We start from the raw sequence: 57,671 nt of genomic DNA on the forward strand, positions 1-57,671 counted from the left end.
TGATATCAATCCAACAGCAGAGGGAAGATGAAGGATGCGCAAGCTCTTTCTTGGTACTGTAATGGCACTGGGATTCGTCTCGGTCATGAACGCCGCAGCCGTAGCCGGCCCGACGATGGACCGTGTCATGAAGGCCGGCGAGATGAAAGTCGCCACCAACAGCGGTTGGCCCCCGCAAAGCTATCTTGACGACAACAACAAACTCGTCGGCTTCGACGTCGATGTAGCGAATGAGATCGCCAAGCGTCTTGGCGTCAAAGTGCGCTTTGAGACGCCTGAATGGAATGTGATGACAGGCGGACGCTGGCATGGACGCTTCGACGTTGCCGTCGGTTCGGTGACGCCGACCAAGGCTCGCTCGCAGGTTATCGATTTTGCGGGTATCTATTACTATAGCCCTTACGTCTTCGCTGTGCATAAGGACAGCAAGGCTACATCCCGTGACGATCTGAACGGCAAGAAGATCGGCGTCGAAACAGGAACGACCTCCGAGGATTATATCAACCGTCGTCTTGAGATCGATGCCCCCGGCCTGCCGCCGATTCAGTACACACTGACGCCCGGCGAGGTGAAGACCTACGCTGACTCGATGCTGCCTTTCGACGATCTGCGTCTGGGTGACGGCACGCGCATCCATGCGGTGATCGCACCGGAGCAGACGGCGCAGAACGCTATCAAGAACCGCTATCCGGTCAAGATCCTGCCGGGCGAGGCTGCCTTCAAGGAACCGCTCGTGGTCGTGACGGACAAAGGCGATCCAGAATGGACCGCCAAGCTCGGCACCGTCATTCAGGCCATGAAGGATGACGGCACGCTCAGCAAGCTGACCACCAAGTGGTACGGCAACGATTACAGCAAGTAATCGTACTGCTTTCCTGAAACTTCTCCATCCGCGATACAACACGATCATCATGTCTTACATCGAAACCTATTACCGCCGGGCACTGGGTCCGGATGCTGTCCAGAGGCCGGCGCTCGAGGGAGCCGTGAAGGTCGATGTTTGTGTTGTGGGTGGAGGATTGGCCGGTCTGACGGCCGCTCTCGAACTGGCGCGCAAAGGCCGCAAAGTCTGCGTGCTGGAGGCCAATCGGGTAGCGTGGGGCGCCTCGGGGCGCAACGGCGGCTTCGTGAGCCCCGGCTGGGCAGCCCGCTATAAGAACATCCAACGCATGGCGGGCATGGATCAGGCGAAGGAACTGCATCGGTTGTCCATCGAGGGCGCTGATGTCGTTCGGCAAAATGTCCAGGCTCTCGCCGCCGAGGCGAAGCCGACGCCCGGCATCCTCGGAGCCGTGCGCTATGAGGCGACCGATGGCCTGAAGGCGCATCGCGACTGGCTTCAAAAAGAATTCAATTACAATGTCGAGTTCAAGAGCAGAGACGAGGTTCAGCAGCTGCTGGTCTCGCCGCGATATTATCAAGCCCTGCTCGACCCAAATGCTTTCCACTTCAATCCTCTCATTTATGCACGTGCCTTGGCTGCGGAAATCGAGCGCCTGGGCGGGCATATCTATGAGGGGTCGGCTGTCGTTGCGATCGGATTGGGCGGAACGTCCAAGATTGCCAAAACTGCACATGGTTCCGTCGCGGCAGAGCACATCGTCATCGCCTCTGGCGGATATACCGGCAATCTCGTGCCGCAGCTCAAGCACAGCTATCTGCCGATTGCCACTTATGTGATGCTGACCAAACCCAATCGGGATTTGATCGCAAGCGCCATTCGCACCGAAGCTGCAATCGGCGACGACCGCCGTGCCGGTGATTATTACCGTCTCGTCGATGGCGGCGAGCGCATCCTGTGGGGCGGCAAGATCACAACGAAGACCACGGAACCCCGCCTGCTTGGACGCCTGCTGCACAAGACCATGGTCTCCACCTATCCTCAATTGAAGGATCTCGATGTGGAGATCGTTTGGTCGGGGCTCATGTCCTACGCACGCCACATGATGCCTCAGATCGGACGGTTGCAACCCGGGGTCTGGTACTGCACTGCGTTCGGGGGACATGGCCTCAATACGACGGCCATCGGCGGCCGCGTGATCGCCGAAGCGATATTGGGCGAGAGCGATCGATACAAATTGTTCGCTCCGTTCGGACTTGCCTGGAACGGATGGATCGCTGGCCGTGCGGCCGCTCAGCTTACCTACTGGGCTTATCAGGCTGCGGACCTCTTCCGGGAGCGGAAGTCGGCCTGACAATTTCTGATTTGGTTGAAACGGATTGATAGAGGCTAGGCCAGATGCATTATGCCGATAACGTCGATTACCCGAGATTACTGTCGCGGCCGTCGGTCTATATTCCAGGTCTTGGTGTTCTCTTTGGCGTTCTTGTTTATGCGCAGGCCGGAACGTCATCGATCGGCAAGGTTCTCGCTGGATTGTTCGGCCTAGCAGATGATCCGGGGTTCGCCGCGAACCTTCTTGTCGCGCTTCTCATCACGGCGGTCGTTGCTCTCAACGTTGCTATGGTGATGAGGCTTACTATCCGGCAACAGATGTACGTGGTCTGGGCAGAGCTGGCGGTGCTAGTCCTGTTGTTCTTCTACTCTTTCGATCTCAGCTTCGAGTTCATCCGCCGCAAGATCGGCTTTCTATTGACGCAGGGGCTGATGACGACTCTCTACGTCTCGGCCATTTCCATCGTCATCGCATCAATCCTGGCAATGATCGGGGCCATCGCCAAGCTGTCGTCGAACGGCATTGCCCTGGGCATCGCTAATTTCTACACGTCGCTGTTCCGAGGTCTCCCGCTGCTCATGCAGATCTACATGATCTACCTGGGCTTGCCGCAGCTCGGATATGTCATCAACGCCGTGCCTGCCGGTATCCTGGCTCTGTCTCTCTGCTACGGCGCATACATGACCGAGATTTTTCGCGCGGGGATCGAGAGCATTCCAAAGGGGCAGTGGGAAGCCTCCCGCGCGCTCGGGTTGAAGCCGCGAGATACGATGACCCGCATCATTCTCCCGCAAGCCATGCGTATCATCATCCCGCCGACCGGAAACCAGTTTATCGCCATGCTGAAAGACAGCTCGCTGGTCTCGGTCGTTGGCGTGTGGGAACTCATGTACCTGGCACGTACGCAGGGGCAGACCGAGTTCCGACATGTGGAAATGATGATCACCGCCTCTCTGATCTACTGGATACTCTCCATCGTTCTGGAACTCATACAGGGCCGGATCGAGCGACGCTACAACAAGGCCCAGACGCGATGATGGATGGCTCGCTCAAGATCGAATGCATGCGAGAGGAGATGAACCCATGATTCAAAAAAAGCTCACTCTCGTGGAAACGGCTCCTGCGGCCGGTTCTCTTCCTGCGGTTCAGATCAGAAACCTGTCGAAATGGTATGGCACCTTTCAGGCCTTGAAGAATGTCGATCTCACCATCGCTCGCGGTGAGAAGCTCGTGATCTGCGGGCCCTCGGGATCAGGAAAGTCAACTCTCATTCGCACCATCAATGCCCTTGAGAGCTTCCAGGACGGGCAGATCGTGGTCGACGGCATCCAGCTGACACGCAAGCCCGAGGATGTGGAGGCTGTCCGCAAACGCGTCGGCATGGTGTTCCAGCAGTTCAACCTCTTTCCGCATCTGACTGTTCTGGAAAACTGCACCTTGGCCCTTCGCCTCGTTCGCGGCGTCTCGCAGAAGGAGGCCGAGGAAAAGGCTTTGCACTACTTGGGCAAGGTCCGGATTCCCGATCAGGCGCATAAATATGCCTCTCAGCTTTCCGGAGGTCAGCAGCAGCGCGTGGCCATCGCACGCGCACTTTCCATGCAGCCCGACATCATGCTGTTCGACGAGCCGACCTCAGCTCTCGACCCCGAGATGGTCAAGGAGGTGCTGGACACCATGACACAGCTCGCAGGGGAAGGCATGACCATGGCAGTCGTGACTCATGAGATGGGCTTTGCCCGGCAGGTGGCGGACCGGGTGGTCTTCATGGACCGCGGCGAGATCGTGGAGCAGGGGGTGCCGTCCGAGTTTTTCTCGAACCCCAAGGAGCTGCGCGCTCGAACCTTCTTGAGCCAGATCCTTCACTGATCTAGCTTCCAGGCTGCCAAAAGAAACCGTTAAAGGGGGAAACGTGGCCAAGGATTGCGATGTCGTCGTTATCGGTGCGGGACATAACGGACTTGTCTGTGCCTTTTATCTCGCGGCAGCAGGATACAAGGTGAAAGTTTTCGAGCAGCGCCCTGTGGTTGGCGGCGCTGCCGTGACCGAGGAATTCCATCCGGGGTTCCGCAACTCCGTGGCGTCCTACACCGTCAGCCTCCTCAATCCGAAGATCATTCGAGATCTCGATCTCCCTCGTCACGGACTGAAGGTCGTCGAGCGCCGCCTCTCCAACTTTCTTCCTCTTCCGAACGATCAATATCTCAAGGTCGGTGAGGGCGTGACCCGCTCTGAGATCGCGCGGTTCAGCGCCAAGGATGCGGAGCGCTATGACGCTTATTCGAACGAGATCGCTGCCATTGCCGATGTGCTGCGCGATCTTGTGCTCCAGCAGCCTCCAAACTTGGTTGAGGGCGGCTGGCGCGCCGCATTGTCGGAGGGGTGGCGCGCGCTGCTGACCGGCAACCGACTGCGCGGCCTCTCCATGGCGAACAGGAGGGCTCTTCTCGATCTCTTCGCGAAATCGGCGGGCGATTATCTGGATGGCTGGTTCGAGACGGATTGCGTGAAGGCTGTTTTCGGCTTCGATGCAATCGTCGGCAACTTTGCAAGCCCCTATACCCCGAACACCGCCTATGTGCTGCTCCACCATGTCTTCGGTGAGGTAAATGGCAAGAAAGGCGCTTGGGGCCACGCCATTGGGGGGATGGGTGCAATCACGCAGGCAATGGCGAAGGCCGCTCGCGAACGCGGCGTCGAGATCGAGACCAGCGCACCGGTGAGAGAAGTGATTGTCGAAAAGGGCAGGGCGGTTGGGATCGTCCTGAAGAATGGACGCACCGTCCGCTCACGCGCTGTGGCCGGAAACGTTCATCCAAAGCTGCTCTTCGATAGGCTGGTGCCGGAAGACGCCTTGCCGACCGAGTTTCTCCAGCGCATGCGGCGATGGAAGTCGGGCTCCGGAACGTTCCGCATGAACGTCGCACTCTCGTCACTGCCGAGCTTTACGGCGCTCCCTGGACGGGAGGTAGCCGACCATCATACGGCCGGCATCATCATTGCGCCGTCGCTGGCCTATATGGATCGCGCTTATGACGACGCGAAGCAGTTCGGTTGGAGCCGCGAGCCCATTGTCGAAATGCTGATCCCCTCGACCCTTGACGACAGCCTGGCTCCCAAGGGTGCGCATGTGGCGAGCCTGTTCTGTCAGCATGTGCAGCCGGCCTTCTCCGATGGGCGTTCATGGGACGATCATCGTGAGGAGGTGGCCGATCTGATGATCGAGACGGTCGATCGTCATGCGCCCGGCTTCAAAGAGAGCGTTGTCGGGCGACAGATCATGAGCCCACTCGATCTCGAACGCACTTTCGGCCTCATCGGCGGCGACATTTTCCACGGCGCCTTGACATTGGACCAGATCTTCAGCGCCCGGCCGATGCTGGGGCACGCGGATTATCGTGCGCCCATTACGGGGCTTTATATGTGCGGTGCCGGTACGCATCCCGGAGGAGGTGTCACAGGAGCGCCCGGCCATAATGCGGCCCGTGCCGTGATGGCGGACATGAGACGCCTCAACTGAGACGGACCGCCACCTGCTCAAAACCGTCAGAACACAGATATGCTAGCCTGGATCTGCCGAAGTGTCGCAGGCTTTCTGCCAGTCATTCAAACTGTGCTAATCCTGCTGCAAATTTGATGGACGGAGAGCAGGATGACTGGCCGCGCGGCGAAACACCCTAGCAACCTTCTCGGCTTGGTCGGCCCTGATGCCGAAAAGACAGTTTGCCTTGCTCTCCAGGGTGGTGGGGCACATGGCGCGTTCACTTGGGGCGTCCTGGATTATCTGCTCGAAGATGGCCGCTTGGCTATTGAAGCCATTACCGGAGCAAGCGCGGGCGCTATGAATGCTGTCGTCTTGGTGGAGGGCTGGCTCGAGGGCGGACGGGATGGGGCTCGCGAACAACTTCACAAGTTCTGGCGGCGTGTGAGCCTGGATGGCGGCTTCTCTCCCATCCAGCGCTCCCTCTTTGACCACTTCCTCAATTTCTGGAGTGGGGCCCAATCGACGAACCTGTGGAGTGGGGCGTTCTCCCACATAGCCAGTCCCTATGACTTGAATCCCCTCGACATCAACCCCCTGAGGGATGCCTTGAACGATATGATCGATTTCGAGAGGGTCAGAACCTGCAGGGAGACGAAGCTCTTCGTCTCGGCCACGAATGTGTGGACGGGGAAGATCCGTGTCTTTTCGGCCCCTGAACTCACCGTGGACCATGTTCTGGCATCCGCATGTCTTCCGACAGTCTTCAAGGCGGTGGAGATTGATGGTGAGCCATATTGGGATGGAGGTTATACGGGAAATCCAGCTCTTTTTCCGTTGTTCTATGAAGCCCAGACGGATGACATCCTGCTGGTCCAGATCAATCCCGTCGAGCGCAGATCGACACCTCGAACATCTGAGGAGATCCACAGCAGGCTGAACGAGGTAACCTTCAACGCCAACCTCCTTTATGAGCTCAGGGCCATCGGTTTCGTGCGGCGGCTGATCGATGAGGGGAAGCTCTCAACCGATGAATACAAGCGCGTGCTCATGCACCGCATTCACGGTGGGGCGGACCTCGATGCCTATGCGGCCTCGTCACGTCTTGATGCGCGATGGGATTTTTTTGAGAAGCTGAGAGACCTTGGGCGAGTGGCTGCCCACACATGGCTCGATGAGAACTATCGTGCGCTGGGGCGGGAGAGTACGCTTGATCTGGCAAATGCATAGTTCAAGCCGATCTTGATCCGCCACATCCAATCAGAAGAGCCAGAGAAAGGCCTGATCGTCATGGCAAGAAAAGCAGGCAGTGCTGACCTGCCGCTTCATAGCGGGCATGTGCCGAGATGGCTTGCGGACCGCATGACACGCCTTGGCGCTGTGATCAGCGAAGCCATCGTGCACCATTACGGTCGCGACGAGTTGCTGCGACGCTTGGCCCATCCTTTCTGGTTTCAGTCTTTTGGAGCCGTGATGGGGATGGACTGGCATTCCTCCGGCATAACCACCAGCGTGATCGGAGCTCTCAAGCGCGGTCTCACGCCCCTATCGACAGAGCTTGGTATTCATGTTTGCGGCGGGCGAGGGCGCCACTCGCGTCAAACCCCGCAAGAGCTGAGCTCTATCGGGGAGCGGGTGGGGTTCGACGGCTCGGCTCTCGCAAAAGCCAGCCGTCTGGTCGCCAAGGTCGACAGCGCGGCGCTTCAGGACGGGTTCGACCTTTATCTGCATGGCTTCATCGTCACTGACAGCGGCAACTGGGCCGTCGTCCAGCAGGGTATGAACGACGCCCGCAGGCAGGCGCGCCGCTATCATTGGCTTTCCGAAGACCTCAAGAGTTTTGTCGATGAACCGCATACAGGCATCGATGGGGTCGGACAGGGCACGATCGTCAATCTCACAGACCGCCGAGCCGAAGCCTCACGTCAAGTCCAGCTCGAGCTGTTGGATACGATGGGGCCAGATGGCATTGCAAGAAAGTTTGCGTCGCTGGTTGAACGCGAAAACGAGCCTGCTGCTTCTCAGCCCCTCCTGCCGCACCTTGTCATGCCGGATCACCACGATGTCCGCTCCAAGGACGTAGTCCTGCGGCGTCTTCATGGGAGCCTGGCAGCGGCTGCGGAGCGTGGACCTGAGGACTTCTCTGACTTGCTGCTTACCCCCGGGGTAGGGCCTCGGACTGTACAGGCGCTCGCCATGGTGGCGGAGGTCGTTCATGGAACGCCTTGCCGCTTCAGCGACCCTGCGCGCTTCTCATTCGCTCATGGCGGTAAGGATCGGCACCCGTTTCCAGTCCCGCTGCGTGTGTACGATCAAACGATCCAGGTTTTGAAGTCGGCCGTTCAGAAGGCTAAACTCGGCCATAAGGAAGAATTGTTCGCCTTAAGGCGGCTCGATGACCAGGCACGCGCTTTGGAACACCTCGCTACAGGCCCAGATTTCGACGACCTCATAGCTGAGGAACGGAAAAACTCGCATAGCTATGGCGGTCGTTCCGTATTCGGGGATGAGCCTTCATCGGAAGTCTAGATCTGATTTCTTTCTGGAAACAAGAGGTGAAGCCGATTGCATCTGTTTCTGCTCTAAAAGGATCATCCATACGATAACCCCAAGGATAGCGCCCGAGCTGCTCGCAAAAGCATCGGCAATGTGAGGTGTTCGTCCAGGAACAAGGAACTGGAGCATTTCGAGAAGCACGCTGTAGGAGGCAAGGCCTCCCGCAATCTCCCAATTCTTCCGAGAATAACCAAGCATGAACATCGTAGCCGTGCCGAAATAGGCGATGGCATGCTCATAGCCTCCTGGCATTCCCGAACGCACTTGCACATGACCAGGGATGAGGGAGAGAACCGCGAGCAGAAGGATACAGAGCCACGCTGCGCCTTTAAAACCTCGCGAATGAAGCATGCGCATAATCCTTCTCTCATCTCAAAATCAAAATCGCGATCTGGGCTTAGCGCGCGGCCTTCTTCCAGACGGGTGATGCAGTCCCGCGCATCCAATCAAGAAAACCGAAAGCGACGCCGACATTCATGCGGATGAGAAAATAGCAAATACGACTCAGACGTTGGAGGACGCCCTGACGATTCTGCTGGTACATCCCAAAAAGCGCGGAGCCAAAGAGCAGACCATGGGCGGTCACAAGCAGGATGTACTCCGCTCTTTCAGGGTGAGATAGACTTAGAACGACGCTCGCTAATGTCGAGCTTAAGAGCGCAAAAGGCATCATAAGCCGCAGGAGCTTATGGGAGAAGAAGGCCGCCATCACGAACGGCCTGTGAAGCGGCAGAAGACTCATGTACCTGAGCTGTAGCCATCTTCCGGCAGCAATTCGCCTGCGCCGCACATACTCGTCACCCTCACTGATCGATGCCAGCTCCTCAGCGACTGCCGTAGGGGCGAACCGGACATCGAGACCCTGAGCGAGAACGGCCAATGCGAGATAGGCATCATCGTTGATGATGGAGGCCGGAAACGGACGGAAGACATCTTTCCGCACTGCGACGATCTCTCCGACAGCGGCAACAGTTGTTCCAAGGCGTGACTCCGCCTGCCTGATGGCATTCTCATATTTCCAGTAAAAGCCTTCTGACCTGCCGAAGCCCGTATCGCCCTGGTTGCGAGCGCGGACAATCTTTACGCCGCTAACGGCGCCGACATTTCGGTCGGAAAATCCCTCGACGAGAGCCCGTATCGCCTGAGGTTCGTACATAGCATTGGCGTCGGAAAATACGATGATGTCTCCCGTTGCCTGAGCCGCAGCCCGGTTCAAAGCTGCAGCCTTGCCTCTGCGTTGGGGCTCGAACATCGCTTTGACACCACGATCTGCATATGAGGCAGCGATATCCAAGGTTCTGTCCGACGATCCATCCGCAGCAACGAGGATCTCCAAGTTAGGGTAATCGAGCTCGAAACTGTTGCTCAACTTCTCGCGAATGACCTTTTCCTCGTTAAAGGCCGCGATCACGAGCGAGACGCGAGGGAAATAGCTGCTGGGTGTGTTTCGGGATTTGCGCAACCGTGCAGCGATGAAAACGATCAGTGGATACACTGCATAATGGTAAAGCATCAGACAGATGCTTCCGAAAGCCACCGCCTCCATCACGTTTACTGCCATGCTCCATCTTCCTTCCGCATCCGGTTGGCGGCCGCACCCATAGAACTAGCCGCGATTGAGATAGTGATGAACTAAGGTCGGAGTATTGCTGACAGAAAGAGGTGGTAAGTGCTGTGACTACAAAGAGGTAACAACTATTCGCGTGGTTTAGTGCGATGTTGTTTTTGACACCCCGACACTGCGATCTCTAAAATTATAATCCTAAGCCGGTGGTTGAGTTTCGCGGTTATCCGGCCCGGGGGCAGCAAGCTGAAAATCGAGTGCAAGAGTAAAGAAGCGGCAAGATCTGCTGGATCACCTATGTGGATGAGGCTCGGGGATGTCCGATCTAGACCTTTATACGAACGCCGACGCTTACGATCATAACGTCTCTCGTTCAGGCCTTTCAAGATCAGTGCAGCGCTATGCTCGGCACTCGTTAGACTTTCTGTTGGCTCTTCTGATGCTGATCGCAATTGCGCCGATCCTGATTGCAGCCATTGCCGCAGTTAAGCTTCATGATCGCCGCTCCCCGGTTTTCTTCAAACAGACGCGCTACGGTCTTAATGGAAGGCCGTTCACAATCATCAAATTGCGAACGATGGTTCCTAACGCCGAGCAGATGAAGTCTTCTCTTGCAGACCTCAGTGAGGATAAAGGACCAGGGTTCAAAATCCAGAAAGATCCCAGGATTACGCCGGTCGGATCGGTGCTGCGCAAATACTACATCGATGAGATACCGCAGCTATACAATGTCCTTCGCGGTGAGATGGCACTCGTCGGCCCAAGGGCGAATTCATACAATCCGTCGACCTATGCTCCGTGGCAGAGGCGCCGGCTTTTGGTAAAGCCTGGCATCACTGGGACTTGGCAGATAGCGCGCGATAAGCCCACTGATTTCGACAAGCGGTGCCAGATGGATATCGAGTATGTCCAACAGCAATCTTTGCGGAAGGATATCGCGATACTGGTTGCAACGGTCGTCATGCTCGTAATCCGTCCATCGGGATACTGAGACGTGCAGGGGCAATTTGAAGGGGCATCTGCACGACAAGGAATGCCTGATCTGACCACGCCAGCCATCAATGCGAGGCTGATGCTGTCAGGAGCTTCATTCACCCTGTTCTCATATGTGGTGATGCGCCTTCTGAACCTAACGATTACGGTTCTTTTGGCGCGCACTGTGTCTCCCGAGGGGGTAGGCGTCCTGGCTGGGGCATTGCTTGCGATCGAACTCGTCGACGCCGTACGAGATTTCGGGATGCGAGATGCCGTGATCTACCACCGCGGCAGCAACACGCTCTACACGACTGCCTTCGTCATGGTTATGGGAGTATCAGTTCTGCAATGTGCAGGACTCTTGGTATTTTGCTGGCTCCAGTGGGGGGTGACGTCCGAAATCGCTGCCATTCTTCCCTATCTGAGTTTGCTGTTTCCTCTGAGCGCGCTCGGTACTGTCCAGGAAGCTCTTCTGCAAAAGAGACTGAAGCTTTTTCAGCGCGGTTTCTCCGATATTATCAATGGAGTGTCCAAGCTGCTTGTAACTGGGCTTCTCCTGGCGGCAGGTTATGGGATTTGGAGTCTTGTAATCGGGCTTCTGTTCGCAGCATGCGCTCGGACTGTATACCTCTCCTGTGTGGCTCGCTGGCAACTGAGCCGCCCCGACATCAAGGAAGCAGGCCGATTGGTGAGGTATGGTCAGCACATCGCCTTAATGGATGTTCTGGTCCCGATCCGAAACAGAATTGACCAGATCGCGATACTGTCTTTCCTGGGAGCTGGAGCTTTAGGTCCTTACTATATTGCCGCTCGCATTCCCGAGATTGCGGTGACTGGGATCAACACAGTCCTAACGCGCCTCCTATTCCCTTCATTCGTGCTTGTTGCCAATGACATAGAGCGTCTGAGATCCGCATACCTGATTGGTTTGCGATATTCCAGTTCAGCAATGCTTCCGGCATCTGTGGGCATTGCGTTGACGGCTGATCTTTCAATCCTGACATTGTTCGGAGAAGAGTGGCTGAGTTCAGTTAGTGTCTTACAGATTCTGGCGCTTAGCGGAATACCGCTCACGATTGGATGGGCTGTAGGAGACGTGCTCAAAGCCAATGGGCGCCCACATATACTGACGATTATCACTGGCTTAGAGACTGTCGCCGCAATCGTTCTTGTTCTGGGAGCTGTCGGCTTAAGTGGCGGAGTGGAAGCAGTCGCTCTCGCGATGTTTGTTTCAGAATGCGTAGGGACACTCGCAAGAACCATTGTGGTTCAGCGTGATCTCTCCGTGAAATTATCACGGCTTGCAGGGAGCATACTGCCATCGCTCCTTGCGTGCGCAGGAATGAGCGCAACCGTCTTGCTGTTCCGTGAGGTCTCCCATCTGAGCCCCATACTTGAGTTCGCAGGATGTGCCCTCATAGGTTGCGTGACGTATTGCGTTCTTCTTCTTGCTGTCGACCGCTCTTTTCGAAGTGATCTTGAACTGATCCGAAAGGGGGTACTCCGATGAGGGAGTTACAAAAAAACTTTCTTAAAGATAGATTAACAGAGTCTCTATGCGCGCACTCTCACTGCCGCAAAAGATACAGCGCAGGATGAGCAATATGGGGCAAGCTAATTCTCAAGTATACGACGTAGGTGCCGCGCCATCGGCTGTCGCCCTGATGGTCGTATTGATCGGTGGCATGGCTATCTTCGCTCTGTTTCTGAGCGGGCTTCCTGCTTATATGCTGTTGCTGCCGTTCGCCTTGTGCCTAGCAGTTGCCATAGTGCGCAGCACCGGATTCGCAGTCATAGCATTCACCGTGATCATTTACATGAATGCCTCCGCCGTACTCGCCAACAGTCACGGCATTCGGATCCTGGGTGATCTTCTCGCCGTACTGATGATCGTGGCCGCGAGCTATCATTATCTATCAGGTAAGAGGATAGATCAGGTCATAGTCCCTCTGCTTGCATGTTCCGTCTATCTGGCTTCGTTAGCCGCAACAGCCCTTTATGCGCGCGATCCAGGTGCGGTTCTCATTAAAGCCTTAGGGAGCGCAAAGATCTGTGCCGTGACGGTCCTATTGATCGCGCTTATTCATTCGATGAAGCAGTTTCATAAGATGTGCGTTGCGATCGTCGTTGCAGCGATGCTCATGTCGACGCTGACTATCGTTCAATATCTTTACACAGGCTACTCTCATGATTTCGCGGGCTTCGCCATAGCTTCCGTTCAGCATGTATCTGGAAAAATGGACGGATGGCGTCCGTCAGGCCCGCTAACCGATCCTAACTTTTATGCTCAGATACTGGTTATCGCACTGCCGTTGGCTCTGCAAATCATGATCTCTGGTGCAACTAGGTCTTATGCAATATTCGGCATGGTAGCGAGTGTCATTATCATGACAGCGCTGCTGCTGACCTTCTCCCGTGGAGGTTTGCTTGGAGCTGCTGCTAGTCTCCTTGTTCTCCTGTTCATCAATCGGCATCGCATCACCAGAAAGCATATGATGATCGCGGTTCTGGCAGGAGGCGTAGGCCTTATAGCGATGCCTTCGCATTATCTTGATAGATTCAACGCGGGATTGAGCAGCCTGAAGCAGGTTTCTACAGGAGGGATCGGCAAGGATGCTGCGATCTCCGGTCGCGCGAGCGAACTGCTAGCGGCTGTCTATGTAGTGGAAAAGTATCCGCTCTTAGGTGTCGGATATGGTGAGTTCAAGAGCTACTACCAAGAGGTATCGATCGCTCGCGGTCTGATGGCGAGAGGTTCTGATCGAGAAACCCACAGCCTCTATCTTGAGGTTCTTTCGGAGCGTGGAATCGTTGGATTCCTGTTCTTTTCGACACTCATGATTCTCACAGTCGCATCGGTTCTGAAGACGTTGTCATACCTGCAGAGGCAGCGGCGCGTTGCTGCTGCAAACGCAGTCGGCGCTTGGGGAGCCGCCATTGCCGGCTATCTGGCGACATCGATGTTCTTGCATGAGGGTTATGCTCAATATCCATGGCTTCTCATATTGACTGCTTTGGCCCTGCCGACATTGGCCTGGGATCCAGATTATGAACGCAAACTTCGGGGAAGGGCGAGGGCTTGAAAATGGGAACGATGACATTTGCTGATCTGCGGAGATCTCTTTGGAGATACAAGTATGTCCTGATCATAACCGTAGTTCTGTTCGGTGCTGCAGCGACCGGAGGGGCGATGCTTCGTCCGCCGGAATATGAAGTGCGCTCGTCGGTTCTCATGCGATTTGACAGCAACTATTATGCAAAGAACCCTATCTCTGAAGGCTGGGAGGGAGACCCCGTCAGAGTGGAACTGGCAAATGCTGTAAGTACAGAGCTGTCCCTGCTTGGCAGTCAGTCAGTGTTGCGGGCGACGCTCCGATCGATGGGAGGCAAAGAGGCCTGGAAGGCATCAGAACCGGCAAACGAATACCGGGAATGGCTCGCTGATCATGTCAAGCCAGTGCTGGCAAACTTCAAGGAGTTTTTGCCCCAACCCATCGCTGCACAATTAAACCAGCCAAAGGAAGAAACCGAGGATCAGGTTCTCAGCCTGGTTCGTGAGCGCGTTAGCATCAAGATGGCTGAGGGCACAAGCGTTGCGACAGTCGAAATGCATCACAGCAACAGGGATTTTGCGGTTCGCTTCGTTAATACTCTCTTGGCGGAGTATCTCGCGTTCCGCTCGACATTGTTCCCGGACATTCCGGTCAATAAGCTTGCAGAACAGGCTGCAGATGCAAACGGCAGGCTGCTGACAGCAGAGACAGAACTTGCTCAAATGAAGAATAAGCTGGGCATCGTTGATCTCGACGCTGAGCGCAGCGCTCTGCTGAGCGGAAAGGCGCGCCTTCAAATGCCTGACCCGGAAAGAACGACGAACCGGGTTGAACTGCGGCAGGTGCAAAATCAACGCAACCAGCAGCTTAAGCTCGTTGAAAAGAGGTTGGCCGAACTGACCCAGGCCGATGCCGCCATCATGCCGCTGAAACTCGCCGTAGAGCAGGCAAAAGGGGATGCCGATCGGGCAAACCGTGCCTACCAAAGGGCGCGCCTGTCTGCAGATGCCAATATCGATCAATCCATCAGGGTTGTTGACCCTGCTACTTCCACTGACAAGCCTGTCGGGTTGAGCATCCTGGCATCCGCCTTGCTAGGAGGCCTCGCGGGCCTCGCCCTTTCTATCGGACTCGCGGCGCTCGATGCGTTCCGCAGAGCAGGGCGCCGCAGACAAGAGCAGTCCTATGGCAATATCTCGGAGTATGCTTGGTTCAGACCGACGACAGTTCTGGCATTGCCTCAGTTTCTGGAGCCGAACGCTCGTAGCATTCAGTCAGAGACAGATCGAGCCACCTCATAAGGTTGGTTCTGACCTGGTGAGATGAATTTAACGTTGTGAGCGCCGGTTATGCATAACGGACGAGTGGCTCTTGTGATCGATGGCCTTGGGGCCGGAGGAGCGGAGAAGACGACGTCGGATATCGCAGCGGCTCTAACCGAGACGGGTATTGATACGACAGTCGTATATCTCCAAGGGCGCGCCAGCAATGCTGCGCTGGAGGTGTGTGATCGGCATAATGTCTCAACGCTGCATGTCCAGGTCAGCAGACTCTGGAAGTTAAGGGAGTGGATGGCTCTTATTCGGTCAATTCGTAAGTTGAAACCCGATGCCATCCACGCTCACCTGCATTACGCGACAATCACTTCGATCGTTGTCGGTGCGTTGCTTCGTATTCGTACGGTTGTGACTCTGCACACTTTGGATGAGCCTAACCAGTGGAGCAAAGCGGGCCTGCGGTTGCGGCTGATGTTTTTTTTGATCAAGTATCTACCTTGTGAGCTGGTTTGTCTGACGAACCAAGCCAAGGCGATGGCGCTGAAATACGCTCCAACGAAGATCAAAAGTGTTCACGTCATACCGAACGGGTTGAACCTTTCCGAGTGGAGTAGTGATCGAAGGGTCGCAAAAGGCGATGCCTCCGACAAACCAATGATCATGTTGTCTGTTGCAGTCCTGCGAAGAATGAAGGGGATCCATCACCTCATTCGCGCACATGGAGTTTTGTCGAGACGTTATCCCAATCTCCATTTGTGGATCGTAGGCGATGGCCCTGAGCGGGAAAACCTTGAATATGAAGCCGAGTTGGCCGGAAATAGCGACAAGGTTTTCTTCGCGGGGCATCGTTCCGATGTCCGGGAGCTCATGCAATCAGCTGATCTCTTCGTTCTTCCAACACTTATCGATGCGCTTCCCACGGTGATCATTGAAGCTATGGCGGCCGGACTACCGGTCATCGCTTCTCGTACGGGGGGGATTCCAGAGATGGTGGACGATGGCGAGACAGGTCTTTTGGTCGAGCCAGCGAACGAGAATGATCTAATCTCTGCATGTGAAAGGATAATCCAAAGCCCTAAGTTCGCTGAGAGCCTAGGACGTGCTGCTCGTGACAGCGTCGAGCGAAACTTTGATCTTAATACTCAGGTTGAACGCCTTCTAGTGCTTTATGGGTTGAGGAAAGCTGCATAATGAAAATTCTCATTGTCGAGACAGATGATTGCGGAGGCCTCCTTCATTTCACCTTTCAATTTGCCTCATCACTCCAGCAGGCTGGAGCAGACGTGACAATGCTGGCGAACCATAATCATGAGCTGGCTGACATTGAGCAGCCCTTCAGAGTTGACGCCTCGTTGCGCTTCTGGTCGCGTGTGTCTCCTCCTGATAAAAGATCAAAAAGGCGCTTCTTGCGAAAGATAATCCGCGCTGGCATCACAGTGCGGGAATGGATACATATTGTTCGGATCATTCACCGGGAGAAGCCGGATTATACGATCTTTGGCTTACTGAGGAATCCTATAGAAGCGGCGGCGATTTCATACCTTCGCTGGCGCGGCTACCGTCTTATCGATGTCTGTCACGAGTTCATCCTGAGAGAAAAGAAGGGCCGGGTGTCTAATTTCATCAACGCGAAATTGATGAAATTTCTCTACACGAGATTTAGTAGCATCATTTTTCTATCGGAAAAGGTTATCCTGGACTTCAAGTGCAGTGTTGTCTCAGACGTGAATGCGCACTGGATTCCGCATGGGCCGGAAGCACTCTTTGATGTGGATGAACGAGAACAAGAGGTTTTGGCCCGGAGATATGGTTTGCGAAAGGATGAGCCGATTGTCCTTTTTTTCGGTGGGTTGCGTCCGAGCAAGGGTCTAGACATCCTTGTTAAGGCTTTCTCTCTAATTCCTCCTGGGAAGGCAAAGTTACTCATCGTCGGCTACCCAAGCCAGGAGTTCGATCTGGTCGAACTTCAGACGCAGATTGATCATCTGGACAGAACGCGAGATATCATATTGGACCCTCGCTACGTCCCAATGAACGAGGTTGGTTCACTCGTTGCGCTGTCATCCCTAGTCGTATTCCCATATAAGTCGGCAACGGCGAGTGGAGCGCTCTCGCTCGCACACTCGCAAGGACGTGCAACGATTGCGTCTGATGTAGGTGGGTTATCCGAAGCCATTCAGCATGGCATTAATGGGTGGCTTGTGCCGCCCAACGATATAGAGGCTCTCGGTGATGCGATGGTCCACCTGCTGCAGGATCATCATTTTCGAACGGCGCTTGGAGATGCTGCGCGAGAGAGAATGGAGATAGAGAATAATTGGAAGGTAATAGGAGAGCGCGTAGTTCGAATACTTGAGTGGGATGCAACTGAGAGGAGATCTCACAAGGAATGCGTCGTTACTATGCCCTGAAGGGTGTATGGTCTTAACGCCTTTGCTCTGTCGTATTGAGGATTGTATTAGGGCTTATAACGCTATCAATTAGTCCAGATGCCCTTTGATAATTCCCGTATGTGATCCCTCCCACCCCTATAAGAGTATTGTTGCTTACATGAAGGCCGCGCGAAGGTAGTTCTATGTTTGTATATTCGTTTGCGATCTGAATGCCTCGTGCGGGCTTGCCATAGCGATAAAAATTTGAGTCGTTTGTGTGATAAATCTTGTTGTTTCGTACGATCGTACCGGGAGCGTTATCTAGATAGATGTTGACGCTGAAACTGTCAGACACAGTATTGCCTATAACCCTGACGCTTTGAGTTGACTGTGTTCCGATCCCTTCACAATAATTGCGGTAGACACGATTGTCTTGCACGATACTTCGATCAGAAGCGTGAAGGCCAATAGCCTGGGGCCACCCGCTTTCCCAAGTCCGGGATTTGTTCTCTAGGCAGTTGTCCCATATCTCATTTCGGGCGATGAGATTGTTGTAGGATTGGCCGGCGTCAGTGTGACCTATCCAGATCCCGGCTCGAATACTTCCGTGTACCTTATTATTCGTTATATTGACGTGGTGGGTTCCCCACGCTGTGATGCCGCTGCGCTTCGCGTTGCGAACCGTAAACCCTCTAAAATTAATGTAGCTTGCATTGATTTGAACCAGCGATGTGTTTGACGGCGTATCTGACCCATCGAGAACGACCAGCTGTCCGGAGGCCGGCTCAAAGGTTATTGGCCTTCCTGGAGTTCCACCAACGGGTATTTGAACGACATCCCTGTATACTCCGCCAAGCACGATGACCTTAGTCCCTGGTGTTGCGACTTGGGCTGCCTTTGAGATGGTTTGTAGCGGTTGATCAATCGTCCCAGGGTTTGAATCGCTGCCCGATGTGGAAACATAAATCGTCGCCGCTTCAACTGATGCAGCCTGGAGAAAGGTTGCGAGCATTGCGATGGGGAGGCGGGTTCTCAGATGGATCATAATAGCTACTCCCGACTACCTATGTTTAGCATTTCCGTTGCGACGATGGGAGATCGTATAAGTAACACTCAAGTGAAGCGTATCATAAAGCCATGTCCCGGCATCAATCCGAGCGAGCACTTGGCCGATTGCACTTCCGTTTTTTGAGGCCTCTATCGTCATGAAGAATGAAAAGAGCCGTATCCTGATCGTAGATCTATCGAAGCGACATGGAGGCGTCGACACGCGGGTCATAGACATTGCAGTCAGCCTGAGAGATCGGTGTGAGGTCAAAGTCGTTGTTCTTCAGGACAGCCAAGTTGCCAAGTTGCTTCAGAGGTCCGGAGTAGAAACCTATTCCATTAAGAGGCGAAGGCATGATCCTCGTATCGTGCTTGATATCATGCAAGCAGCGCGTGCTTTCCAACCTGACGTCATCGATGCTCACAATCCTCAGTCTCAGTTATGGGGGGCTCTAGCGGCAAAACTATCCCGTGTTCGGACAGCAGTCGCCACTGTGCATTCGATATACGGTGTCGCCCATAGGGGGTTTCTAAGGCAACACGCCCACGAAGGGGTACTCCACCTTTGCCGTATGCTCGGGCTTAGGTTCATCGTCGTCTCCAAATCGATCCAAGTCTATTTGATGTCCTTAGGAATATCCCCGAGCCGGATAACGCTGAGCTACAATGGTGTGCCTACGCAGCCTTACCATTCTTGCGAGAGGAGTATCAGGAGATCGCTCAATATTCCGGATGCTCAGTTCCTTGTCGGTATGGTCGGACGCATACAGAAGGTTAAAGGATACGACATCCTGGTCTCGGCAATCTCTCGATTGAGGGAGAGGGGTTGCTACGTACAAGTCGTCATCGCGGGAGAAGGCACCGAAGAGGATGAACTGCGGAGATTGATCAGAGAGTCTGATCTCGGTTCGCATATTCATTTCATTGGCTTCAGAAAAGATGTTGCTTCGGTAATGGCAGAGATTGATGTTCTTTGCATGCCGAGCAGATCTGAAGGCCTGCCTTATACGGCCTTGGAGGCAGCAAGTGCGGGATTGCCCCTTGTCGCAACCAGAGTCGGCGGAATTCCAGAAGTGTTCATCGATCGAGAGACGGCTCTGCTAGTGGCGCCAAACGATGTAGAGGCGATCGCAGATGCACTTGAGGAGTTGTCTAAAGATGGAATGCTCAGGCTGCGATTGGGGCAGTCAGCACGAGATTTCATTCGTTCAAGGCTTACAGTTGAGCAGATGGTGTCGGAGACACTTGCTGCTTACAGTGTGGGGCGATGAGAGGACGATACTTTAGCTGAGTGCTGTCGTGAAGCGAGGGGGGTATTGTGGTTCGGTCGGTTGATCTCGATAGCCAGCGTATGCTGAGATTTGGAATTATTTGTTCTGGCACATCGCTCCCTTCCTGGCAGGAGCAATGTATAGAGAGCCTCCTCAAAGGAGGTGAGGCCACAGCTGTACTGCTGATCATTGCCGATCCTCATGCTCCGAACCGGTACAACACTCAGAAAGGGAGTGGTCGAGGTGAAGCAGCCATATTGTGGAAGCTGTACGATCGTATGCTTCTCTCCCAGGCGTCGCGTTCAACAACCCCTAAGGATGCATCTGGCCTGATCCAGAATCTTCCGGCAATCAATTGGAGGGTGGAAACCTCAGGAGAGGGTCTGCAATCCCTCACTGAGGATGTTCTGGAGGAAATCCGCCGTTACGATCTTGACTTCGTGCTGCAGTTCACCCCGCAGCGCTTGCAAGGCGAAATTCTACGCATTCCGCGTTATGGTGTTTGGTCTTTCCAACATGGAGATCCAGATAAGTATCGGGGCGCGCCGCCATGTTTTTGGGAGATCTTCAACGGAGATCCAGTCACCGGCGCAACCCTTCAACGTTGTGTCGATGGAGCGGAAACAGGGATAATTCTCCGCCGCGGTTATTTCAAAACCTTCGCTCGCTCATATGCCCGCAACCGCGACAGCGTCCTCTTTGGGAGCTCGGATTGGCCGCAGCAAGTTTGCCGGGACATCCAGAGGGGAGGTGCGGCTTACATCGATCATGCGCCATCTTCGGCCAAAGCACCGACATACCATCTCCCGAGCAATCTTGAGATGCTGCGCTTTGCCTGGATATCGGCCAAGGCCTGGATGAAGAACACGGTTGATTGGCTCTTTCATCAGCAGCAATGGAATGTCGGCATTATCGATGCTCCGATACATGAGGTGCTGAAGCTAACTCGGGGTAGTGGCTCCGGAGATATAACGAGCGTGGTCCCAAGGGCTGTGCGCTGGTTACCTGAGACGAAAGGCGTGTTTCTGGCCGATCCTTTCGGCATTGCAGATCCTAGCGGCTCCAAGAGCCGCGTGACGATACTGGCCGAGGAATATCCCTGGAAGAAGGAGAGGGGACGTATCTCCATTCTAGAAAGTGCGGATGGGCAGACATTCGGAGGATCTCAACCTGTCATCGAGCTTCCCTGTCACATGTCCTATCCATTCCTGTTCGAGCACGATGGGCACATTTACTGCATCCCTGAAACGTTCGAAGCCAGGGAGGTCTCCCTATTCCGCGCAAGCGCGACGCTTAAGGCCTGGACGAAAGTTGCGACGCTGCTGAAGGACTTCCCTGCGGTTGACTCGACAGTCTTTCGACACGACGGCCGCTGGTGGCTTCTTTGCACAAGTCAGGAAGCAGGCCCCAACAGCACCCTCTTCGCGTGGTACGCGGACGAACTGACCGGACCTTGGGAGCCTCATCGCGCAAATCCCCTGAAGGTCGATATTCGCTCAGGTCGTCCGGCCGGGACGCCATTTGTGCATGACGGCGAGCTCTATAGGCCAGCGCAGGATTGTTCGACCGGCTACGGGGCAGCTGTGGTCATAAACCGGATTCTAGCTCTCACGCCGTCGGAGTTTTCCGAAGAGGTGGTCGCAGTTCTGAAGCCTGATCCTCATGGCCCTTATCCAAACGGGCTGCATACGATTTGCGTGCTGCCGGGATGCACTATCATTGATGGTGCGCGGCGCACTTTCATCCCACAGGTCTTCGTAGGGCTGATGGGAAGGAAGATGAAGCGGCTTATGCAGAAGCTGAGAGCTCGTCTTAGGCCGCCAAAAATTTTATCGCAGCATGCTCCCGGCAGTTCCAGGTGAGACCGGCCATTCCATCCTAAGCGCGTCACGGGTTTAGTTTTAACGCTGAGGCTTGGCCATAAGTGCTGACTATCGAGCAGATTGCTCTTCGGCGCAGCCCCTTTCACGAGCTACGCTCGTCCTTCTCATTCCATGAAATGGGCCCTACACCGTGTAGATGCCCGACACATCTCCAGATATTATTGCAGACGGAATGATTTGTGATACAGTTTCAAAAAATGATGTTAACCTATCTTTATGGCTCATCTAGTGTACTGCAATATAAGGTCGCTATGGTGTCGGTCTCCGAGGGAGCATTTTAGATGCCTGTTGCATTGCTTGCCGTCGTAGGTGCGGTTGTCACTTTCTTTGCGCTTTGGCCTTTTTGGGGCGGTTTGATTGCGCTCGCTGCTGCTCCTTTTGGGGGCAGTCTCTTGGCGGTCCTCGTTATCGCCTTGGTTGCGCTGCGATCTCACCTTCAACGCAACCTTGACCTTTATCGTAGAGAGGCAGGCTCGAGCGAAGGTCGCTCCGTCCCCTCCAAGGCATCCAGGTAGCACGCCGAGCTGCTTAAGCTAACGGCTTCATCGATATGGTTGTAGTCTAGCCCGCGCCCACAGTGCCTAGTCTTAGCCGCGGCTTATTTCTGACTCCACAACGGACCGCGGCCCCGGTGGGACCGGGGCCGCGTCATTTCCAATACTGAATCGGGCTATTAAATAACGTAGAAGTCGTATGCCGACAGCTTGACCTTGTTCTCTATGGTGGCGAACTTCACCGCCTCCCCAGAACCAGAACCGTCCGCATCGTAGTACAGATCACCCGTCTTGTTGTTGTAGATGATCCGGTCCGAGGCATCCAAGGCCTTCTCGCCGACAACGAATGCACTCGCTGAGAGCTTGCCCACCTTGAGCTTGGTGAATACCGAGTCGTTAAGGTCGATGATATCCTGCCCCGACTTGAAGTCGACGATCACATCTACGTTGGTGCTTCCCAGCTTGGTATCGAACGTGAACGTATCCTTGCCGGATCCGCCGATCAGAATGTCATTGCCGCCCTTGCCGTTGATCTTGTCGTTGCCACCCTTACCGTCAATCTTGTCGTTGCCGGAGGTGCCATTCAGAGAGTTCGAACGGCTTGTACCGTTGATAGTCTTTACGGGCGTGGGCGTGGGAGTCGGTGTGCTGGGTGTAGTCGGAGCGGTCGGAGGAAGAGGCGTGCTGGGCGTCTCTGCCACATCGGCTACGGAGAAAGTGACGGTTCCGATATCGGTGTCGCCATCGGCGTCCTTCACGGTGTAGGTGAAGCTATCCGAACCGAAGAAGTCTGCCTTCGGGGTATAGGAGAATGAGCCGTCGGCGTTGAGCTTTACGCTGCCGCCTTTGGCTGTCGCGAAGGTGCCGGCGACGGCAGCCTTGCCGCCATCGGCAGCAGTATCGTTGGCAAGCACGCCCTTCGATGCCGCAACCGTAAGAACGGTATCTTCAGTCGCCGAGTAAAAGTCATCGGCAGCCGTGACCGGATTGTCAATCGGCGGCAGGGGAGTGGGGGTAGGCGTCGGCGTCGGGGCCGGCGTGCCACCATTCTCCAGGTTAGGAATTTGCGTGTAGCTCGAGTAGAACGTGTTGTTCTCGATCTTGGGGTTGATCAAGCCCGTATTCGCCTCATAGGCGCCGTAGCCGATCTCGCCTGAACCGGCGAGGACATTGTTGGTGATCACGATGTCTTTCGATGGCAGCGGACGGTCTACATGCTCATTGGCGATGCGGATGCCCCAGGCAGCTTTCCCATTACGGTAATACGTAGTGTCATTGGTGGTGTAGACCGTATTGCCCTGCACCACAGCAGCCTGCGCGTTGTCGAGATAGATGTTGACGCTGAAGTTGTCGTGCGTGGTGTTGTTCAGGATTTTCGCATTCATGCTGGATTGAACGCCGATACCCTCACCCCAGTTGTCATAGGACTTGTTGTTGCGGATGGTGAGGTTGTCCGAAGCATAGGCACCGATAGCCTGCGCCCAGCCGCTCGACGAGTTCTTCGAGGTGTTTTCCTTGACGTTGTTCCAGACTTCGTTGCCCTCGATGACATTGTTGTAGGATGTCCCAACGCTGCTGGCGCCCGAGAAGATGCCAGCGCGTACGCTATCGTGCACCTTATTGTTCAACACTTTAACGTCATGCGACTCCCAAAGGCTGATGCCTGTGCGCTGCGCGTTCTGAACCTCGAAGCCCTGAAACACCACGTAATTGCCGCTGATCGTCACGAGCGAGGAGTTCGTGGGGGTGCCTGCTCCGTCGATGATCACCTTGGCGCCGTCGACAGGCTTGTAGGTGATCGGCGCAGAGGCAGAACCGCTGGAGCTGATCGTCACCAGGCCCTTATAGGTGCCTGCGCCGACCAGCACGGTATCGCCAGCCTTAGCAAGCTGTGAGGCTTTGCTGATGGTTTTAACAGGGCTGCCGGAGGCACCGGAATTGGAGTCGCTGCCGGTCGTCGAGACATAAATCGTTGCCATAATATCTTCTCTTAAAAATCAAGAAACCCGATTGAAATGCAGGCTGTGCCGGACTGGAGATCACGCAAAATGATAACCGCAAATCATGTGTGACTTGCCGGAAGCAATTTCAGGGTCTAGGGGGTCAATGAAGTGGGGTGAGCGAGGATTAAACCTTTGTGATGCTTTCAGAAAAAATAGAAACGCAGAAATATACTCAGAAACGACGCTCAAAAATGAGACGGTAAGGTTTAGTACTTCAAAACATAGCAAGGAGGGCTTTTGGGTGTTGAATGGGGCGAAACCGTGGCCAAGCTTTACTTTTTATGAGGTGATGACGCAAGGTTATCCGGTAGGAGCTTTGGTGAAAACTCTGGATTCAGAGAGGGTGATCTGAAAAAGGCTCTTAGATGAGCCTGTTGCGCCTAGGAGAGAAGCAATGAATTCGGCATGGCTCCTCCGTCCATTTTTACCAAACTCTCTCAGGCAGGTGATCTCTCTAACCTTCCAAGGCTCGATATGCTGCTTGGCTCGCTTCGGCATCCCTGGAAATCATTTACTAACAGGGTCAGGTGCTCAATTGCTCATAAGTTTGCCCCGCTTCTTCTGCTGGGCTTGTGTGGTGGGGCGTCGCAGTCCCGCGCATTCTCTTGTCGGAAATGGCGAAATCCGCCATCCTGCTGAAGCAGTCAGCGCTTAAAAAGATAATCCGGCTGCGATACGGGGCTCGCCGCAATGGATAGGTAAATTACGGTTCTCCACCTTTTGAAGAGGGCTCGCGATCTCGTCGATGCGGGACAGCATGCGGGCATCATCGACGCGATCAGCGCCCTTAAAGGCGAAGCCAGTGACCCGAAGCGGGATATGGCTTACTTCGCGCTACTGGAAACCGCGAGCGAAACCAGGGGGGAGGCTGACCTGTCTGCCTTGTCCCAGGCGAGTAGAGACGGGGCTATGGCTTTGCTCGACGCAACCATCAAACGGATCACGTCGAAGCTGCACTGAGTAGGGAAAGGCTCGATTCGCACCGAGCCTTTCCGAAGCAGATGCCACTTAGGCGAGAGCCGAACGAAGATCCTGGATCAGATCGTCCGTGTCTTCGATGCCAACCGACAGGCGCACCAAACCATCGTCAATGCCGAGTTCCGCACGCACGTTCGGTGGAACGGAAGCGTGAGTCATGATGGCAGGGTGCTCGATAAGGCTTTCTACCCCTCCAAGGCTCTCCGCCAGCGTGAAGAGCTGGCAGCGCTCCAGGAAACGTGTTGCGCCATCGAGGCCACCCTTGATCCGGGCTGTAACGATGCCGCCGAAGCCGCGCATCTGACGCTTCGCCAATTCATGCTGAGGATGCGATGCAAGGCCGGGATAGATGACGCCTTCGACCTGAGGATGAGCTTCAAGGAATTCTGCGATCTTGAGGGCCGACGTGCAGTGGCGCTCCATACGCAATGACAAGGTCTTCAGGCCGCGCAGAGCCAGGAAGCTGTCGAACGGACCGGAAACCGAGCCGACAGCATTCTGAAGATATCCAATCTTCTCGCGAACTTCTTCGTTCTCTCCCACGATGACAACGCCGCCCACCATGTCAGAATGACCGTTGAGATACTTGGTCGTGGAATGCACAACGATATCAAAGCCGAACTCCAGCGGGCGCTGTACCCATGGACTCGCAAATGTGTTGTCAGCCACCAGAAGCGTACCATGCCCACGCGTGGCCTGTGCAATTGCTTCGAGATCCGCGAGCTTCAGGAGAGGGTTGGTAGGGGTCTCCACCCAGACGAGACGCGTATTGGGTCGCAAGGCAGCTTTCACGGCTTCCTGGTTGCCGAGGTCGACATATGTGATGTCGAGATTAGCAGATTGCTTGCGCACCTTTTCGAACAGGCGACGCGTGCCGCCATACAGATCATCGGACGCGACGATATGAGACCCATGCTCCAGCATGTCGAGCACCGTTGCACTGGCGGCAAGGCCGGAGGAGAAAGCGAATGCCGCCGTACCCCCTTCAAGGTCTGCGATGCAGCGCTCGAAGGCCATGCGCGTAGGGTTTTGCGAACGCGCATATTCAAAGCCTTTATGAACGCCGGGGCTTTCCTGCGCAAAGGTAGAGGTGGCGTAGATAGGCATCATCACCGCGCCGGTTGTGGGGTCCGGCGCTTGACCCGCATGAATGCAGCGGGTTGCGAAGGCGAGCTGGTTACGAGCGTTCATTAGGCTTGGATCCGGAAAAGGTTGATGAGGTCGATGCGGGTAGCGAGACCAACGAAGGTGTCGCCATCCATGATCACTGGCACGAAGCCGGCGGCGAACAGAGGCAGCAGATCTTTCACTGGCGCTTGCGCTGCAATGGTCTGCAGGCGTGTGACCATGATCTCGCGAACAGGTTTGTTGAAGACGTCTTGAGGAGCGCTTTCATCCGCTACCAGTGCATCAAGGATATCGCTCTCGTCGATGAGGCCGACGACGCGGCCATTCTCGATGACGGGCAGCTGTGAAATATCGGAGGAGCGCATGCGTGCGAAGGCGGAGCGGATGGTCTCGTTAGGGGCAACGAAAATCGTCGCGCCTTCCCCGAAGGGATTGATTACCACATCGCGCACCGTGCCGGTTGGCACGCGGTCAAGCCAGCCTTCCTGAGCGATGAAAGCGTCGTTGAACACCTTCGACAGATATTTGGCGCCCGTATCACAGACGAGCGTGACCACGCGTTTTGGCTCCGTCTGCTCGCGGCAATAGCGAAGGGCCGCGGCCAGCAACGTGCCAGAGGAGGAGCCCGCGAGAATGCCCTCCTTGCGCAGAAGATCGCGAGCCGCGGAAAAACTTTCCTTGTCGCTGATGGAGTAGGCCTTCTTGACCAGAGAGAGATCGCAGTTCGGCGGCACGAAATCCTCGCCGATACCTTCGACTGCCCAGGATCCAGCCTCGGTCATCTCCCCCGTCTCGACGAGAGGCGCGAGGATCGAACCGGCGGGATCGGCAAGGATCATCGCGGTCTTAGGAGAGGTTTTCTTGAGATAACGCCCGATGCCCGTCAGCGTGCCGCCTGATCCGACGCCGACCACCACGGCATCCACATCGCCTCCCATCCCTTCCAGGATCTCGGGACCGGTGCTCGCCTCATGCGCAGCGGGATTGGCCGGATTCTCGAACTGGTTGATGTAAACCGCACCAGAAGTCTCGTTGGTGATCTTCTGGGCGAGGTCCTGGTAATAATCGGGGTGTCCCTTGCCCACATCCGACCGCGTAATGATCACCTCAGCGCCAAGCGCTTTTGCATGCAGCACCTTCTCGCGGGACATCTTGTCGGGGACGACAAGGACCGTGCGATAGCCTTTACTGGCTCCCACCAGAGCAAGACCCACGCCCGTGTTGCCGGCTGTCGCCTCGACAATGGTCCCGCCTGGTTTAAGGGCGCCATTCTTCTCCGCGGCTTCGATCATGGCCCGGGCAGGGCGGTCTTTGATTGAGCCGCTTGGATTGGAGCTTTCAAGTTTCAGGAACAGCCTGCAAGGACCGGTATCCAGAGTTGTCACCTCCACGAGAGGCGTCCGACCGATGAGGTCTAAGGCTCCGTGCGCAGCCATTCAACATAATCCTTATGTGGAAATATCTATCTCTTATATATAGATGTGAAAATCGCGCGTGCCTATAGCCTCTCTCCTAATCACCGAAAAGCCATCCATGTACCAAAGGCGACAGGCCGTTTCAGGATCCAGCTAATGACCGACTATTCGGTTTTGTGCATCCTGGAGCAAAGTTACGCACAGTAGTCAGAGACTTGGGCCAGAGCGCTCGGTGCTCTGCCCTGTAATCAGGTGCGACATTGCTGATTTCTCACTGCCTGATTTGATAATTTGAGCATCCCGGTTAAGACCTCATTCTTCTGGAGTGAGGTTCATGCTGGATCGCGTCACAGGAATGCAGATTTTCGTCCGGGTTGTAGCTCTAGGCAGCCTGTCTGCCGCCGCGCGGTCCCTCGGCATTTCGCAGACTATGGCGACCAAGCATGTCGGCGCCATAGAAGAACGGTTGGGAGTCAAACTCCTGCACCGTACAACCCGGCGCCTGACGCTTACTGAGGCCGGTCGACGCTATCTTGAAAGTGCCGAGCGTATCCTCGCGGAAGTCGAAGAGGCGGAGGCGACTGCGTCGGCTGAGCGGGTGGACGTACGTGGTGTGCTGCGCGTGAATGCGCCACTGTCCTTCGGCTTCAGGGAGGTGGCGCCTCTTATGGCAGAGTTCACACGCCTTCATCCTGCCGTGACAGTGGACCTTGGCTTGAATGATCGCTTCGTCGATCTCATCGAAGAGGGGTGGGATGTTGCAATCCGCATCGGTCGCTTGCGGGACTCTACAATGATCGCTCGCAGGATTGCTCCGTGCCGCCTCGCGCTCTGCGGCTCCCCCGCTTATTTGTCCGAGCGGGGAACGCCCACCAAAGTAGCGGAACTCGCCGAGCATAATTGCCTTGGCTACACCCTCTCTCGGGCGTTGGGGCCTGATGAATGGGCTTTCGGGGCTGAAGGAAAAGTTAAGGTTGGTATCAAGGGCAATCTTCGCGTGAACAATGGAGATGCCCTCATGGCCGCTGCCGTGGCAGGGCAGGGACTTATCTATGAGCCCACCTTCGTTGTGGGTGAGGAGATACGATCAGGACGTCTCATTGCACTGACGCTGGACCACCCAACGATCGAGCTGCCAGGAATATTCGCCGTCTATCTTTCGAATCGTCATCCACCCGCCAAAGTGCGGGCATTCGTGGATTTTCTAGCACACCGCTTCGGCCCCAACCCGCCTTGGGATAGAGGACTGAACTTGCAGAACTGAGGCGTCGTCTTCTGGAATCTGCCTGACCGATACCTCATTACGCCATTGGCCGTTAACTGTAATGCGTCCACCGCTGAAACAGCCGAGCTTCACCTTGGAACTTTTCGGCTGAGGCCTACGTTATGGATGGTCGGCTTCCGTCCAGAGGCAGTGAAAACGCCCGTCGGGATGTCCGTACAGCAAGGGGTGCCGGGCCGTTTGCCCGGATTTTGTTATGCGGGGGGCTTCATGCCACAAGTTGAATCTGCCACATCGCAGCTTGATCCCAGGCTGCTGCTCAAAGTCTTGCGTGCTTTCAGAAGAGGCGATTTTTCGGCTCGCCTGCCTTCGGACTTGACCGGGATTGATGGCGAGATCGCAGAGGCTTTCAATGACATTGCTGACCTGAACCAAGGCCTTGCCGGCGAGCTCGACCGGGTCGCGAAGGTCGTGGGTAAGGAAGGACGCATCAGTGAGCGCGGGCGCCTGGATGGAGCGACCGGCTGCTGGAGCGAATGCATCAATTCCGTCAACTCCATGATCGGCGACATCGTTCAGCCGACCGTCGAGGTGGCACGCGTGATCGGCGCCGTTGCCAAGGGCGATCTCAGCCAGACCATCGAGCTTGAAACAGAAGGACGCCCCTTGCGCGGCGAGTTCCTGCGGATCGGCAAGGTGGTCAACACCATGGTAGGCCAGCTTGGAAGCTTCGCCTCCGAAGTGACCCGCGTGGCGCGCGAAGTGGGCTCGGAAGGAAAACTGGGCGGGCAGGCGAAGGTGAAGGGTGTTGCCGGCACCTGGAAGGACCTGACCGACAACGTGAACCTGATGGCCGCCAACTTGACCGGCCAGGTGCGTAACATCGCTGAGGTGACCACTGCCGTCGCTATGGGCGACCTGTCCAAGAAGATCACTGTGGATGTGAAGGGCGAAATCCTTGAGCTGAAGAACACCATCAACACCATGGTGGACCAGCTCAACTCGTTTGCGGGTGAGGTGACGCGCGTGGCGCGCGAAGTGGGCACCGAAGGCAAGCTGGGTGGGCAGGCGCAGGTGCGTGGTGTCGGCGGTGTCTGGAAGGACCTGACCGACAACGTGAACATGATGGCCGCCAACCTGACCGGCCAGGTGCGCAACATCGCAGAGGTCACGACGGCTGTTGCGCGCGGCGACCTGTCCAAAAAGATCACTGTGGATGTGAAGGGCGAGATCCTGGCATTGAAATCCACCATCAACACCATGGTGGATCAGCTCAATTCCTTCGCCTCCGAAGTGACCCGTGTGGCCAAGGAAGTGGGTTCGGAAGGAAAGCTGGGAGGGCAGGCCCAGGTTGAAGGTGTCGGCGGCGTCTGGCGAGACCTGACCGAGAACGTGAACATGATGGCCGCCAACTTGACCGGCCAGGTGCGTAACATTGCCGAGGTGACCACTGCCGTCGCCAACGGTGACCTATCCAAGAAGATTACCGTTGAGGTGCGGGGTGAAATTCTTGAGCTGAAGAACACCATCAACACCATGGTGGATCAGCTCAACTCATTCGCCTCCGAAGTGACCCGCGTGGCGCGCGAAGTGGGCTCGGAAGGCAAGCTCGGCGGGCAGGCGCAAGTGCGCGGTGTCGCGGGTACCTGGAAGGACCTGACCGACAACGTAAACCTGATGGCCGCCAACTTGACTGGCCAGGTGCGTAACATCGCAGAAGTGACGACGGCTGTCGCTAACGGCGACTTGTCCAAAAAGATCACCGTCGAGGTGAGGGGTGAAATTCTTGAGCTGAAGAACACCATCAACACCATGGTGGATCAGCTCAACTCGTTTGCGGGTGAGGTGACGCGCGTGGCGCGCGAGGTGGGATCCGAGGGTAAGCTCGGCGGTCAGGCACGCGTGGAAGGTGTCGCCGGCACCTGGAAAGATCTGACTGACAACGTAAACCTGATGGCCGCCAACTTGACCGGCCAGGTGCGTAACATCGCAGAGGTCACGACTGCCGTCGCTATGGGCGACCTGTCCAAGAAGATCACCGTCGAGGTGAGGGGTGAAATCCTTGAGCTGAAGAACACCATCAACACCATGGTGGATCAGCTCAACTCCTTCGCCTCCGAAGTGACCCGTGTTGCTAAGGAAGTGGGTACTGAAGGAAAGCTGGGAGGGCAAGCGCAAGTGCGCGGTGTCGCCGGTACCTGGAAGGATCTGACGGATAATGTGAACATGATGGCCGCTAATCTGACCGGCCAGGTGCGCAACATCGCAGAGGTCACGACGGCCGTCGCTAACGGTGATCTGTCCAAGAAGATCACTGTCGCGGTCGAAGGCGAGATTCTCGAGCTGAAGAACACCATCAATACCATGGTGGATCAGCTCAACTCGTTTGCGGGTGAGGTGACCCGCGTGGCTCGCGAAGTAGGCACCGAAGGCAAGCTGGGCGGACAGGCACAGGTGCGCGGTGTCGGCGGTGTCTGGAAGGACCTGACCGACAACGTGAACATGATGGCCGCCAACCTGACCGGCCAGGTGCGCAACATCGCAGAGGTCACGACGGCCGTCGCCAACGGTGATTTGTCCAAAAAGATCACTGTGGATGTTCGAGGCGAAATTCTGGAGTTGAAATCCACCATCAACACCATGGTGGATCAGCTCAATTCCTTCGCCTCCGAAGTGACCCGCGTTGCACGCGAGGTGGGCATTGAGGGCAAGCTGGGCGGACAGGCACAGGTGCGCGGTGTCGCCGGCACCTGGAAAGATCTCACCGACAATGTGAATACGATGGCGAACAACCTCACCGGACAGGTTCGTGGTATCGCCAGCGTCGTGACGGCAGTTGCAGAGGGCGATCTCAAGCGCAAGCTCACGGTGGATGCCAAGGGCGAGATTGCCGCGCTTGCAGATACGATCAACGAAATGATCGATACGCTCGCGACCTTCGCTGACCAGGTGACGAACGTGGCTCGCGAGGTCGGTGTCGAAGGAAAGCTAGGAGGTCAGGCGAGGGTGCCGGGCGCTGCCGGCCTATGGCGTGACCTCACCGACAACGTGAACCAGCTTGCTGCTAATCTCACTACTCAGGTCCGCGCCATCGCAGACGTGGCCACTGCCGTGACGAAAGGCGATCTGACGCGGTCGATCTCGGTGGAAGCCTCCGGCGAGCTTGCCTCGCTGAAGGACAACGTCAACGAGATGATCCGCAACTTGCGCGACACCACGCTCAAGAACGCGGAACAGGACTGGCTCAAGACCAACCTCGCCAAGTTCACTCGCATGTTGCAGGGCGAGCGCGACCTTACCACCGTGTCCAACATGATCCTGTCGGAAATTGCTCCGCTGGTGAATGCACAGCATGGTGTTTTCTACACAGTCGACGGCGACAGCGAAGAGCCGATGCTGGAGCTCGTTGCCTCCTATGCCTTCACGGAACGCAAGCGCCTCAACAATCGCTTCCGCCTCAAGGAAGGTCTGGTCGGACAGGTCGCTTATGAGAAGAAGCGCATTCTCGTCTCGAATGCGCCAAGCGATTATATCACCATCGGATCAGCATTGGGCGAGGCGACGCCTCTCAACATCATCGTGTTGCCAGTATTGTTCGAACAGGAAGTAAAGGCCGTTATCGAGCTTGCCTCGTTCAGCCGCTTCTCGGAAACGCACCAATCGTTCCTGGATCAGCTCACCGAGTCCATTGGTATCGTCCTCAACACCATTGCCGCCAATATGCGGACGGAAGGCCTGCTCAAGCAGTCGCAGCTTCTCACCACGGAACTGCAGAGCCAGCAGGAGGAGCTGAAGAACACCAACGATCGACTGGAGCAACAAGCCGCGACCTTGCGTCAGTCCGAAGAGCTTCTGCGCCAGCAGCAGGAAGCGCTTCAAAAATCCAATGAGGAGTTGGAGGATAAGGCGCGCTTGCTTGAGTTGCAGAAGCAGGAGGTCGAGGACAAGAACCGCGAAGTTTCCATGGCCAAGACAGCCCTGGAGGAAAAAGCTGAGCAGCTGTCGCTGACATCCCGCTACAAGTCCCAGTTCCTGGCCAACATGAGCCATGAATTGCGCACGCCGCTTAACTCTCTGCTGATTCTGTCTAAGCTGCTCACCGAGAATCCTGAGGGCAATCTCAGCGATAAGCAGAAGGAGTTCGCCAAGACGATTCATGCAGCTGGTTCCGATCTCCTCGCGCTCATCAACGACATCCTCGACCTGTCTAAGATCGAGTCGGGAACCGTAAGCCTTGAAGTCACGAAGGTCGGCTTCAAGGATCTCGTGAACCACATGGAGCGCACGTTCCGTCAGATTGCCGAAGAGCGAAAGCTCGACTTCCATATCGACGTGGAGGAGGGGCTTCCGTCTACGATCCGCACGGATTCGAAGCGTCTCCAGCAGGTTCTGCGCAATCTTCTGTCCAATGCTTTCAAGTTCACGGAGAAGGGTGGCGTCAGGCTTCACGTCGGCTCGGCGGAAGGCTCTCCCTTACGAGCGGGCAGCCAGTGGATTTCAATTTCCGTCACGGATACGGGAATCGGCATTCCGGAGGACAAACAGCGCATCATCTTCGAAGCGTTCCAGCAGGCGGATGGCACGACCAGCCGCAAATATGGCGGAACGGGGCTTGGCTTGTCGATCAGCCGTGAGATCGCGCGTCTCCTTGGCGGTGAGATCGTGGTCACGAGTGCACCGGGACAGGGCTCGACCTTTACCCTGTTCGTACCTCTTGAGCCGCCTGCGAACCACAATGCTCAGGCCCAGGCCTCAGGCACCCGAAGCAATGGCAATGGAGCGGCTGGAGCTGCGGAGGAGACGTCATCTGCCGTTCTTCGCCAGCCCTCTGCTCCCATGGCACTGTCGGCATCGCTCGATGACAGGCACGCCATCGTGTCAGGCGACCGGGTGGTTCTGATCATCGAGGACGATGCGATGTTTGCTTCCGTCCTTCTGGAACTCGCTCGGGAGCAGGGCTTCAAGGGATTGATCGCCATGGATGGTGCTGCAGCGCTTGCCCTTGCGCATCGCTACAAGCCACACGCGATCACCCTCGATATCGGCCTGCCGGACATGGACGGCTGGGCGTTGCTCGATCTTCTCAAGCATGATCCGAGAACGCGCCATGTCCCCATTCATGTGATCTCCGTAGACGATCAGAAGAAACGCGGCCTGAGGGCGGGTGCCTTCGGCTTCCTTGAAAAGCCGGTGGATCGGGAATCCTTGATGACGGCTCTCAACCGGACGAAGGACTTCATCGATAGACCTGTGAAGAAACTCATCCTTGTCGAGGATGATGAAAATCAGCGCATGAGCATCTCGGAGCTCATGCGGGGCGAGGAGGTGGACATCACAGCTGTCGCCACCGCGGAGGAAGCGCTTGAGACGATTCAGGCCCGGCAGTTCGACTGCGCCGTGGTTGACCTCGGATTGCCCGACTTGCCAGGAGCGGAGCTCATCGAGCGCATCCGGAAAACCAAGGGCGGCGAAGAGCTTCCCATCGTCATCTATACCGGGCAGGACCTGAGCAGAGCCGAAGAGCGGCGCCTTGAGCAGATTGCCGCGACGGTCATTCTGAAGGGAGAAGGCTCTTCCGAGCGGCTCCTTAACGATACAGCCCTGTTCCTGCACCGCTCCATCAGTGCGATCCCGGAAGAGAGCCAGATTATCGTAGAGCCTAAAGGCGAGGCGACGCTTGAAGGGCGGAAAGTGCTGATCATCGACGATGACATGCGCAACATTTTCTCGCTCACGAGTGCGCTTGAGCAATATGGCCTCTCCGTTATCTTTGCTGAGAACGGCTTGGAAGGTATCGAGAAATTGAAGGACACGCCGGATGTGGACATCGCCCTTGTCGACATCATGATGCCTGAGATGGACGGCTACGAGACGATGCGGGAAATCCGCAAGGATCCTCGCTATCGTGACATCCCGCTCATCGCTGTGACAGCAAAGGCGATGAAAGGAGATCGGGAGAAGTGTCTGGAAGCGGGCGCGACCGATTATGTCTCGAAACCTGTGGACATCGATCAACTTCTCGCGGTCTTACGCGTTCAACTCAGTCGAAGCACCTATGTGCCTGAGGGGAAAATGCACTCCAATAGTGCGGCAGAGACCGGTCTGAGGACATGATGGAACATATCGGACAAAGCCCGCAGGATTTAGACCTGAAACCTCAGGTTCCAGCGCGTACTTTGTCCAACCCTGTGCTGGCAAAGATTCTGGTGGTCGACGACGACCCCCGGAATCTGATTGCCGCCGAGGAAATCCTGCGAGGCCCAGGCATCGAGATCATCAAGGCGGATTGCGGTGAGGCTGCTCTCCGCGAGGTCTTGAAGCATGATTTCGCAGCTATCCTCCTGGACGTGCAGATGCCCCGTCTTGACGGTTATGAAGTTGCGGGACTCATCCGGAACCGGCCACGCTCCTCGCGTGTGCCGATTCTGTTCCTCACGGCTTTCAACAAGGACGACATGCACGTCTTTCGCGGCTACTCGGCCGGTGCGGTGGATTATGTCTTCAAGCCGATTGAACCGCTGATTTTGAAGTCGAAGGTCGATGTTTTTGTCGATCTTTATCGCAAGACCGAAGAAATCCGGCGGCAGGGTGAGGAGGAGCGTCGCCTCCTCATGGAGAACCTGCGCGTGCGCAGCGAGAAGCTCAAGACCGAGCAGGCGCTGCGCCGTCGCGAAGAGCATCAATCGATTGTTCTGGAGTCCTTGCCGATTGCTCTCTACACCGCATCGGTGCGGGAGGATCATCGGCAACTGCACTTCACCAACGAGAGTATCGAGCGGATCACCGGATTTCCACCCAAGGCTTTTCTTGAATCGCCAGACTTCTGGTCGTCTCGGTTGCATCCCGATGATCGGGATCGAGTGCTGACCCAGCTTCAAGAATTAACGGATCAAGGCACGGTTACCCTTGAGTATCGTTGGACCTGTGCCGACGGAACAGAGCGTTTCTTCCTTGATCAAACCATGCTCATGCATGATGACGAGGGGAGGCCGCGCGAGTTTTTCGGTATGTGGTTCGACATCACCGAGCGGAAGCAGATGGAACAGAATTTGCTTCATGCCAGCAAGCTCGAGGCCGTCGGCCGTCTCACAGGCGGCATCGCGCACGACTTCAATAACATGCTGAGCGTCGTCATCGGCAATCTCGATCTCCTCCAGCGGGCCATCAAAGGCAATGCAAAGGCTGAGCCTCGTGTCCGAATGGCCATGGAAGGCGCGCAGCGCTGCGCTGACCTCACGCACAGACTTCTTGCCTTTTCTCGCCGTCAGCCCCTGCAGGTTTCCATCATTGATGTCGGCAGCTTGATGCCGGGTCTGCTGGAGTTGATGCGTCGCACCTTGGGCGAGCACATCAATGTCAGCTTGCAGATCGAAGAAGATATCTACCCCATAGAAGTGGATCGCGCGCAACTCGAGGCTGCGCTGCTCAATCTCGCGGTCAACGCTCGTGATGCGATGGCTGAAGGTGGCGATCTGTCGATCGCAGTCGGTACTCAAATACTGGATGAAAGCAAAGTAGAGAATCCAGGCGATTTCGTCTCAATTTCAGTCCGCGATACGGGCACAGGAATGGCACCTGAGGTGCTGCAGCGCGTGTTCGAGCCATTCTTCACGACGAAGGAGAGCGGCAAGGGAACAGGCCTTGGGCTGAGCATGGTCTATGGATTCGTGCAGCAGTCCCACGGCCATGTGGAGATTGAGAGCGCTCCCAATGAGGGCACCACCATCCGCATCTATCTGCCCCGCGCTCATGGAACGGCCGAAAGCCTGAGCGAAAAGCAGACGCGCGATACAGTCCCTTTTGGTGCCGGGCAGACCGTTCTGGTCGTCGAGGATAATCCCGCTGTCAGACAGGTTGCGATATCGACACTGAGCTCTCTCGGTTTCGATGTCATAGAGGCCGAGACCGGCGATGAGGCGGCTACTCTGCTGAAGACAGACGACCGAGTGCGCCTCGTGCTCTCCGATGTTCGCATGCCAGGTGGCTTGAGCGGCATCGACCTCGCCCAGATCATCAGGAAAGAGAAGCCGCATGTGCAGGTTCTCCTGACGACAGGCTATGTCGACAACGAAGAGACGATCGAGGATGTCGAGCTTCTCTACAAGCCTTATCGTGCAACGGATCTTGCCGAGAAAATTCAAGCGCTTCTTGAGAGATCGCAACCGCTTGCTCCGAATGTCGTCCCATTGCTGGCAGCTGCATCCGCCTAGCGCAGTAGGCTTCCTGAATGTTCAGGGATTGCATCATGTCGCTGTACAATGAGGTCCATCGGAAGACCGTGCCATGACTGAGCAATCGGATATCGTCTTTCTTGATTTCGAAGCCTCATCCCTGAACAAGGAGAGCTATCCGATCGAAGTCGGTTGGGTATTCGCATCAGGCGGAGAGGAAAGCCACCTGATCAAACCGGCGCCTGAATGGACCGATTGGTCGCCGGAGGCCGAAGCGACCCATCGTGTCACGCGTGAGCGATTGATTGAGGAAGGCACTCCGCACGGTGAAGTCGCCCAACGCATGTTGAGTGTCCTATCCGGGCATGCCCTGTATGCCACGGCTCCTTCCTGGGACGGTCAATGGCTCAGCAAGCTGTTGCGAGGTGCCGGGCTTCCCCGGCATGCCTTGCGCCTGCAGGACACGGATATTGCGCATGAGCGCGCGATCGTACGGATTTTAAAAGAAGCCGGCGTGCCGGAAAGCGACTGGGCCGGTCATGTCCAGGCGATTCTCGTAGATGCCCGGCTCAAGGATAAGTCAGGCGGCGATCCCGCTCATCGGGCTCTTGCAGATGCAAAGCGGGAGTTGTGTGTTTGGCGCGACGTGCAAAGTCGCGCTGAAATGTACGTCGGAAAGTTCAAGCAAAGAACCTGAGGCTTGCGCCTTCGATTATGCTTCGAGTCGTTCGAGGGCTGCCTTGTTGCGAAGGATAATGGAGCGGCGGTGGGCTGGCAGCTCAATGATACCCTGACGTTCCAGTTGTGTGAGTGAACGGGATACGGTTTCGATCGTGAGACCAAGGTGGTCGGCCATGTCGATGCGCGACATGGGGAGGTCCACATGGCCATCCTCCGTCAGCCGCTCGGCCATGACGAGCAGGAATGTTGCAATTTTCTCAAGGGCATGTTTGCGGCCCAGCAAAAGCATATGATCCTGCGCACGCTCCAGCGAGTTCATCATGGAGGCGATGACCTGATTGGCGAATGCTTGGTCGCGCGAGGCGAGAGCCTCCAGGCTGCAGCGGCGATAGGCGATGATGGTGGCATCGCCCAGAGCTTCGGCGCTGAAACGGTGCTCATCACCTTTTTCCAGGCCGAAGATATCGCCTGGAAGATGAAATGCATCGATCTGGCGGCGGCCGTCGCTCAACAGCTTGAAGGTGCGTACCGCACCAGAAACCACCTTATAGAAATAAGCGGCACGGTCCCCTTCAGCGAAGATTTCCTCATCCTTGGTAACGGCACGGGCCGTGCCGAACTCAGGAGCCGGACGAGGCCGCAGAAGCGTAGCATTCGAGGTGATCTGGTTGTTTAGGGTAGCGTGAGCGGTCTGCATCGGGGCTCTCGTCGGCGGTTCATGTTTGACGTGAGCTGAGAGGTAAACCGGCGCAGTAAAAGGCGAAATTCAGATGCTCTCCCTAAGGGATTTCCCGGAGGCGCGGGAAACCTTATGCAGGGATGCTCAGTGCCCCACGGATGCTATCGAGGAGGGTGCCATCTTCTAAAGGTTTTTCAATGACTTGGCTGAAGCCGGAGCTGGTCGCTCGCCTGCGCATGTCGTCGGTGGCACGGGCGGTGATCAAGATCGCAGGGAGCCGAATGAGCCGTCGGCGGAGCTTGTCCATAAGCTCTACCCCATTCATGGCCGGCATATAATAATCCACAACTAGGCAGCCGTTTGTGGGCAATTCCGGGTCGGCAAGAAGCTCGTCGCCGCTTTCATAGAGGCGCACGTCCATCCCTTCCAGCTCAAGGGCAAACTTCAATGATTGTCGAACGGCGGCATCATCATCCACGACGATAACCGGCCCTGGCGTCATGGACATGGTAAGGTCCTGAAGGGTCCCTGGTTTTAGGATCTCACCGAACCTAATCCAATCCAGGAACCAGGGGCTTGATATGGGTCAATCCCTGGCCGCCTGAAAGCTCAGGATCATTCCTTAAGGGCTCCACCGCCACCTTCCGGCCGGACACCTATGAGAAGTGCCATGCGGACGAGTTCGGAGAGGCTGGATGCCTGCATTTTCGACATTACGTTCGCCCGGTAGATTTCGACAGTGCGGGGACTTATTCCCAGGTCGTAGGCGATTATCTTGTTCGCTTTGCCAGCAACAAGGCCTTCCAGGACCTGTTTCTCGCGTTCGGAGAGCGCCTGAACCCGCGCGCGCACCTCTGCGGTCTGGGCATCGTGATGGGCATGCTGCTCCTGGCGCTTTAAGGCAGCGCGAACCGCAGCCAGGAAAAGATCGTCGTCGAACGGCTTCTCGATGAAGTCGATGGCGCCTTCCTTCATGGCTTCCACGGCCAGCGGTACGTCTGCGTGACCTGTCATGACGATGACAGGCAATGTGAAGCCTTGGCCTTTCAGGCGCCTGAGGAACTCGATCCCATCAATGCCTGGCATTCTCACGTCAGTGATGATGCAGCCACTGGTTGGTGTCTTTACGGTGTCGAGGAATGCGGATGCTGACTCATGGAGCCGTACCGGAAACCCATCAGATGCGAGTAGGAAGGAAAGGGACTGCCGTACGGCCAGATCGTCATCCACCACATGCACGATCGCTTCACTCGGCATTCGCTAACTCCTCCTGACTGACAGCACGCAACGTGAATCGGAATGTCGTGCCATGACCGACATCCGACTCGATCCAGATTTTTCCGCCATGGGACTCGACGATGGTTCGGCAGATCGACAAGCCCACGCCCATACCATGCTTCTTTGTGGTCACGAACGGTTGGAACAGACGCTCCAACACCTCCGATTCGATGCCTGTGCCGGTATCGCATACGCTAATTTCCACCAAACCTTCCCGAGGAATGGCATGGGTTGAAATCACCAGCTCGCGCTGAGGCGCATCCTGCATGGCCTCGATGGCGTTCCGGATGAGGTTCAACAGAACCTGCTGGATCTGAATGCGGTCTGCCAGCACAAGAGTTGCATTGGGATCGAAGCGATATAAGACGCGCACGCCGATTTCTCGTGCGCCTACAAGGGCGAGGGCGCTCGCTTCCTGGACCAGCTTAGGCAGATTTTCGATATGCCGCTCGCTCTCTCCGCGCGCCACAAATTCGCGCAGGTGGCGGATGACTTGGCCGGCCCGCAACGCCTGCTCGGCGGCTTGGTTCACTGCTCCTTCCAGCATTCCGACGTCCTTGCCCTCCATCCGTTGGAGGATGCGGCGGCAGCCTTTCAGATAGTTTGCGATGGCTGTGAGCGGCTGATTGATTTCATGAGCCAGGGTCGAAGCCATTTCGCCGAGTGCGGTAAAGCGCGACATATGCACAAGTTCAGACTGCAATTCCTGGAGCCGAGCTTCCGTCTTCTGTCGCTCCGTCAAGTCGCGGATGAAACCGGTGAAGTAGCGCTGGCCGCTTGAACGCATTTCACCGACGGCCAGCTCGATGGGGAAGGTAGAGCCATCCTTGCTTTGCCCAACCACCACACGGCCGATCCCGATGATGCGCCTCTCTCCCGTCGTGAGATAGCGATGCATGTAGCCATCATGCTGCTCGCGATAGGGTTCTGGCATGAGAATCTTGATGTTCTCGCCAATGATCTCGTTGTCTTTGTATCCGAACAGGCGTTCGGCTGCCGCACTGAAGAACTGGATGCGCGCCTGCTCGTCGATGACGATCATGGCGTCTGGAACCGTCTCCAGGATCGAGCGCAGATGGGCCTCGCGAGTCTTTAGCGCCTCCTCGGCAGCGACACGTTCGCTGATATCGCGGGTGACCTTGGCATAACCGAGAAGCTGACCTGCCTCGTTCCTCAGGGGGGTCAGGCTCACATGGGCGATAAAGTGCGATCCGTCCTTGCGCAGGCGGACACCCTGTTCTTCATAGCGCCCTGTGTCGCGAGCTGCTTCGAGCGCGTGCTCTGCCCTCCCGGAGGCTATGTCTTCAGGGATGTGAAAGATCGAGAAGTGACGGCCGTGGATCTCGTCCTTGTCCCACCCGCTGATATGCTCGGCACCCGCGTTCCAACTGACGATCCGGCCATCGGTGTCGAGCATACAGATTGCGTAATCCGTTACGGCATCGACCAAGAGCTGAAAATTGATATATTGTTGCAAAGATGCGGGGGCAGAAACCGAGGCAGTCAAAGCGAACTCCAGTCCTGGATAGTTCTCCAGTCACCGGCAAAGGCCAATATGGGGAGAACGGTCCCATTCCTGTGCCGTTCCTAGCACAGGCTGATGGAGCTTTGATACATGCGCATACAGCTCGGATCGTAATTTAAGCTATGATCCCGGCTGCCAGGGCCCCAAGAAGGGCAGAACTGAGGAGAATCCCATCATGGAGTCCGAGCAGCCATCGCGATGGCTCGCCTTCCTGATGAACCCACAGGGTGGTTCCCATCGTCACCAACGACCACCCAATACCAAGTAGAGCTGTCGATAGGCTGAAGGCAGGGATACTGGTCGCAAGCAGGAAGGCCAATGCGGCCGCTGCCAGTAATGCACATCCCCCAAGGGCGATCCATATGGGCCGGACCGCTTGAGGGAGGCCTGCGAGAGCCAGAGATGGTGCATACATGGCGATAACATGCCAGGCAATAACGCCGGAGACGGCCTCTCCAAGACCACAGCCGACCATGGCAATAGGGGTGGCCCCCATGAAGGCAGTCATGAAAAACCAGCCGGCAGCACCAATGACACTGGGCCAAACAAGGCGTTGCCATCCCTGAAGGGGCTTGGTCTCGAGGGGCCTCCGGCGCATGGCCCGATATGGCAGAGCCGCCGTTGCAAGGAGCGATCCTACATGCGCGAGCGCTGCCGCTGACGCAATGCCGACAAGAGTGTGGGGAACGGCAACGCTTTCGGCAAGGTTCGCAACTGTGGGAGCCAGCAAGCCAGCAGCGGCAGCCGCTCCGAAAACGACGAGTATGGAACTCTTGCCTTTAGCTCCAAGCGGCGCGGCCGCATGACGGTAAAACAAGCTGAATCCGCTGGCGATCCCGAGCCAGAATGCGCCCAGTACCAAGCCCGTGAAGTGCCATTGAAGCAGGGACCATGCCGTCATCAGGCCGCCGGCGACACCGAGACTGGCGCCGAGCGAGAAGGCGGCACGTCGGCCGAATGCATCGAGCAGTAGAGAGGCAGGCAAGCTGGCCAGCGCCGCGCCGGCGTAAAAGGCGGCATAGGGCAGGGTGGTCCAGCCCTCACTGGGGGCAAGAGAGAGCCCCGCGAGCGGAAGGATGGTCAGGGTGAGAACCTGCGAGAGCACGGACAAGGCGAAGGCCACCGCAAGCAGCGCGGTGCCGCCGCGATCTGACATATTGCCGGTAGCTTCTATCGGTTCGCAGAGACAGTCGAGCCGTCCTGCCCGTGGCATGGCAGATGATGTGGTCATGACCTGATGTCGTCGTCCTTCAGAACGCGCAGAGCCGCACCTTCCACATCGTCATACTGTCCGTCTTTCAGCGACCACAGAAAAGCGGCAAGGCCGGTGAGACCCAAAAGCAGGGCTACAGGCACGAGATAAATAAGGACTTCCATCGATCAGGCCCCCTGCAAGGTTGGAACTGCCCGCGTCTCAGCGCCGGGCAAGGACGTCTCAGACGCAGTCTTCGCCTTTGCCCTTCGGGCGCGGAGGGCGTTCAGCGTGACCAGGCTCGACGAGCCGGACATGGCGAGCGCGGCAACCAGCGGGGTCACGTAGCCGAGGAATGCGAGAGGAACTGCGATCAGATTGTAGACCAGAGCGATCATCAGGTTCTGCCGCATCAGGGCACGGGCCCGGCGGGAAATGGCGAGAGCATCGAGGACGGGCGAGAGCTTATCTCCCAGGAAGACCGCATCCGCCTGAGCCTGCGTGATATCGGCTGCGGTAATCGGAGAGATGGACACATCCGCTGCAGCAAGAGCAGGCGCATCGTTGAGGCCGTCGCCCACCATGAGCACTTTACGGCCCTCGGCCTTGAGAGACTCGATGGCTGCGATCTTCTCGGCGGGTTTAGCGCCGCCACGCCATTCGCGGAGATTGAGAGCAGCTGCAATGGGAGCCACGGCCTCAGGGCGGTCTCCCGACAGGATACGGCAATCGACGCCTAGATCCAGCAGTGCCTTGATTGTTGCTGCGGCATCAGGACGAAGAGCCTGTCGCACAAGCAGGATGGCGCGTTCGTGACCGCGTGCGAATGCAATTACCGAGACATCCGCCTCCTGGCCCACACTTTCAGCCGCGAGATCGATCGCGCCGCAGAAGCTCGGGCTGCCAAGGCGCATTTCGACCCCATGCACAAGAGTCCTGACGCCTTGGCCTACCTCTTCCGCAACTTCCTCGTACGGACGACGTTCCTTTGCCTCCTGCGCAACGGCGGCGGCAAGGGGATGATGGCTCGAGAGAGCAAGACGGGCCGCGGCTTCGAGAAGATCCGACCGGACGGCCTTCGCATTGGCTACGCGCATCTCAGGGAGCGTCAGTGTACCGGTTTTGTCGAACACGATGGTGTCCACCGAGGCAAGGCGCTCCAGGGCATCGCCGGAATTGAGGAACACGTTGGAGCGGAAGAGCGCGCCCGATGCCACGACTTGCACAACCGGAACCGCAAGGGCCAGGGCGCAGGGGCAGGTGATGATGAGCACCGCAACTGCCGTGATGATGGCATCATGCACCGACGAACCCATGGCGACCCAGACAACGGCCGTGATGGCAGCAGTCAGATGCACAACGGGTGCGTAAGCGCGGGCGACCTTGTCGGCCAACTGGACATAGCGGGACTTGGCGGCAGAGGCGGTTTCCAGCAATCGCTCCACTTCATCGAGAAGCGTGCCCTTGCCGGCAGCGGTTACCTGAAGAGTGAGGGTGCCTTCGTAGTTCATGCTGCCCGCATAGACAGCATCACCAGCAAGGGCGGAGCGGCGTACGGTTTCACCGGTGACGAGGCTTTCATCGAGTTCCGAGCTGCCCGATATCACGATGCCGTCGACAGCAATCCGCTCGCCGGGACGTACGAGAACGCGGTCACCGGGGTTGAGGGCAGCCGTCGGGACGAGAACTGCTTCTCCGCTAGCGTCGATGCGGTGCGCGACTTCGGCCTTGAGGGCGGCGAGATTGCCGGCCACGGCGCGTGTGCGACGGCGCATGGCCTGATCGAGGTAGCGACCGCACAGGAGGAAGAAAAGCAGCATCACGACGGAGTCGAAATAGGTATGTTCCGAATGATTGATCGTCTCGACTACCGACATGATCAGCGCCAACATGATCCCGATGGAGATCGGCACATCCATGTTGGTGCGCTTTGCCTTCAGGGCGCCGATGGCACTGCGGAAGAAGGGCTGACCTGCATAGGCCACGGCAGGAAGCGCGATGAAGGCGGAAAGCCAATGGAAGAAGTCACGCGTTTCAGGGGTGATGTCCGTCACATTGCCCGACCAGACCGAAACCGCGAGCAGCATGATGTTCATGGAGGCGAAGCCCGCCACCGCCAGGCACCGCAGCAGCCATTGGGAGCGGCGCGTCTCCTCTTCCTCGACGAGGCGAGATTGATAGGGATGAGCGCGATATCCTAACCGCTCCAGCTCCCTGACGATGGTAGAGGGCACAAGGGCGCCGTCCTGCCACTGCACGGAAAGGCGATGCGTCGTGTAGTTGAGCCGTGCGTCCACGATGCCGGCCAGACGGCACAAGCCGCCTTCGATCTCGTCGATACAGGCAGCGCAGTCGATCCCCTCGATGGCGAGATCGAGATGCGCTGTCCCATCGCCCTGATGTTTGACGAAGATGGAGAGATCGAGGTTCTCGGACATGAGCGATATCTCTTTTCTAGAGCGCTACGCGGCTCTTGGAGCGGAAGACGATCTCCTCCCCGCGCTTCAGATCGATCACAAGATTCCAATTGCCTTCCGGCAGAGGTGTGAGGCTTCTGAACTGGCCGGTGGATGTCTCCACGAATTCCATTGCGACGTCGTTGCGCTTGTCCGTCGGGTGTCCGAGCCTCACCTGCGCTGTGAGACCAGCAAGGGCCTGAGCCTTGTCATCGCGAGCCGTGATGATGATCTTGCCGTTCTCGCCGCGCTGTACGTTTGCTTCTACGGACCAGTGCCGGGCATCCTGGGCATGGGCGGCTGCCACATCGTTCTTGAAGGTGAGCCCCGCCTTGTAGGAGCTCTCCGTCTCAACGCCGCTGAAGCTCGACACGGCAAACCGGATCATCACGAAATTCATGGCGAAGATGACGCCGAAGAACGAGATGAAATAGATGAGGACGGTCCGTCCGGTGATGACGCGGGGAGGGCGATTGGCTGTGGTTGCGGACATATGCATGATCCTCTCAAGGCGCCTTGAAGTAGTCGCTCATCCGTGTGGAATCTCCGGAATTCGGGTCGGTGAGCGTGAAGTGAATGTCGGTCGATGAGGCAACGTTGGAGCCCTGCGAGCTGACGAGAACGCGAGCTTCCAAAGTCTGGTCGGGGCCGACCTTGACGACGGCGCGCCCCTGCTGATCGATCTCACCCCCGACGATATCGAGTTTGGCCCCGGGAAGGCCGTCAACGGCAAGGATATAGCTGCGCTCGTCCAAATTCTTGTTCGCGACACGAATGGTGAACCCGTTGCGGATCGAGCCGTCGGAAAGGCGGACGAAGAGCGGATTGCGATCGTGCATGACGCTCAGGTAAACCGTCTGGCGCATGGCGAGCGACCCGATCATGATGGCGCCGACAATCGCAATGATGGCGGCATAGAAGATGGTCCGTGGACGCACGATCCGGCGTACTTCCGGGCGGCCCTCCATGCGGGCCTTCACATTCATATCGGTGTCGTAGGCGATCAGGTTCAGCGGGCGGTCGATCTTCTCCATCACCGTGTTGCACGCATCGATGCAAAGGCCGCACTGGATGCAATCGAGCTGCAGACCTTTGCGGATGTCGACGCCGGTAGGGCAGACGTTGACGCATTGATTGCAATCGATGCAATCGCCCGCGGGCAGGCCCTGAAACTTCAAGGCTTCGTTCTTCTTCATCGAGCCGCGCGGCTCGCCTCTGTCGTAGCGATAGGTGACGTTGAGGGCGTATTCATCGGTCAGTGCGGCCTGGATGCGCGGCCATGGGCACATATATGTGCAAACCTGCTCCCGCATGAAGCCTGCAAGCGTATACGTCGTGAAGGTCAGGATGCCGATCCAGATATAGGCGAGCATCGGAGCCTGGAAGGTTGCCAGCTCATAGACGAGCGTCGGCGCATCGGCGAAGTAGAGAACCCACGCGCCGCCAGTCCACCAGGCGATCATCAACCAGATGAAGTGCTTGAGACCCTTTTGCGCCGCTACCTTGAGCGTGAGCTTTTCCTTGTCGTGACGCATGCGCTCGCGGCGGTCACCTTCGATCCAGCGCTCGACTGCATAGAAAAGGTCGGTCCAAACCGTCTGAGGGCAGAGATAGCCGCACCAGACGCGACCTGCGACGGCGTTCATGAGAAAAAGAGCAAGCGCAGCCAGCACCAGCAGGCCCGTGAAGTAATAGACTTCCTGCGGCCAGATTTCGATGAAGAAGAAATAGAAGCGCCCGTTCGCGAGGTCGACGAGGATCGCCTGATCGGGGGCGTTAGGTCCACGGTCCCAGCGGATGAAGGGCAGGAGGTAGTAGATGCCGAGGGTGATGGCCAGCACGACCCACTTGATCGTACGGAAACGGCCTTTCACGGCCTGCGGGTAAATCTGCTTGCGTGGTGCGTAAAGCGGGGCGTCTTCAGCCTGTGCAGTCGCAAGAGAGGAAGATACTGGAGCGTCAGCCATCGAATCCGTCGCAGGTTCTCGGTCAGGAGAGATCCTGGATAGGGGGAGGGCTGGGGGAGTGCCTTGATTTGAGTCAAGCAAGCGGCCGGAGGGGCTCCTCCGGCCTTCAGTATAAATCCGTATGGGATTGATCGACGCAGCTTAGCGGTTCTGGTCGCCGCCCAAGGAGTGAACGTAGAGGGTCAGAGCCTTGATGGTGGTGTCATCAAGACGCCCATGCCAGGCCGGCATCACGCTGCCGCGGCCGATCATGAGACCCTCGACGATCGTCGCCTTGTCGGAGCCGAACAGCCAGATCTGGTCCGAAAGGTTCGGCGCGCCCAGCTCCAGCATGCCCTGACCCTTATCGCCATGGCAGGCTGCGCAGTTGTCCGCGAAGACCTTGGCTCCCGCCGCGAGATCGACGCCCTTCTCAGTGGGCAGGCCCGACAGGGAGCGCACATAGTCCGCCACCTGCGAGATCTCCTCGCGCTTGAGCATTCCGTCGCGGCCAAAGGCAGGCATGGTGCCGGAATGACCCTGGTCGTTCGTGGAACGCACGCCGAACTGAATGGTGTGGTGGACCTGCTCCAGGGAGCCGCCCCACAGCCAATCGTCGTCGTTCAGGTTCGGGTAGCCCTTGGCTCCGCCGCCGCCTGCTCCATGGCAGGGGGCACAGTTGTCGCCGAAGGCGGCCTTGCCCTGTGCGCGAGCGAAGGCGAACATCTCGGGATCCTGCTTGATCTCTTCAAGAGAGCTTGCAGCGAGCTTCGCCGTCATGCCCGAGCGCTGATCCTTCAGGGCCGCGAGCTCGACCTCCACCGCATCGCGGGAATGCCAGCCGAGGGCGCCCTTGGTGTATGACGATACGAGCGGCCAGGCCGGATAGGCGATGCAGTAGGCGATGGCCCAGACGATGCAGAGATAGAAGGTCCACAGCCACCAGCGCGGCAGCGGATTGTTGAGCTCTTCGATATCGTCCCAGCTGTGCCCGGTTGTCGCCACGCCCGTGACGGCGTCGACCTTTTCATGTTTCTCATGGGCCATAGGATCAATCCTCCTGGAGAGGCATGCGGGCGGCAGCATCGAAACGCTCCTTCCGCGAGGGTGCGAGGGCATAGAGCAGAACCACCAGGAAGACGCCTACGAAGTAGAGCAGACCCCAGGTCTGGGCGAATTCAGCGAAGAATTTATATGCGGCTGGCATGATCTTCGTCCTCAGCGCACGTTGGCTTTGTTGTCATAGAGTTTGAAGTCCACCTGCGTGCCGAGCATCTGCAAATAGGCAATTAGGGCATCGGCTTCGGTGATCTTCTGCGGATTTCCGTCGAAGGTGCGCGATTGGGCGTTGGGATAGCGCTTGGCGAGATCGACGGCGTTGGGATCATCGGCATTCGCCTGGATGCGAACATCGCTTTCCGCAAGCTTCAGCATCTCTTCGGTGTAGGGCACGCCCAGCATCGCCTGGATCTTCATGTCCTCAGCGACGGAGGACATGTCGAGCTCGGTTTTCTCGAGCCAGGGATAGCTTGGCATGATCGAACCCGGCACCACGGCACGGGGATCGTTCAGGTGATCCCTATGCCATTCGTCGGAATACTTGTTGCCGACGCGGGCAAGATCCGGACCGGTGCGTTTGGAGCCCCACTGGAAGGGACGGTCGTAGATGCTCTCGGCCGCAAGAGAGTAGTGACCGTAGCGTTCCACCTCGTCCCGCAGCGGACGGATCATCTGGCTGTGGCAGTTGTAGCAGCCTTCACGCACGTAGATGTTGCGGCCGGCGAGCTCGAGAGGCGTGTAGGGACGCACGCCCTCCGCTTTCTCGATCGTGCTCTTCAGGTAGAAGAGGGGCACGATTTCCACGAGACCGCCGATCGAGATCACGAACAGCACGCCGATGACGAGGATGATCGAGTTGGTCTCGAAGATCTTATGACGGGACCAGAATGACATGATCGTTTCCTTTACTCAGCAGCGACGAGGACGGGCTGTGCCGGAAGAGCTTCTTCTTCAGCAGCCTCGGCGCTGGTGATCGTCTTCCAGACGTTCCACGCCATGATCAGGCTGCCGGCTACGAAGAGAGCGCCGCCGAGTGCACGGATGATATAGAAGGGATGCATGGCCTCGACGGTCTCGATGAACGAGTACTCGAGGAAGCCAAGGTTGGTATAGGCACGCCACATGAGACCCTGAAGGATGCCTGCGACCCACATCGAGGAGATGTACAGCACGATACCGAGGGTCGAGATCCAGAAGTGCCAGGAGACGGCCTTCATGGAGTACAGTTCCTTCTTGTTCCACAGCCACGGAACGAGGCAGTAGACAGCGCCGAAGGAGATGTAGGCGACCCAGCCGAGCGCGCCGGCGTGAACGTGGCCGATGGTCCAGTCGGTATAGTGCGACAGGGAGTTCACGGCCTTCACGGACATGAGCGGGCCTTCGAAAGTGGCCATGCCGTAGAAGGCAACCGACACCACCATGAGACGCAGAACCGGATCCGTACGGAGCTTGTCCCATGCGCCGGAGAGGGTCATGAGGCCGTTGATCATGCCGCCCCAGGAAGGCATCCACAGCATCACCGAGAACACCATGCCAAGGGTTTGGGCCCAATCAGGCAGAGCGGTGTAGTGAAGATGGTGCGGGCCAGCCCAGATATACATGAAGATCAGGGACCAGAAGTGGATGATGGAGAGGCGGTAGGAATAGACCGGCCGCTCGGCCCGCTTTGGGATGAAGTAGTACATGATGGCGAGGAAGCCGGCGGTGAGGAAGAAGCCGACCGCGTTATGGCCGTACCACCACTGCACCAGCGCATCCTGAACGCCCGACCACACGATGTAGCTCTTCGGCGAGAAGATCGAGACGGGAACCGTCGCATTGTTCCCGAGATGCAGGACTGCGATGGTCAGGATGAAGGCGAGGTAGAACCAGTTCGCCACGTAGATGTGGGATTCCTTGCGGCGCATGACGGTGCCGAGGAATACGAGGAAATACGTAACCCACACGATCGTCAGAAAGAGATCCGCGTACCATTCCGGTTCGGCGTATTCCTTGCCCTGCGTGATTCCGAGCAGGTAGCCCGTCCCCGCGATCACGATGAAGAAATTGTAGCCGAGAACAACGAACCAAGGAGAGATGTCGCCGACGAGGCGCGCACGGCAGGTGCGCTGAACCACGTAGAACGAACTGGCGATGAGCACGTTGCCGCCGAAGGCGAAGATCACCGCGGAGGTGTGCAACGGCCGCATGCGGCCGAAGGACAGCCAGGACGTGTCGAAGTTCAGCGATGGAAACGCCAGCTGAAGGGCAATGAGGAGGCCGATGGTGAAGCCCGCGATGCCCCAGATCACGGAGGCGATGGTCGCGAATTTCACCGGACCCATGTTGTAGTTGGGCTTGCCGTTGATCGTCAGCGGCGGCAGAGCGGCAGGCCGCTCGTAGTAGCGGTTGACGATCACGAACACGGACGCAACGCTCGCGGCCGCAAAGAGGTAAGCATGGAACGCGTATTCGGGCGTATAGGCCTTTGCCGCGATGATGATGCTCAGGAAGGCCAGGGCGCCGAAGGCAAGGGCGGAGCCTGCTTCGCCGAAGGTCATTCCTTTAGAGGTTGTTGCCGTATGAGCCATAGGTCTCGACCGTTCTTTAGTTTGGCGAGGCCCTGAGCTTCGCCATCAGTTTTCTCACTAGGCGCGGGGTGGGGAAGGGGCATTGATGCAAATCAAACAGGGGCCTTGCCCTGCTCATGCCCCCGGAAAGACCTCAGACGGCACGCGAATGCCGCACCGCTCCGCTTTCCAGGTAGCGGTCGAAAGCCGCACAGACGTTTCGGACGAGCAGACGGCTTTCCTCAGGAATTTCGATGATGAGACCATCGCGCTTGACGAGGCCGTCACGGGCCAAGAGGTCGAGGGCCACGATCTCGGCACTGAAGTCGGGCCGGCTGTTATCAGGTGCGATTCGCTCCAGATCGACCGCAAAGTCGCACATGAGGCGCTCAATGATGCTCCGGCGCAGGCGGTCGTCATCGGTCAGGGCGACGCCTCGCACAGTCGGGAGGCGGCCATTCGTGATCGCTTCGCGATAAGCGACGGTGCTCGGGGCATTCTGAATATAGCCCTGCGGCAGGGAACCGATGGCCGAAGTGCCGAAGCCGATGAGAGCCGTGGCCTCATCTGTCGTGTAACCCTGAAAGTTCCGGTGTAGGCGTCCTTCGCGCTGACGGATGACCATGGGATCGGTAGGCTTTGCGAAATGGTCAATGCCGATCTGCACATAGCCTGCGTTCATCAGAGCGGAGGCCGCGGCGCTGTTCTGCTCGACGCGCTGGATGGCGTCGGGCATGGCCTCCTCCGGCAGCAGCGCCTGATGGCGCTTCATCCAGGGCACATGCGCATAGCCGAAGAGGGCGATGCGGTCAGGATCGAGTTGCAGGGCCTGATCGACAGTGCGCAGAATGCTCTCTGTCGTCTGATAGGGAAGCCCGTACATGAGATCGAGGTTCATGCCCGTCACTCCGGCTTCACGTAACCAAGTTGCGACTTTTTCTGTCTGCTCGAAGGACTGGATGCGATTGATGGTCTTCTGAACTTTGGGATCGAAGTCTTGTACGCCCAGGCTTGCACGGTTGAGCCCGGAGGATGCGAGCGCCTCCACATGCTCGGGAGTGAGGGTACGCGGATCGATCTCGACGGCAATCTCGGCAGTCGAGCGGATGCCGAAGGAACATTCCAGGAGACTCATGATGCGCCTGAGATCGCTCCCGGACAGGATCGTCGGCGTGCCGCCACCCCAATGGATGTGAGTGACGCCCATGCGACCCGGTAGATGCTGGGCTACGAGCTCGATTTCACGCTCCAGCAGCTCCACGTAGGAGGCGACCGGGCGGTAGCTGCGGGCAACTGTGGTGTGGCAGCCGCAATAGAGGCAAAGCTCCGCACAGAAGGGTACGTGCAGATAGAGCGAAAGCGCCGTCTGGAGCGGGAGTTCCGAGAGCCATTGCGCATAAGTTTCGCAATCCACGTCCGGCTTGAAATGTGGGGCCGTGGGGTAGCTCGTGTAGCGCGGGACGCGCTGATCATAGCGGGCAATAAGTTCTGGCGTCATGCCAGCCCTATGCTCCGCTTTCGGTCAATCAACCTTGATTTAAGTCAAGCCTCCTAAGGTGTTAATGCCAATTGGGCGCGCACGGGTTGAACCTCCGGTATTTTCCGCCATCTTGATCATATTGAGGATCTTTCCCGATCCAGCGTGCGGCGGTCTGGAGAGGCGGGTAAGGAGTTTTCCAATGCACTCACCAGAGGAATGGGAGATCCCGCCTGAGTTCCAGCCCGACCCGGATGCGCTCAATTACGACCTTAAAGACGCTCTCAACGCTGTCGTTTCCCTACGCGCTCACGTGCCGGAGGATGCCTTTACCGCTGAGACCCTAGGCACCGAAAGGGCAGGGCAGGGTGTGGTGATCCGAGCGGATGGACTTGTCGTGACCATCGGATATCTGATCGCAGAAGCCGAGGAGGTCTGGCTCACCACCAATAAGGGCCGCACGGTCGAAGCTCATGTGGTCGCATACGATTACGAAAGCGGCTTTGGTTTGGTGCAGGCGCTCGAGCCGCTAGGGCTGCCCGTCATGCCAATCGGAGATTCCCGGCGTCTGCTGCCTGGAGATCAGCTGGTGATGGGAGGCAGCGGCGGGCACACGCATTCCCTCGCGGCCCAGGTTGTCGCCTGTCAGGAATTCGCCGGCTATTGGGAGTATCTCATCGATAGCGCCATCTTCACGGTGCCGGCCCATCCCAATTGGGGTGGCACGGCGCTGATCGGTCCGCGCGGAGATCTGGTTGGGATCGGCTCGCTCCAGCTCCAGCATCAGGCGCAGGGTGGCGCCGTCGTTCCCTTGAACATGAGTGTGCCCATCGATCTTTTGAAGCCGATCCTGGATGATCTTTTGACACTGGGCCATGTCGGCAAGCCGCCTAAGCCTTGGCTCGGCTTCTATGTGTCGGAAACGGAAGAAGATCAGGTCTCGATTATCGGCCTCGCCGGCGATGCTCCTGCGCAGCGTGCGGGATTGAGAGCCGGAGACAACATTCAGGCGGTTTCCGGACAGACCGTCTCGTCGCTAGCCGAATTCTATCGCGCCATGTGGGCGCTTGGGCCTGCGGGCGTGGATGTGCCTCTGACGTTGGAGCGTGAAGGAGATACCTTCGACGTGACAATCAGATCCGCGGACCGTGGCCGCTTCATGAAAAAGCCGCGACTGCAATAATTAGATCCAAATAATCCGAAACTGTTCATCAGAAGGATGAGCCGATCATCCTTCCCAAGGGAGATATCATGAGCCGACACGTCCTGCTGCCTTCAGGCGAAACCGTTCCCGCGCTCGGGCAGGGAACCTGGCAAATGGCAGAGAACGGCAGCAAGCGCGCTCAGGAAATCGAGACTTTGCGTCTGGGCGCCGAGTTGGGGATGACGTTGATCGATACAGCGGAGATGTACGGTGAAGGCGCATCCGAGAAGCTGATTGCGGAAGCGTTTGGGCACGAGCGTGCCGGTTTGTTTCTCGTCAGCAAGGTCTATCCGCACAATGCCACTCGCAGGGGAGTGGTTGAGGCCTGTGAGCGAAGCCTGAAACGGCTCAAGACAGATTGGCTCGATCTATATCTTCTGCATTGGCGCGGAAATGTGCCGTTGGAGGAAACGGTAGCAGGTTTCGAAGATCTGCGCCGTTCCGGAAAAATCCGCCATTGGGGTGTCAGCAATTTCGACACCAGTGACATGGAGGAGTTGTTCACGGTCGAAGGTGGCGTAAATTGTGCAACCAACCAGATTCTCTACAATGTGACGCGGCGTGGCCCCGAACATGATCTGCTTCCCTGGATGTCGGAGCGCACGATACCGCTGATGGCCTACAGCCCCATCGAGCAGGGCCGACTGCCGAAATCCGGCATCCTTCAAGCCATTGGCCACAATCGTGGCGCGAGCGCCTATCAGATCGCTCTGGCTTGGCTTCTCCAAAGGCCTGGTATCATCGCGATTCCCAAGGCTTCCAGCCCCGCCCATGTTCGCGACAATCGTCAGGCTCTCGAAATCCTGCTCAGCCCCGATGAGCTGAAAGCCATCGATTCCGAGTTTCCGCCACCAAAACGCAAGCGCCCGCTTGAGATGATCTGAGCTTACTCGCTACAGATCACTCTCGCCCATCCATCAGAACAGTACGAAATCCGATGACCTTTTCCAGATCCGATGCCATCGCCGTTGCGGAGATCCTCAGGAGCGTAGCGCAAGCCGAAATCCTGCCGAGGTTCCGGAACCTGTCCTCCGATGCGATCCGCATGAAGACATCGCAGCTCGATTTGGTGACGGATGCGGATGAGGCGGCGGAGCGCGCCATCGAAGCCGATCTCTTAAAGGCATTTCCGAATGCGACAGTCATCGGTGAGGAAGGCGTGAGCCGTGATCCGACGCTCCTCGATGGATTGGGCGATGCCGAGCTCGCCTTCATCCTCGATCCCGTCGATGGAACCTTGAATTTCGCATCCGGCTTGCCGCTGTTCGGTGTCATGGCTTCCGCCGTGATGAAAGGGGAGGTCGTGTGTGGGATCATCCTGGACCCGATCTCGGACGATTGGGCGATGGCCGTTCGTGGAGAAGGGGCATGGATACAAAGACCGGATGGCAGCACCCAAGATTTGAAGGTCGCGCCCCGCGTGCCTCTCGCGCAGATGGCAGGGAATGTGTCCTGGCGCTATCTGCCCGAGGCGCTTCGGCCCATCGTGACAGGCAATCTGCCTCGTGTGGCCATGGCGGCGGACTTGAGATGCGCCGCACATAGCTATCGCCAGATTGCAGCCGGGCACATGCACTTTGCCTTCTCGTCGAGCGTCATGCCGTGGGACCATGCGGCAGGCTGCCTGATTCATCGTGAAGCCGGGGGATATTCAGCGCACTTCGACGGTTCGCCATATCTGCCCGTCAACAGGGGAGGCGGGCTGATCAATGCGCCGGATCGGGAAAGCTGGCAGGCGTTGCGGGATGCTCTCCTGCCGCCTCAAACGTGAGATTTCTTCACAGCCGGTTGAATGATCGCATCGATCTCCGCGATCCTTGTGCGGCGCTTCCTGCATTGGTGATCCAGATGCCAGGAACGCCCGATGCTTAGGGCAAGTATCGGCACCGCCCAAAGGTAATCGATGGCCTGGATCAGGACGAGGGCCAGCACGGCAACCGCGACAAGCCACGTTTCGAACCGCCCGAAGCCTTCCGTAAACTCGTTCTTCACAACAAGCTGCTGGCGCTCGAGAAGGAGATCCACATGGAGGGGCGTGCCTCGTGTCGGACCTGAGGAGCCCCCTGTACGGTGCAACTCCTGAGCGGAGGCCTGGAGGAGAGCAAGCTGCTCTGTGCGATCCTGGGAAACTTGGGCTGACTGAGGTGGCAGGAACGCGAAAGCGTTGATCAAATTGGCCCGCAGGAGCTGGATTGTGGGAGGAATATTGTCCTGCTCGAGGCCGAGCGCGCCAGTCTGAAAGCGATCCGTGATACGGCTTCGGATCTGGGCAGCGGTGGTCTCACGACTGGCAGACGGTGTCTCTTGCCTGAAGGAAGCGGCAATATGATCTGCAATCAGGTTCTCGACCGCGACATTCGCCCTTTCCACAGACATGAACCGTGTCCTTCCGTGAAGGTGTCCCGACGGTTTCATCGCAGGGAGGGGGATGGAGTTCTCCCGCCGGATGGTTTCGTACCGTTATGCAACGGCGAGATCATGAATGCTTAAGGTTAATGGATGCTTAAGAAATTCGATCTTAGGAATATGCAGCTATGTGTCCTGTTCAGGACCTGAGCTTCCTGGGACCATTTTGGCGAGGCTCTGGAGGAACGCGACGGATTCCTTGGGGCGTCCTTCCTGCTCCGCAATCTTGCTGATGTTCTGCAGAAGAGAGGCGATCTCACTGGCTTTCGCGACGCGGCCGACTGCCAGCACGTGAAAGAAAGCCGAGAAGGCAACCATGACGGCTTGGTTGTGCTCTTCGAGCTTTCTGGATTGTTCCTTCAGAGCCTTGATGTCCTTCTCCTGGGCGGAAACAATATCCACCAGGGTCAGCATCTGTTCGGCGAGTGTGTCGACGGAAGCGCTCATGTCTATTGGGGTATCTGGCTCATCGGAAGGAGTGGAAGGCGAAGGTGTCGCGCTGACTATAGGATTGTGGGCCCGCGGTCCAGATGAAGGCGACGCGTCACCGAGCGTCACCTCTGTCCCCTCGACCGCCACGGCCGGCAGGCGAGCGGCATCCGCGAGGCGCGACGCGGTTTGCTGCAACAGTCTTTTGATGCGATCTTGTACGCTTGCGGCCATGCAGCAATCCAAGCACGGCTTCGCGCTTTAGGAAAGTGCGACGCCTGGATGCTTCATCGATCAGCCGAGCGCGTAAAGCAGGCGAGCGCGGATCGTACCTTCCAGGGCGCGGATTTCATGCAGCGTTTCCCGGCTATGCTCGGGCTGGCCCTCGACCTCGATCACCACATAACCCATTTCGCCATCGGTCTGCAGGTGCTGTGCCGTAATATTGAGGCCGCGCGACGAGAAAACCTGATTGAGGCGGCCGAGCATGCCGGGGACGTTGCGATGGACGTGGATGTAACGCGTACCGGTAGCCCGTGACGACAGTTGCACCTGCGGGAAGTTGACGGCCCCGATCGTCGAGCCGACATCGGAATAATCGATCAGCTTTCTGGCGACTTCGGCGCCGATGCGTTCCTGGGCTTCTTCCGTGGATCCGCCGATATGCGGCGTGAGAATAACGTTGTCGAGGCCTTGGAGCGGCGTCACGAAGCGCTCTTTGTTTGAGGCAGGTTCTACGGGGAACACGTCCACAGCGGCCCCGCGCAGGTGGCCGCTCTTCAGGGCCTCAGCGAGAGCGTCGAGATCGACCACCGTTCCGCGGCTGTTGTTGATGAGATAGGCGCCCTTCTTCATGCGGGCTATTTCGGAAGCGCCGATCATGCGGTGCGTGGCCGGTGTCTCAGGAACGTGCAAGCTCACCACATCGCTCTGGCCAAGCAGATCATGCAGGCTATCAGCCGGCTCCGTATTGCCGTGGCGCAGCTTGTCCGTCTGATCGTAAAAGATCACGCGCATGCCCATAGACTCGGCAAGATACGAAAGCTGCGACCCGATATTGCCGTAGCCGACGATGCCGAGTGTCTTGCCGCGCACCTCATGGCTGTCGATGGCCGACTTGTCCCAGTTGCCCGCATGAGCCGCGGCGGATTTTGGGAAGGCGCGGCGCAGCAGCATGACAATCTCGCCGATGACGAGTTCGGCTACGCTGCGTGTGTTGGAGAAGGGAGCGTTGAAGACCGGGATTGCGGCTTGTCGAGCCGCTTCGAGATCGACCTGGTTCGTCCCGACGCTGAAGCAGCCGACCGCGATGAGGCGGTTGGCAGCGGCGATGACCTCGCGGGTGAGCTGGGTTCGGGAGCGGATCCCAAGAATATGAACGCCCTGCAGAGCCTCGATCAGGTCCTTCTCGTCGAGGGCGGTCTTCAGATAGGTGATGTTCGTATAGCCAGCCGACCGGATCAGCTCGACAGCGCTTTCGTTCACTCCTTCGAGCAGAAGCACCCGGATCTTGTCTTTCTGAAGAGAGAACTGCTCGCTCATGTCGTCTCCGTTCGCCTGTCGAGGGAAGGGCATAACCTGCCTGAACCGCCAGAAAAATCCCTTTTCCGTCGAAGTTGGCCAAGGCGCATTCCATCAGGCTCGGTCAGTGCCTTAAGCCACTGGGTCTTCGCAAGAGGGGAGGCTCCTCAAAGGAGTCAATTTCATACCTCCTATGCGTTGCCGC

General features: G+C 57.2%; 46 protein-coding genes. 23 read left to right on the forward strand and 23 right to left on the reverse strand.

All coding sequences use genetic code 11. The features are described from left to right. Positions 1-34: 34 nt before the first annotated feature. The 7 genes from BLP10_RS10390 (at position 35) to BLP10_RS10420 (ending at position 8,184) form a co-directional block, all read left to right on the forward strand. Positions 35-862 (forward strand): transporter substrate-binding domain-containing protein, encoded by an 828-nt coding sequence (locus BLP10_RS10390; protein WP_091134035.1) that lies wholly within the window; start codon positions 35-37, stop codon positions 860-862. Positions 863-911: 49 nt separating this feature from the next. Beyond that, positions 912-2,195 (forward strand): NAD(P)/FAD-dependent oxidoreductase, encoded by a 1,284-nt coding sequence (locus tag BLP10_RS10395; protein WP_091134037.1) that lies wholly within the window; start codon positions 912-914, stop codon positions 2,193-2,195. 44 nt (positions 2,196-2,239) lie between these two features. Beyond that, a complete protein-coding gene (locus BLP10_RS10400) occupies positions 2,240-3,214 on the forward strand; it encodes an amino acid ABC transporter permease (RefSeq protein WP_091134039.1) in 975 nt (324 codons plus the stop codon). Positions 3,215-3,260: 46 nt separating this feature from the next. Further along, entirely contained in the window at positions 3,261-4,043 is a 783-nt protein-coding gene (locus BLP10_RS10405) for an amino acid ABC transporter ATP-binding protein (protein ID WP_091134322.1), read from the forward strand. Between the two features lie 43 nt (positions 4,044-4,086). After that, a complete protein-coding gene (locus BLP10_RS10410) occupies positions 4,087-5,694 on the forward strand; it encodes a phytoene desaturase family protein (protein ID WP_091134041.1) in 1,608 nt (535 codons plus the stop codon). Positions 5,695-5,826: 132 nt separating this feature from the next. Further along, the gene (locus BLP10_RS10415; protein ID WP_091134043.1) at positions 5,827-6,885 is read left to right on the forward strand and encodes a patatin-like phospholipase family protein; all 1,059 of its coding nucleotides are present in this window, start codon (positions 5,827-5,829) and stop codon (positions 6,883-6,885) included. A 60-nt stretch (positions 6,886-6,945) separates the two neighbouring features. Continuing rightward, positions 6,946-8,184: a DUF763 domain-containing protein gene (locus tag BLP10_RS10420; RefSeq protein WP_091134324.1), complete on the forward strand. Its 1,239-nt coding sequence runs from the start codon at positions 6,946-6,948 to the stop codon at positions 8,182-8,184. Here the strand turns inward: BLP10_RS10420 and BLP10_RS10425 are convergent. Beyond that, complete coding sequence (locus tag BLP10_RS10425) at positions 8,170-8,568, reverse strand: VanZ family protein (protein ID WP_091134045.1); 399 nt, start codon at positions 8,566-8,568, stop codon at positions 8,170-8,172. The genes BLP10_RS10420 and BLP10_RS10425 overlap by 15 nt on opposite strands. A gap of 40 nt (positions 8,569-8,608) precedes the next feature. Continuing rightward, complete coding sequence (locus BLP10_RS10430) at positions 8,609-9,757, reverse strand: glycosyltransferase family 2 protein (RefSeq protein WP_244510485.1); 1,149 nt, start codon at positions 9,755-9,757, stop codon at positions 8,609-8,611. Between the two features lie 334 nt (positions 9,758-10,091). On the opposite strand from BLP10_RS10430, the gene BLP10_RS10435 reads away from it, so the two are divergent. From BLP10_RS10435 to BLP10_RS10460, 6 genes are all read left to right on the forward strand, one after another. Next, the gene (locus tag BLP10_RS10435) at positions 10,092-10,766 is read left to right on the forward strand and encodes a sugar transferase (RefSeq protein ID WP_091134050.1); all 675 of its coding nucleotides are present in this window, start codon (positions 10,092-10,094) and stop codon (positions 10,764-10,766) included. Between the two features lie 42 nt (positions 10,767-10,808). After that, positions 10,809-12,260 carry an oligosaccharide flippase family protein gene (locus tag BLP10_RS10440; protein ID WP_091134052.1) on the forward strand — a complete coding sequence of 484 codons (1,452 nt, stop codon included), beginning with the start codon at positions 10,809-10,811 and terminating at the stop codon, positions 12,258-12,260. Between the two features lie 46 nt (positions 12,261-12,306). After that, positions 12,307-13,833 carry an O-antigen ligase family protein gene (locus BLP10_RS10445; RefSeq protein WP_091134054.1) on the forward strand — a complete coding sequence of 509 codons (1,527 nt, stop codon included), beginning with the start codon at positions 12,307-12,309 and terminating at the stop codon, positions 13,831-13,833. A gap of 11 nt (positions 13,834-13,844) precedes the next feature. Beyond that, entirely contained in the window at positions 13,845-15,104 is a 1,260-nt protein-coding gene (locus tag BLP10_RS10450; RefSeq protein ID WP_175493867.1) for a GumC domain-containing protein, read from the forward strand. Positions 15,105-15,167: 63 nt separating this feature from the next. After that, positions 15,168-16,271: a glycosyltransferase family 4 protein gene (locus tag BLP10_RS10455; RefSeq protein WP_175493868.1), complete on the forward strand. Its 1,104-nt coding sequence runs from the start codon at positions 15,168-15,170 to the stop codon at positions 16,269-16,271. Continuing rightward, a complete protein-coding gene (locus tag BLP10_RS10460) occupies positions 16,271-17,491 on the forward strand; it encodes a glycosyltransferase family 4 protein (protein ID WP_091134059.1) in 1,221 nt (406 codons plus the stop codon). The genes BLP10_RS10455 and BLP10_RS10460 overlap by 1 nt, the downstream gene beginning before the upstream one ends. Positions 17,492-17,504: 13 nt before the next feature. On the opposite strand, the gene BLP10_RS10465 is transcribed toward BLP10_RS10460, so the two are convergent. Further along, complete coding sequence (locus BLP10_RS10465) at positions 17,505-18,497, reverse strand: right-handed parallel beta-helix repeat-containing protein (protein WP_091134060.1); 993 nt, start codon at positions 18,495-18,497, stop codon at positions 17,505-17,507. Between the two features lie 160 nt (positions 18,498-18,657). Between BLP10_RS10465 and BLP10_RS10470 the strand changes: the two genes are divergently transcribed. Both BLP10_RS10470 and BLP10_RS10475 read left to right on the forward strand, forming a co-directional pair. Next, the gene (locus BLP10_RS10470; protein WP_091134062.1) at positions 18,658-19,770 is read left to right on the forward strand and encodes a glycosyltransferase family 4 protein; all 1,113 of its coding nucleotides are present in this window, start codon (positions 18,658-18,660) and stop codon (positions 19,768-19,770) included. Positions 19,771-19,817: 47 nt separating this feature from the next. Further along, positions 19,818-21,632, forward strand: a complete 1,815-nt coding sequence (locus tag BLP10_RS10475; protein WP_139165467.1) for a glucosamine inositolphosphorylceramide transferase family protein — start codon at positions 19,818-19,820, stop codon at positions 21,630-21,632. A 694-nt stretch (positions 21,633-22,326) separates the two neighbouring features. Here the strand turns inward: BLP10_RS10475 and BLP10_RS10480 are convergent. Then, the gene (locus tag BLP10_RS10480; RefSeq protein ID WP_091134066.1) at positions 22,327-24,126 is read right to left on the reverse strand and encodes an Ig-like domain-containing protein; all 1,800 of its coding nucleotides are present in this window, start codon (positions 24,124-24,126) and stop codon (positions 22,327-22,329) included. A 744-nt stretch (positions 24,127-24,870) separates the two neighbouring features. On the opposite strand from BLP10_RS10480, the gene BLP10_RS10485 reads away from it, so the two are divergent. Beyond that, positions 24,871-25,110 (forward strand): hypothetical protein, encoded by a 240-nt coding sequence (locus BLP10_RS10485; protein WP_091134068.1) that lies wholly within the window; start codon positions 24,871-24,873, stop codon positions 25,108-25,110. A gap of 48 nt (positions 25,111-25,158) precedes the next feature. On the opposite strand, the gene BLP10_RS10490 is transcribed toward BLP10_RS10485, so the two are convergent. Beyond that, the gene (locus BLP10_RS10490; protein ID WP_091134069.1) at positions 25,159-26,319 is read right to left on the reverse strand and encodes a cystathionine gamma-synthase; all 1,161 of its coding nucleotides are present in this window, start codon (positions 26,317-26,319) and stop codon (positions 25,159-25,161) included. Further along, positions 26,319-27,692 carry a pyridoxal-phosphate dependent enzyme gene (locus BLP10_RS10495; RefSeq protein WP_091134071.1) on the reverse strand — a complete coding sequence of 458 codons (1,374 nt, stop codon included), beginning with the start codon at positions 27,690-27,692 and terminating at the stop codon, positions 26,319-26,321. Before BLP10_RS10495 ends, BLP10_RS10490 begins: the two co-directional genes overlap by 1 nt. 313 nt (positions 27,693-28,005) lie before the next feature. Here BLP10_RS10495 and BLP10_RS10500 point away from each other — a divergent pair, with 313 nt between their 5' ends. The 4 genes from BLP10_RS10500 (at position 28,006) to BLP10_RS10515 (ending at position 37,761) form a co-directional block, all read left to right on the forward strand. Further along, complete coding sequence (locus BLP10_RS10500) at positions 28,006-28,935, forward strand: LysR family transcriptional regulator (RefSeq protein ID WP_091134326.1); 930 nt, start codon at positions 28,006-28,008, stop codon at positions 28,933-28,935. A gap of 228 nt (positions 28,936-29,163) precedes the next feature. Beyond that, positions 29,164-35,007, forward strand: a complete 5,844-nt coding sequence (locus BLP10_RS10505; protein WP_091134328.1) for a HAMP domain-containing protein — start codon at positions 29,164-29,166, stop codon at positions 35,005-35,007. Next, positions 35,004-37,103, forward strand: coding sequence for a response regulator (locus BLP10_RS10510; RefSeq protein WP_091134073.1), 2,100 nt, complete (start codon positions 35,004-35,006; stop codon positions 37,101-37,103). Before BLP10_RS10505 ends, BLP10_RS10510 begins: the two co-directional genes overlap by 4 nt. Positions 37,104-37,176: 73 nt before the next feature. Beyond that, complete coding sequence (locus BLP10_RS10515; RefSeq protein WP_091134075.1) at positions 37,177-37,761, forward strand: 3'-5' exonuclease family protein; 585 nt, start codon at positions 37,177-37,179, stop codon at positions 37,759-37,761. A 15-nt stretch (positions 37,762-37,776) separates the two neighbouring features. Here the strand turns inward: BLP10_RS10515 and BLP10_RS10520 are convergent, their stop codons facing one another. From BLP10_RS10520 to hemN, 14 genes are all read right to left on the reverse strand, one after another. Beyond that, positions 37,777-38,442, reverse strand: coding sequence for a helix-turn-helix domain-containing protein (locus BLP10_RS10520; RefSeq protein WP_091134077.1), 666 nt, complete (start codon positions 38,440-38,442; stop codon positions 37,777-37,779). Positions 38,443-38,554: 112 nt separating this feature from the next. Continuing rightward, positions 38,555-38,932 carry a response regulator transcription factor gene (locus BLP10_RS10525; RefSeq protein ID WP_091134079.1) on the reverse strand — a complete coding sequence of 126 codons (378 nt, stop codon included), beginning with the start codon at positions 38,930-38,932 and terminating at the stop codon, positions 38,555-38,557. 107 nt (positions 38,933-39,039) lie between these two features. Then, positions 39,040-39,681 (reverse strand): response regulator FixJ, encoded by a 642-nt coding sequence (gene fixJ, locus BLP10_RS10530; RefSeq protein ID WP_091134080.1) that lies wholly within the window; start codon positions 39,679-39,681, stop codon positions 39,040-39,042. Then, positions 39,671-41,209: a PAS domain-containing sensor histidine kinase gene (locus BLP10_RS10535; RefSeq protein ID WP_425286946.1), complete on the reverse strand. Its 1,539-nt coding sequence runs from the start codon at positions 41,207-41,209 to the stop codon at positions 39,671-39,673. Before BLP10_RS10535 ends, fixJ begins: the two co-directional genes overlap by 11 nt. Before the next feature lie 133 nt (positions 41,210-41,342). Then, positions 41,343-42,458 carry an MFS transporter gene (locus BLP10_RS10540; RefSeq protein WP_139165468.1) on the reverse strand — a complete coding sequence of 372 codons (1,116 nt, stop codon included), beginning with the start codon at positions 42,456-42,458 and terminating at the stop codon, positions 41,343-41,345. Then, positions 42,455-42,604, reverse strand: coding sequence for a cbb3-type cytochrome oxidase assembly protein CcoS (gene ccoS, locus BLP10_RS10545; protein ID WP_091134088.1), 150 nt, complete (start codon positions 42,602-42,604; stop codon positions 42,455-42,457). The genes BLP10_RS10540 and ccoS overlap by 4 nt, the downstream gene beginning before the upstream one ends. A 3-nt stretch (positions 42,605-42,607) precedes the next feature. Next, positions 42,608-44,857: a heavy metal translocating P-type ATPase gene (locus BLP10_RS10550; protein ID WP_091134090.1), complete on the reverse strand. Its 2,250-nt coding sequence runs from the start codon at positions 44,855-44,857 to the stop codon at positions 42,608-42,610. Between the two features lie 16 nt (positions 44,858-44,873). Continuing rightward, the gene (locus BLP10_RS10555; RefSeq protein WP_175493869.1) at positions 44,874-45,368 is read right to left on the reverse strand and encodes a FixH family protein; all 495 of its coding nucleotides are present in this window, start codon (positions 45,366-45,368) and stop codon (positions 44,874-44,876) included. A 13-nt stretch (positions 45,369-45,381) separates the two neighbouring features. Then, complete coding sequence (ccoG, locus tag BLP10_RS10560) at positions 45,382-46,842, reverse strand: cytochrome c oxidase accessory protein CcoG (RefSeq protein ID WP_091134094.1); 1,461 nt, start codon at positions 46,840-46,842, stop codon at positions 45,382-45,384. A gap of 141 nt (positions 46,843-46,983) precedes the next feature. Beyond that, positions 46,984-47,868 carry a cytochrome-c oxidase, cbb3-type subunit III gene (ccoP, locus tag BLP10_RS10565; protein WP_091134095.1) on the reverse strand — a complete coding sequence of 295 codons (885 nt, stop codon included), beginning with the start codon at positions 47,866-47,868 and terminating at the stop codon, positions 46,984-46,986. A gap of 4 nt (positions 47,869-47,872) precedes the next feature. Continuing rightward, a complete protein-coding gene (locus BLP10_RS10570; RefSeq protein ID WP_091134097.1) occupies positions 47,873-48,028 on the reverse strand; it encodes a cbb3-type cytochrome c oxidase subunit 3 in 156 nt (51 codons plus the stop codon). Positions 48,029-48,039: 11 nt separating this feature from the next. Then, positions 48,040-48,774 (reverse strand): cytochrome-c oxidase, cbb3-type subunit II, encoded by a 735-nt coding sequence (ccoO, locus tag BLP10_RS10575; RefSeq protein WP_091134099.1) that lies wholly within the window; start codon positions 48,772-48,774, stop codon positions 48,040-48,042. Positions 48,775-48,785: 11 nt separating this feature from the next. Next, positions 48,786-50,450 (reverse strand): cytochrome-c oxidase, cbb3-type subunit I, encoded by a 1,665-nt coding sequence (gene ccoN, locus BLP10_RS10580; RefSeq protein WP_091134101.1) that lies wholly within the window; start codon positions 50,448-50,450, stop codon positions 48,786-48,788. Positions 50,451-50,583: 133 nt separating this feature from the next. After that, on the reverse strand, positions 50,584-51,927 hold the full coding sequence (gene hemN / locus BLP10_RS10585) for an oxygen-independent coproporphyrinogen III oxidase (protein ID WP_091134103.1): 1,344 nt from the start codon (positions 51,925-51,927) through the stop codon (positions 50,584-50,586). A 181-nt stretch (positions 51,928-52,108) separates the two neighbouring features. On the opposite strand from hemN, the gene BLP10_RS10590 reads away from it, so the two are divergent. The 3 genes from BLP10_RS10590 to BLP10_RS10600 all read left to right on the forward strand — a co-directional run bounded on the left by BLP10_RS10590 (position 52,109) and on the right by BLP10_RS10600 (position 54,881). Next, positions 52,109-53,089 (forward strand): S1C family serine protease, encoded by a 981-nt coding sequence (locus BLP10_RS10590; RefSeq protein ID WP_091134104.1) that lies wholly within the window; start codon positions 52,109-52,111, stop codon positions 53,087-53,089. A gap of 68 nt (positions 53,090-53,157) precedes the next feature. Then, on the forward strand, positions 53,158-53,994 hold the full coding sequence (locus BLP10_RS10595) for an aldo/keto reductase (protein WP_091134106.1): 837 nt from the start codon (positions 53,158-53,160) through the stop codon (positions 53,992-53,994). 53 nt (positions 53,995-54,047) lie between these two features. Continuing rightward, positions 54,048-54,881, forward strand: a complete 834-nt coding sequence (locus BLP10_RS10600; protein WP_091134108.1) for an inositol monophosphatase family protein — start codon at positions 54,048-54,050, stop codon at positions 54,879-54,881. Here BLP10_RS10600 and BLP10_RS10605 read toward each other — a convergent pair. From BLP10_RS10605 to serA, 3 genes are all read right to left on the reverse strand, one after another. Further along, the gene (locus tag BLP10_RS10605; RefSeq protein ID WP_091134112.1) at positions 54,872-55,486 is read right to left on the reverse strand and encodes a hypothetical protein; all 615 of its coding nucleotides are present in this window, start codon (positions 55,484-55,486) and stop codon (positions 54,872-54,874) included. The two genes, BLP10_RS10600 and BLP10_RS10605, sit on opposite strands and share 10 nt — an antisense overlap. Positions 55,487-55,642: 156 nt before the next feature. Beyond that, positions 55,643-55,963 carry a hypothetical protein gene (locus BLP10_RS10610; RefSeq protein WP_091134114.1) on the reverse strand — a complete coding sequence of 107 codons (321 nt, stop codon included), beginning with the start codon at positions 55,961-55,963 and terminating at the stop codon, positions 55,643-55,645. Between the two features lie 276 nt (positions 55,964-56,239). Further along, the gene (gene serA / locus BLP10_RS10615) at positions 56,240-57,487 is read right to left on the reverse strand and encodes a phosphoglycerate dehydrogenase (protein ID WP_091134330.1); all 1,248 of its coding nucleotides are present in this window, start codon (positions 57,485-57,487) and stop codon (positions 56,240-56,242) included. Between the last annotated feature and the right edge of the window lie 184 nt (positions 57,488-57,671).

It is taken from the genome of Microvirga guangxiensis (assembly GCF_900102135.1).
Classification (GTDB): domain Bacteria; phylum Pseudomonadota; class Alphaproteobacteria; order Rhizobiales; family Beijerinckiaceae; genus Microvirga; species Microvirga guangxiensis.

Excerpts from the sequence above, each read along its gene's own strand:
- BLP10_RS10390 (WP_091134035.1), top strand. The coding sequence starts at position 35 with ATGCGCAAGCTCTTTCTTGGTACTGTAATGGCACTGGGATTCGTCTCG.
- BLP10_RS10395 (WP_091134037.1), top strand. The coding sequence starts at position 912 with ATGTCTTACATCGAAACCTATTACCGCCGGGCACTGGGTCCGGATGCT.
- BLP10_RS10400 (WP_091134039.1), top strand. The coding sequence starts at position 2,240 with ATGCATTATGCCGATAACGTCGATTACCCGAGATTACTGTCGCGGCCG.
- BLP10_RS10405 (WP_091134322.1), top strand. The coding sequence starts at position 3,261 with ATGATTCAAAAAAAGCTCACTCTCGTGGAAACGGCTCCTGCGGCCGGT.
- BLP10_RS10415 (WP_091134043.1), top strand. The coding sequence starts at position 5,827 with ATGACTGGCCGCGCGGCGAAACACCCTAGCAACCTTCTCGGCTTGGTC.
- BLP10_RS10420 (WP_091134324.1), top strand. The coding sequence starts at position 6,946 with ATGGCAAGAAAAGCAGGCAGTGCTGACCTGCCGCTTCATAGCGGGCAT.
- BLP10_RS10425 (WP_091134045.1), bottom strand. The coding sequence starts at position 8,568 with ATGCGCATGCTTCATTCGCGAGGTTTTAAAGGCGCAGCGTGGCTCTGT.
- BLP10_RS10430 (WP_244510485.1), bottom strand. The coding sequence starts at position 9,757 with ATGGAGGCGGTGGCTTTCGGAAGCATCTGTCTGATGCTTTACCATTAT.
- BLP10_RS10435 (WP_091134050.1), top strand. The coding sequence starts at position 10,092 with ATGTCCGATCTAGACCTTTATACGAACGCCGACGCTTACGATCATAAC.
- BLP10_RS10440 (WP_091134052.1), top strand. The coding sequence starts at position 10,809 with ATGCCTGATCTGACCACGCCAGCCATCAATGCGAGGCTGATGCTGTCA.
- BLP10_RS10445 (WP_091134054.1), top strand. The coding sequence starts at position 12,307 with ATGCGCGCACTCTCACTGCCGCAAAAGATACAGCGCAGGATGAGCAAT.
- BLP10_RS10450 (WP_175493867.1), top strand. The coding sequence starts at position 13,845 with ATGACATTTGCTGATCTGCGGAGATCTCTTTGGAGATACAAGTATGTC.
- BLP10_RS10460 (WP_091134059.1), top strand. The coding sequence starts at position 16,271 with ATGAAAATTCTCATTGTCGAGACAGATGATTGCGGAGGCCTCCTTCAT.
- BLP10_RS10465 (WP_091134060.1), bottom strand. The coding sequence starts at position 18,497 with ATGATCCATCTGAGAACCCGCCTCCCCATCGCAATGCTCGCAACCTTT.
- BLP10_RS10470 (WP_091134062.1), top strand. The coding sequence starts at position 18,658 with ATGAAGAATGAAAAGAGCCGTATCCTGATCGTAGATCTATCGAAGCGA.
- BLP10_RS10480 (WP_091134066.1), bottom strand. The coding sequence starts at position 24,126 with ATGGCAACGATTTATGTCTCGACGACCGGCAGCGACTCCAATTCCGGT.
- BLP10_RS10490 (WP_091134069.1), bottom strand. The coding sequence starts at position 26,319 with ATGAACGCTCGTAACCAGCTCGCCTTCGCAACCCGCTGCATTCATGCG.
- BLP10_RS10495 (WP_091134071.1), bottom strand. The coding sequence starts at position 27,692 with ATGGCTGCGCACGGAGCCTTAGACCTCATCGGTCGGACGCCTCTCGTG.
- BLP10_RS10500 (WP_091134326.1), top strand. The coding sequence starts at position 28,006 with ATGCTGGATCGCGTCACAGGAATGCAGATTTTCGTCCGGGTTGTAGCT.
- BLP10_RS10505 (WP_091134328.1), top strand. The coding sequence starts at position 29,164 with ATGCCACAAGTTGAATCTGCCACATCGCAGCTTGATCCCAGGCTGCTG.
- BLP10_RS10510 (WP_091134073.1), top strand. The coding sequence starts at position 35,004 with ATGATGGAACATATCGGACAAAGCCCGCAGGATTTAGACCTGAAACCT.
- BLP10_RS10515 (WP_091134075.1), top strand. The coding sequence starts at position 37,177 with ATGACTGAGCAATCGGATATCGTCTTTCTTGATTTCGAAGCCTCATCC.
- BLP10_RS10520 (WP_091134077.1), bottom strand. The coding sequence starts at position 38,442 with ATGCAGACCGCTCACGCTACCCTAAACAACCAGATCACCTCGAATGCT.
- BLP10_RS10525 (WP_091134079.1), bottom strand. The coding sequence starts at position 38,932 with ATGTCCATGACGCCAGGGCCGGTTATCGTCGTGGATGATGATGCCGCC.
- fixJ (WP_091134080.1), bottom strand. The coding sequence starts at position 39,681 with ATGCCGAGTGAAGCGATCGTGCATGTGGTGGATGACGATCTGGCCGTA.
- BLP10_RS10540 (WP_139165468.1), bottom strand. The coding sequence starts at position 42,458 with ATGACCACATCATCTGCCATGCCACGGGCAGGACGGCTCGACTGTCTC.
- ccoS (WP_091134088.1), bottom strand. The coding sequence starts at position 42,604 with ATGGAAGTCCTTATTTATCTCGTGCCTGTAGCCCTGCTTTTGGGTCTC.
- BLP10_RS10550 (WP_091134090.1), bottom strand. The coding sequence starts at position 44,857 with ATGTCCGAGAACCTCGATCTCTCCATCTTCGTCAAACATCAGGGCGAT.
- BLP10_RS10555 (WP_175493869.1), bottom strand. The coding sequence starts at position 45,368 with ATGTCCGCAACCACAGCCAATCGCCCTCCCCGCGTCATCACCGGACGG.
- ccoG (WP_091134094.1), bottom strand. The coding sequence starts at position 46,842 with ATGGCTGACGCTCCAGTATCTTCCTCTCTTGCGACTGCACAGGCTGAA.
- ccoP (WP_091134095.1), bottom strand. The coding sequence starts at position 47,868 with ATGGCCCATGAGAAACATGAAAAGGTCGACGCCGTCACGGGCGTGGCG.
- BLP10_RS10570 (WP_091134097.1), bottom strand. The coding sequence starts at position 48,028 with ATGCCAGCCGCATATAAATTCTTCGCTGAATTCGCCCAGACCTGGGGT.
- ccoO (WP_091134099.1), bottom strand. The coding sequence starts at position 48,774 with ATGTCATTCTGGTCCCGTCATAAGATCTTCGAGACCAACTCGATCATC.
- ccoN (WP_091134101.1), bottom strand. The coding sequence starts at position 50,450 with ATGGCTCATACGGCAACAACCTCTAAAGGAATGACCTTCGGCGAAGCA.
- hemN (WP_091134103.1), bottom strand. The coding sequence starts at position 51,927 with ATGACGCCAGAACTTATTGCCCGCTATGATCAGCGCGTCCCGCGCTAC.
- BLP10_RS10590 (WP_091134104.1), top strand. The coding sequence starts at position 52,109 with ATGCACTCACCAGAGGAATGGGAGATCCCGCCTGAGTTCCAGCCCGAC.
- BLP10_RS10595 (WP_091134106.1), top strand. The coding sequence starts at position 53,158 with ATGAGCCGACACGTCCTGCTGCCTTCAGGCGAAACCGTTCCCGCGCTC.
- BLP10_RS10600 (WP_091134108.1), top strand. The coding sequence starts at position 54,048 with ATGACCTTTTCCAGATCCGATGCCATCGCCGTTGCGGAGATCCTCAGG.
- BLP10_RS10605 (WP_091134112.1), bottom strand. The coding sequence starts at position 55,486 with ATGTCTGTGGAAAGGGCGAATGTCGCGGTCGAGAACCTGATTGCAGAT.
- BLP10_RS10610 (WP_091134114.1), bottom strand. The coding sequence starts at position 55,963 with ATGAGCGCTTCCGTCGACACACTCGCCGAACAGATGCTGACCCTGGTG.
- serA (WP_091134330.1), bottom strand. The coding sequence starts at position 57,487 with ATGAGCGAGCAGTTCTCTCTTCAGAAAGACAAGATCCGGGTGCTTCTG.